The organism is Microbacterium sp. AG1240, from assembly GCF_003635115.1.
In the GTDB taxonomy this organism is placed as follows: Bacteria; Actinomycetota; Actinomycetes; order Actinomycetales; family Microbacteriaceae; genus Microbacterium.
Genome location: NZ_RBXJ01000004.1, coordinates 1 through 57,348 on the forward strand (window position 1 = coordinate 1; position 57,348 = coordinate 57,348).

General features: G+C 70.7%; 53 protein-coding genes, 1 tRNA gene and 1 pseudogene (1 of these 55 only partly in view). 41 read left to right on the plus strand and 14 right to left on the minus strand.

Going from position 1 to position 57,348, the window contains the following annotated elements; all coding sequences use genetic code 11:
- Positions 1-843 precede the first annotated feature (843 nt).
- From DEU34_RS14840 to DEU34_RS14925, 19 genes are all read left to right on the plus strand, one after another.
- A complete protein-coding gene (locus DEU34_RS14840; protein WP_259460189.1) occupies positions 844-1,632 on the plus strand; it encodes a hypothetical protein in 789 nt (262 codons plus the stop codon).
- A complete protein-coding gene (locus DEU34_RS14845; RefSeq protein ID WP_121151632.1) occupies positions 1,632-2,666 on the plus strand; it encodes an HAD-IIA family hydrolase in 1,035 nt (344 codons plus the stop codon). Before DEU34_RS14840 ends, DEU34_RS14845 begins: the two co-directional genes overlap by 1 nt.
- 18 nt (positions 2,667-2,684) lie before the next feature.
- A complete protein-coding gene (locus DEU34_RS16345) occupies positions 2,685-2,861 on the plus strand; it encodes a hypothetical protein (protein ID WP_183042512.1) in 177 nt (58 codons plus the stop codon).
- Entirely contained in the window at positions 2,858-3,658 is an 801-nt protein-coding gene (locus DEU34_RS14850; RefSeq protein ID WP_121151634.1) for a TlyA family RNA methyltransferase, read from the plus strand. Before DEU34_RS16345 ends, DEU34_RS14850 begins: the two co-directional genes overlap by 4 nt.
- On the plus strand, positions 3,655-4,575 hold the full coding sequence (locus DEU34_RS14855) for an NAD kinase (protein WP_121151636.1): 921 nt from the start codon (positions 3,655-3,657) through the stop codon (positions 4,573-4,575). Before DEU34_RS14850 ends, DEU34_RS14855 begins: the two co-directional genes overlap by 4 nt.
- A complete protein-coding gene (recN, locus tag DEU34_RS14860) occupies positions 4,572-6,269 on the plus strand; it encodes a DNA repair protein RecN (RefSeq protein ID WP_121151638.1) in 1,698 nt (565 codons plus the stop codon). Before DEU34_RS14855 ends, recN begins: the two co-directional genes overlap by 4 nt.
- Positions 6,266-9,139, plus strand: coding sequence for a DUF2207 domain-containing protein (locus tag DEU34_RS14865; RefSeq protein ID WP_147424082.1), 2,874 nt, complete (start codon positions 6,266-6,268; stop codon positions 9,137-9,139). Before recN ends, DEU34_RS14865 begins: the two co-directional genes overlap by 4 nt.
- 23 nt (positions 9,140-9,162) lie before the next feature.
- Entirely contained in the window at positions 9,163-10,860 is a 1,698-nt protein-coding gene (locus DEU34_RS14870) for a CTP synthase (RefSeq protein ID WP_121152043.1), read from the plus strand.
- The gene (locus tag DEU34_RS14875) at positions 10,857-11,465 is read left to right on the plus strand and encodes an NUDIX hydrolase (RefSeq protein WP_259460190.1); all 609 of its coding nucleotides are present in this window, start codon (positions 10,857-10,859) and stop codon (positions 11,463-11,465) included. Before DEU34_RS14870 ends, DEU34_RS14875 begins: the two co-directional genes overlap by 4 nt.
- A gap of 1 nt (position 11,466) precedes the next feature.
- Positions 11,467-12,390, plus strand: a complete 924-nt coding sequence (xerD, locus tag DEU34_RS14880) for a site-specific tyrosine recombinase XerD (RefSeq protein ID WP_121151642.1) — start codon at positions 11,467-11,469, stop codon at positions 12,388-12,390.
- 97 nt (positions 12,391-12,487) lie between these two features.
- Entirely contained in the window at positions 12,488-14,140 is a 1,653-nt protein-coding gene (locus DEU34_RS14885; protein WP_259460191.1) for a M20/M25/M40 family metallo-hydrolase, read from the plus strand.
- 81 nt (positions 14,141-14,221) lie between these two features.
- Positions 14,222-15,109 carry a ParA family protein gene (locus tag DEU34_RS14890; protein WP_183042513.1) on the plus strand — a complete coding sequence of 296 codons (888 nt, stop codon included), beginning with the start codon at positions 14,222-14,224 and terminating at the stop codon, positions 15,107-15,109.
- A complete protein-coding gene (locus DEU34_RS14895) occupies positions 15,093-15,944 on the plus strand; it encodes a ScpA family protein (protein ID WP_121151646.1) in 852 nt (283 codons plus the stop codon). Before DEU34_RS14890 ends, DEU34_RS14895 begins: the two co-directional genes overlap by 17 nt.
- Entirely contained in the window at positions 15,934-16,536 is a 603-nt protein-coding gene (scpB, locus tag DEU34_RS14900; RefSeq protein ID WP_121151648.1) for an SMC-Scp complex subunit ScpB, read from the plus strand. Before DEU34_RS14895 ends, scpB begins: the two co-directional genes overlap by 11 nt.
- Entirely contained in the window at positions 16,533-17,339 is an 807-nt protein-coding gene (locus DEU34_RS14905; protein WP_121151650.1) for a pseudouridine synthase, read from the plus strand. Before scpB ends, DEU34_RS14905 begins: the two co-directional genes overlap by 4 nt.
- A 52-nt stretch (positions 17,340-17,391) precedes the next feature.
- Positions 17,392-18,525 (plus strand): prephenate dehydrogenase, encoded by a 1,134-nt coding sequence (locus tag DEU34_RS14910; protein WP_183042514.1) that lies wholly within the window; start codon positions 17,392-17,394, stop codon positions 18,523-18,525.
- Entirely contained in the window at positions 18,518-19,219 is a 702-nt protein-coding gene (cmk, locus tag DEU34_RS14915) for a (d)CMP kinase (RefSeq protein ID WP_121151652.1), read from the plus strand. Before DEU34_RS14910 ends, cmk begins: the two co-directional genes overlap by 8 nt.
- A complete protein-coding gene (der, locus tag DEU34_RS14920; protein WP_121151654.1) occupies positions 19,209-20,732 on the plus strand; it encodes a ribosome biogenesis GTPase Der in 1,524 nt (507 codons plus the stop codon). Before cmk ends, der begins: the two co-directional genes overlap by 11 nt.
- Before the next feature lie 104 nt (positions 20,733-20,836).
- A complete protein-coding gene (locus DEU34_RS14925; RefSeq protein ID WP_121151656.1) occupies positions 20,837-21,736 on the plus strand; it encodes an NUDIX domain-containing protein in 900 nt (299 codons plus the stop codon).
- On the opposite strand, the gene DEU34_RS14930 is transcribed toward DEU34_RS14925, so the two are convergent.
- The 3 genes from DEU34_RS14930 to DEU34_RS14940 all read right to left on the minus strand — a co-directional run bounded on the left by DEU34_RS14930 (position 21,648) and on the right by DEU34_RS14940 (position 24,456).
- Entirely contained in the window at positions 21,648-23,285 is a 1,638-nt protein-coding gene (locus tag DEU34_RS14930; RefSeq protein ID WP_121151658.1) for an HNH endonuclease signature motif containing protein, read from the minus strand. The genes DEU34_RS14925 and DEU34_RS14930 overlap by 89 nt on opposite strands.
- 104 nt (positions 23,286-23,389) lie before the next feature.
- Positions 23,390-23,770: an RNA-binding S4 domain-containing protein gene (locus DEU34_RS14935; protein ID WP_121151660.1), complete on the minus strand. Its 381-nt coding sequence runs from the start codon at positions 23,768-23,770 to the stop codon at positions 23,390-23,392.
- Positions 23,767-24,456 carry a lysoplasmalogenase family protein gene (locus DEU34_RS14940; protein WP_183042515.1) on the minus strand — a complete coding sequence of 230 codons (690 nt, stop codon included), beginning with the start codon at positions 24,454-24,456 and terminating at the stop codon, positions 23,767-23,769. The genes DEU34_RS14935 and DEU34_RS14940 overlap by 4 nt, the downstream gene beginning before the upstream one ends.
- A gap of 328 nt (positions 24,457-24,784) precedes the next feature.
- Here DEU34_RS14940 and DEU34_RS14945 point away from each other — a divergent pair.
- A tRNA-Pro gene (locus DEU34_RS14945) sits at positions 24,785-24,858 on the plus strand.
- Positions 24,859-25,108: 250 nt separating this feature from the next.
- On the opposite strand, the gene DEU34_RS14950 is transcribed toward DEU34_RS14945, so the two are convergent.
- Positions 25,109-25,354 carry a hypothetical protein gene (locus DEU34_RS14950; protein WP_121151664.1) on the minus strand — a complete coding sequence of 82 codons (246 nt, stop codon included), beginning with the start codon at positions 25,352-25,354 and terminating at the stop codon, positions 25,109-25,111.
- A gap of 57 nt (positions 25,355-25,411) precedes the next feature.
- Positions 25,412-25,606, minus strand: a pseudogene (locus DEU34_RS14955) (multicopper oxidase domain-containing protein); the annotation flags it as partial.
- A 456-nt stretch (positions 25,607-26,062) separates the two neighbouring features.
- Between DEU34_RS14955 and DEU34_RS14960 the strand changes: the two are divergent.
- Genes DEU34_RS14960 through DEU34_RS14970 form a run of 4 tightly spaced genes read left to right on the plus strand, consistent with a single transcriptional unit; the run spans position 26,063 to position 29,205 of the window.
- Complete coding sequence (locus DEU34_RS14960) at positions 26,063-26,260, plus strand: hypothetical protein (protein WP_121151668.1); 198 nt, start codon at positions 26,063-26,065, stop codon at positions 26,258-26,260.
- Positions 26,257-28,188, plus strand: coding sequence for a heavy metal translocating P-type ATPase (locus DEU34_RS14965; RefSeq protein ID WP_259460192.1), 1,932 nt, complete (start codon positions 26,257-26,259; stop codon positions 28,186-28,188). Before DEU34_RS14960 ends, DEU34_RS14965 begins: the two co-directional genes overlap by 4 nt.
- A gap of 4 nt (positions 28,189-28,192) precedes the next feature.
- Positions 28,193-28,357 (plus strand): hypothetical protein, encoded by a 165-nt coding sequence (locus DEU34_RS16350; protein ID WP_183042516.1) that lies wholly within the window; start codon positions 28,193-28,195, stop codon positions 28,355-28,357.
- Positions 28,354-29,205, plus strand: coding sequence for a universal stress protein (locus DEU34_RS14970; protein ID WP_121151670.1), 852 nt, complete (start codon positions 28,354-28,356; stop codon positions 29,203-29,205). The genes DEU34_RS16350 and DEU34_RS14970 overlap by 4 nt, the downstream gene beginning before the upstream one ends.
- A 3-nt stretch (positions 29,206-29,208) precedes the next feature.
- Here DEU34_RS14970 and DEU34_RS14975 read toward each other — a convergent pair whose 3' ends face one another.
- Positions 29,209-29,751 carry a pyridoxamine 5'-phosphate oxidase family protein gene (locus DEU34_RS14975; RefSeq protein ID WP_121151672.1) on the minus strand — a complete coding sequence of 181 codons (543 nt, stop codon included), beginning with the start codon at positions 29,749-29,751 and terminating at the stop codon, positions 29,209-29,211.
- A 234-nt stretch (positions 29,752-29,985) separates the two neighbouring features.
- Here DEU34_RS14975 and DEU34_RS14980 point away from each other — a divergent pair, with 234 nt between their 5' ends.
- The 3 genes from DEU34_RS14980 (at position 29,986) to DEU34_RS14990 (ending at position 33,191) form a co-directional block, all read left to right on the plus strand.
- On the plus strand, positions 29,986-31,605 hold the full coding sequence (locus DEU34_RS14980) for a GAF domain-containing protein (protein ID WP_183042517.1): 1,620 nt from the start codon (positions 29,986-29,988) through the stop codon (positions 31,603-31,605).
- Positions 31,602-32,237: a response regulator transcription factor gene (locus tag DEU34_RS14985; RefSeq protein ID WP_121151676.1), complete on the plus strand. Its 636-nt coding sequence runs from the start codon at positions 31,602-31,604 to the stop codon at positions 32,235-32,237. The genes DEU34_RS14980 and DEU34_RS14985 overlap by 4 nt, the downstream gene beginning before the upstream one ends.
- Before the next feature lie 75 nt (positions 32,238-32,312).
- On the plus strand, positions 32,313-33,191 hold the full coding sequence (locus DEU34_RS14990) for a universal stress protein (RefSeq protein ID WP_121151678.1): 879 nt from the start codon (positions 32,313-32,315) through the stop codon (positions 33,189-33,191).
- On the opposite strand, the gene DEU34_RS14995 is transcribed toward DEU34_RS14990, so the two are convergent.
- The gene (locus tag DEU34_RS14995) at positions 33,169-34,011 is read right to left on the minus strand and encodes a universal stress protein (protein WP_121151680.1); all 843 of its coding nucleotides are present in this window, start codon (positions 34,009-34,011) and stop codon (positions 33,169-33,171) included. The two genes, DEU34_RS14990 and DEU34_RS14995, sit on opposite strands and share 23 nt — an antisense overlap.
- 188 nt (positions 34,012-34,199) lie before the next feature.
- On the opposite strand from DEU34_RS14995, the gene DEU34_RS15000 reads away from it, so the two are divergent.
- Positions 34,200-34,421, plus strand: a complete 222-nt coding sequence (locus tag DEU34_RS15000) for a PLDc N-terminal domain-containing protein (protein WP_121151682.1) — start codon at positions 34,200-34,202, stop codon at positions 34,419-34,421.
- A gap of 290 nt (positions 34,422-34,711) precedes the next feature.
- Positions 34,712-35,548, plus strand: a complete 837-nt coding sequence (locus DEU34_RS15005; RefSeq protein ID WP_121151684.1) for a cation-transporting ATPase — start codon at positions 34,712-34,714, stop codon at positions 35,546-35,548.
- Between the two features lie 17 nt (positions 35,549-35,565).
- Here DEU34_RS15005 and arfB read toward each other — a convergent pair whose 3' ends face one another.
- A complete protein-coding gene (gene arfB / locus DEU34_RS15010; RefSeq protein ID WP_121151686.1) occupies positions 35,566-36,003 on the minus strand; it encodes an alternative ribosome rescue aminoacyl-tRNA hydrolase ArfB in 438 nt (145 codons plus the stop codon).
- Positions 36,004-36,061: 58 nt separating this feature from the next.
- Here arfB and DEU34_RS15015 point away from each other — a divergent pair, with 58 nt between their 5' ends.
- Positions 36,062-36,814, plus strand: coding sequence for a gamma-glutamyl-gamma-aminobutyrate hydrolase family protein (locus tag DEU34_RS15015; RefSeq protein ID WP_121151688.1), 753 nt, complete (start codon positions 36,062-36,064; stop codon positions 36,812-36,814).
- 317 nt (positions 36,815-37,131) lie between these two features.
- A complete protein-coding gene (locus DEU34_RS15020) occupies positions 37,132-37,791 on the plus strand; it encodes a DUF1345 domain-containing protein (protein WP_259460193.1) in 660 nt (219 codons plus the stop codon).
- Positions 37,792-37,806: 15 nt separating this feature from the next.
- Here DEU34_RS15020 and DEU34_RS15025 read toward each other — a convergent pair whose 3' ends face one another.
- Positions 37,807-38,973: a hypothetical protein gene (locus DEU34_RS15025; protein WP_121151690.1), complete on the minus strand. Its 1,167-nt coding sequence runs from the start codon at positions 38,971-38,973 to the stop codon at positions 37,807-37,809.
- Positions 38,974-39,051: 78 nt separating this feature from the next.
- Positions 39,052-39,675 carry a peptidase M23 gene (locus tag DEU34_RS15030; RefSeq protein ID WP_259460194.1) on the minus strand — a complete coding sequence of 208 codons (624 nt, stop codon included), beginning with the start codon at positions 39,673-39,675 and terminating at the stop codon, positions 39,052-39,054.
- A gap of 275 nt (positions 39,676-39,950) precedes the next feature.
- Between DEU34_RS15030 and DEU34_RS15035 the strand changes: the two genes are divergently transcribed.
- Entirely contained in the window at positions 39,951-40,790 is an 840-nt protein-coding gene (locus tag DEU34_RS15035) for an aldo/keto reductase (protein WP_121151694.1), read from the plus strand.
- A gap of 4 nt (positions 40,791-40,794) precedes the next feature.
- Here DEU34_RS15035 and DEU34_RS15040 read toward each other — a convergent pair whose 3' ends face one another.
- From DEU34_RS15040 to DEU34_RS15050, 3 genes are all read right to left on the minus strand, one after another.
- On the minus strand, positions 40,795-43,344 hold the full coding sequence (locus DEU34_RS15040; protein WP_121151696.1) for an excinuclease ABC subunit UvrA: 2,550 nt from the start codon (positions 43,342-43,344) through the stop codon (positions 40,795-40,797).
- A 267-nt stretch (positions 43,345-43,611) separates the two neighbouring features.
- Positions 43,612-45,351 carry a DEAD/DEAH box helicase gene (locus tag DEU34_RS15045; RefSeq protein ID WP_121151698.1) on the minus strand — a complete coding sequence of 580 codons (1,740 nt, stop codon included), beginning with the start codon at positions 45,349-45,351 and terminating at the stop codon, positions 43,612-43,614.
- Between the two features lie 55 nt (positions 45,352-45,406).
- Entirely contained in the window at positions 45,407-46,816 is a 1,410-nt protein-coding gene (locus DEU34_RS15050) for a lipocalin-like domain-containing protein (protein WP_183042518.1), read from the minus strand.
- Between the two features lie 195 nt (positions 46,817-47,011).
- Here DEU34_RS15050 and DEU34_RS15055 point away from each other — a divergent pair, with 195 nt between their 5' ends.
- Both DEU34_RS15055 and DEU34_RS15060 read left to right on the plus strand, forming a co-directional pair.
- Positions 47,012-47,443: a DUF2809 domain-containing protein gene (locus tag DEU34_RS15055; RefSeq protein ID WP_121151702.1), complete on the plus strand. Its 432-nt coding sequence runs from the start codon at positions 47,012-47,014 to the stop codon at positions 47,441-47,443.
- Complete coding sequence (locus DEU34_RS15060; RefSeq protein ID WP_121151704.1) at positions 47,440-48,462, plus strand: NADPH:quinone reductase; 1,023 nt, start codon at positions 47,440-47,442, stop codon at positions 48,460-48,462. Before DEU34_RS15055 ends, DEU34_RS15060 begins: the two co-directional genes overlap by 4 nt.
- 15 nt (positions 48,463-48,477) lie before the next feature.
- On the opposite strand, the gene DEU34_RS15065 is transcribed toward DEU34_RS15060, so the two are convergent.
- On the minus strand, positions 48,478-49,143 hold the full coding sequence (locus DEU34_RS15065; protein ID WP_147424083.1) for a BMP family ABC transporter substrate-binding protein: 666 nt from the start codon (positions 49,141-49,143) through the stop codon (positions 48,478-48,480).
- Between the two features lie 228 nt (positions 49,144-49,371).
- On the opposite strand from DEU34_RS15065, the gene DEU34_RS15070 reads away from it, so the two are divergent.
- From DEU34_RS15070 to DEU34_RS15100, 7 genes are all read left to right on the plus strand, one after another.
- Positions 49,372-51,798 (plus strand): FN3 domain-containing metallophosphoesterase family protein, encoded by a 2,427-nt coding sequence (locus tag DEU34_RS15070; RefSeq protein ID WP_259460195.1) that lies wholly within the window; start codon positions 49,372-49,374, stop codon positions 51,796-51,798.
- A gap of 85 nt (positions 51,799-51,883) precedes the next feature.
- Positions 51,884-53,041 carry a WxL protein peptidoglycan domain-containing protein gene (locus tag DEU34_RS15075; protein ID WP_121151707.1) on the plus strand — a complete coding sequence of 386 codons (1,158 nt, stop codon included), beginning with the start codon at positions 51,884-51,886 and terminating at the stop codon, positions 53,039-53,041.
- A 49-nt stretch (positions 53,042-53,090) separates the two neighbouring features.
- Positions 53,091-54,023: a L,D-transpeptidase gene (locus DEU34_RS15080; protein WP_259460214.1), complete on the plus strand. Its 933-nt coding sequence runs from the start codon at positions 53,091-53,093 to the stop codon at positions 54,021-54,023.
- Positions 54,020-54,319 carry a DUF1905 domain-containing protein gene (locus DEU34_RS15085; protein WP_121151709.1) on the plus strand — a complete coding sequence of 100 codons (300 nt, stop codon included), beginning with the start codon at positions 54,020-54,022 and terminating at the stop codon, positions 54,317-54,319. Before DEU34_RS15080 ends, DEU34_RS15085 begins: the two co-directional genes overlap by 4 nt.
- On the plus strand, positions 54,316-54,810 hold the full coding sequence (locus DEU34_RS15090) for an A24 family peptidase (RefSeq protein WP_121151712.1): 495 nt from the start codon (positions 54,316-54,318) through the stop codon (positions 54,808-54,810). Before DEU34_RS15085 ends, DEU34_RS15090 begins: the two co-directional genes overlap by 4 nt.
- Positions 54,811-54,865: 55 nt before the next feature.
- A complete protein-coding gene (locus DEU34_RS15095; protein ID WP_121151714.1) occupies positions 54,866-55,906 on the plus strand; it encodes a YihY/virulence factor BrkB family protein in 1,041 nt (346 codons plus the stop codon).
- Positions 55,907-55,926: 20 nt separating this feature from the next.
- A protein-coding gene (locus DEU34_RS15100) for a cellulase family glycosylhydrolase (RefSeq protein ID WP_121151716.1) crosses the window boundary here: on the plus strand, positions 55,927-57,348 show its 5' portion. 234 nt of this gene lie beyond the right edge of the window; only the first 1,422 of its 1,656 coding nucleotides appear in the window; its start codon is at positions 55,927-55,929; its stop codon lies off the right edge, out of view.

The window sequence follows — 57,348 nt, forward strand, 5'->3', positions numbered from 1 at the left end:
GCGCCGATGGTACTGCAGGGGGGACCCTGTGGGAGAGTAGGACACCGCCGGACTTCTTTTCAGTGAAATGGCCACCCAACGTTGGGTGGCCATTTTGCGTTTACGGGCCCGTAAGCTGGCCCACCAGGAGGACCCGCCATGGCAACTGAAGACGCCGACGCCCCCCGTCGCGACGATCGCCCCGCACGCGGCGGCGATGCCCGCCGTGACGCCGATCGCGGTCCGCGTTCGGACAGGCCGCGGTCGGAGGGACGACCCTCGCGGGGTGGCACTCCTCGATCCGACAACCGTGCGGGCCGTGACGACCGCCCTGCGCGCAGCGACCGGCCGCACCGCGACGGTGCGCGCCCGCCCTACGGTGACAGGCCGCGTCGCGACGCGCCGCGGTCCGATTCCGGTGGGCGTCCGGCCGCGGGTCGGTCGTACGGTTCTTCGGACCGTCCGAACCGCGATGCGCGGCCCGTGCGCGATGGTCGTCCCTCGTCGACGGGACGTCCGGCCCGCGACGGCGCATATTCGCGCGACGGTCGACCGCCGCGCAGTGATGACCGCAGTGGCCGTGCGCCGCGTAGTGATGACCGCAGTGGTCGCCCGCCGCGTAGCGACGACCGTGGCGGTCGCCCTGGTGGCGGTCGACCCACGGGCGGCTCCGGGTACCGCGGAGCGGGTGGGGGAGGCCGGCCGTCGTCGACCGACCGTGCGTCACGTCCGCCGGAGCGTTTCCGCGAGAGCGGCCCCGAACTCCCCGAAGACATCACCGCGCGCGATCTGCCTGCTCAGGCGCGCAATGAGCTGAAGACTCTCAGCAAGGAGAACGCGGAGGAGGTCGCTCGGCACCTGGCGATGGCTGCTCGTCTCATCGAAGACGACCCCGCCCTGGCGCACGAGCACGCCCTCGCGGCCACCCGTCGCGCCGGCCGAATCGCGGTCGTCCGCGAGACTGCGGCGATCACCGCCTACGGCATCGGCGATTTCTCTCTGGCGCTGCGCGAACTCCGCACCTATCGCCGCATCTCCGGTCGCGATGATCAGATCGCGCTCCTCGTCGACAGCGAGCGCGGTGTGGGTCGTCCCGACCGCGCTCTCGAAGAAGGCCGGGGGGTCGACCGTTCGAAGCTCCCGACAGAGGTGCGTGTCGAGCTCGCGATCGCCATGTCTGGCGCGCGGCTCGACCTCGGTGAGACCGAGCGCGCGCTGCAGGAGCTCGACATCCCCGAGCTCGACCCCGACCGTGCCTTCGAGTGGAGCCCCGCGCTCTTCGCCGCGCGCGCGGCCGTACTCGAGGAGCTCGGCCGCGACGACGAGGCACAGCTGTGGCGTCGGCGCGCCGACGTCGCCGCCGACGCTCTCGATGACGCGTCGGGCGTCGCCGACCACGAGGTGCTGATCGTCGACGAGACCGAGGACCCCGACGCCGTCATCCCGGCGGATCCCGACGAGGACACCGCCGACGAGATGTCGAACGAGTCCGACGACGTGGTGCCGGACGACTCCGACGACGCGCGGTCAGGAGAGGCGATCGCCGAGGAGGCCGACGCGGGCGAGACGGCGGCGGAGCCCGCGGTCGGCGACGTGGACGAGAGCGGCGGGAGCGACGTCGCGAGCGACGAGACGGACGGCGAGGACCGCTGATGTGGGGACGCTCGTCGTCCACACCGACACCGCTGGACGGCGTCGATGTGGTGCTCGCCGACCTCGACGGCGTCGTATACGCCGGTCCCGGGCCGATCCCGCACGCCGTCGACAGCCTCAACCGCGCAGCATCCGACCGTCGTGTCGGGTTCATCACGAACAACGCCTCGCGAACGGATGCGTCGGTCGCCTCCCACCTCGTCGAGCTGGGTCTCACCGCGACCCGCGCCGATGACATCGTCACGAGCCCGCAGGCGGCGATGACGCTGCTCGCCGATCTCGTCGCGCCGGGCTCGACGGTGCTCGTCGTGGGCGGCGAAGGGCTCGTCGTCGAGGTCGAGAAGGCGGGCTTCGTCGTCACGCGTTCCGCAGACGATGCGCCGGCCGCCGTGGTGCAGGGGTTCGCCCCCGATGTGGCGTGGGTGCACCTGGCCGAGGCGGCGTTCGCGCTGAAGACGCCCGTCGAAGATGGCGGCATCCCGTGGGTCGCGACCAACACCGACTGGACGATTCCGCAGGCGCGCGGCATCGCGCCGGGAAACGGCACGCTGGTCTCGGCCGTCCACACCGCGGTCGGGCGCCTGGCGACGGTGGCGGGCAAGCCCGAGGTGCCGATCTTCCGCGAGGCGGAGAAGCGCTTCGACGCGTCGAGCCCTCTGTTCATCGGCGACCGGCTCGATACCGACATCAAGGGCGCCGTCGCCGCGGGGATGCGGTCGGTGCACGTGCTCACCGGGATCGATCGCCCGAAGCACCTGCTCGCGGCCCCTCCCGATTCGCGCCCCGACTTCATCGTGAGCGATCTGCGCGAGCTGTTCGAGCCGTACCCGGCGACCGTCGTGAAGGGCGCCCGCACCACCGTGGGCTCGGCGACGGTCGAGATCGACGGTGCGGATCTGCGGATCGTCTCCGAGGGCGACCGCCCGGTCGACCTCGTGCGTGCCGGGGCCGCGGCCGTCTGGAATTCCGGGCGGGCGATCTTCGGGTTCCGTGTTCCGGAGCGTCTGTACGCCGACCCGTTCTGGCGGCCGTGAGGTCGTTACGATAGCTGGATGACCGACGCCAACCGCACGGAGGACGCCGGGCCCGAGGGTTCGGAGCTGATCAGTCGGCTGCGCATCATCGAGGGGCAACCCCTGGCAGACCGCGCCGCAGCCTACGCGTCGCTGCATGACGAGCTGGCCCGTCGCCTCGAGTCGGGGCCCACCGATCACCGCGTGAGCGGATGACGGCGCGTCTCGACGCGGAGCTTGCCCGTCGGGGCCTGGCGCGGTCGCGCACTCAGGCCGCGCAGCTGATCGCCGACGGACTGGTGAGCGTCGACGGCGGCGTCGTCGTGAAGCCGTCGGCGCGCATCGACGACGACGCGCAGCTCGCGGTCGCCGCATCCGACCACTACGTCAGTCGTGCCGCGCACAAACTGCTCGCCGGTCTCGACGCGTTCGACATCGCCGTGGAAGACCGGGTCGCTCTGGACATGGGCGCATCGACCGGGGGATTCACCCAGGTGCTGCGCGAGCGCGGTGCGCGACCGGTGCTGGCCGTCGACGTCGGTCACGGACAGCTCGACCCCCTCCTCGCGCTCGATCCCGACGTGGTGGCGATCGAAGGGTTCAACGTCAGGTACATGGATGCGGCGACTCTCGCGTCCGCGACGGGGATCGCCGAGCGTCCCTCCGTCGTCACCGGCGACCTCTCCTTCATCTCGCTCACCCACGTGCTTCCCGCCGTCGTCGCCACCGCGACCGACGACGCCGACGTCGTGCTGCTGATCAAACCGCAGTTCGAGGTCGGACGCACCGCGGTCAAGGGCGGGCTCGTGACAGACCCCGACCTGCGCGCGGACGCCGTGTCGAGCGTGCTGTGGTCGGCGTGGGATGCCGGTCTGCGGACGGCGGGGCTCATCGCGTCGCCGATCGCCGGTCTGCACGGCAATAGGGAGTATGTGGTCCACCTCGCGACGTCGTGGGGGAGCGATCCGTCAGAATGGGTAAGCACCGTGAACGAACTGACCGGAAGCCGATGACACCCAGCGATCGCAACATCCTCGTGGTCGCCCACGCGCGCCGAGACGACACCGTCGACGCCGCGGGGCGAGTGGTCTCCGCCCTCACCCAGGCGGGTGCTCGCGCCGTGTTCTCGCGCGACGACCGCGACGACCTCGAGGGCGCGTTCCCGCTCGACGGGGTCGGCACCCTCGGGGAGGACGTCGCGGTCGACGAGATCGAACTCGCCATCGTGCTGGGCGGCGACGGCACCATCCTCCGCGCGGCCGAGCTCGTCCGCGGCGGGACGGCGCCCGTCCTCGGCATCAACATGGGGCACGTCGGGTTCCTCGCCGAGAGCGAGCGCGACGACATGGACGACGCCGTCCGCCGCGTCATCGACCGCGACTACCGGGTCGAGGAGCGGCTCGCGCTCTCGGTGCGGGTCAAGGACTCCACCGACGCCGTCATCTACGAGACGTGGGCACTGAACGAGGCCACCGTCGAGAAGGCCAGTCGCGAGAGGATGCTGGAGGTCGTGATCGAGGTCGACGGCCGCCCGCTGTCGTCGTTCGGCTGCGACGGCGTCGTGGTCGCGACGCCCACCGGGTCGACCGCCTACAACTTCTCGGCGGGCGGACCCGTGATCTGGCCGTCGGTCGAGGCGATCGCCGTCGTGCCGCTCTCGGCGCACGCCCTCTTCGCGCGCCCGCTCGTCGTCGGGCCCGAGGCGCCCATCGCGATCGAGGTGCTCGAACGCACGAGCGGTGTCGGCATCCTGTGGTGCGACGGTCGCCGTTCCCACGAGCTGCCCCCGGGTGCGCGCGTCGTCGTCCGCCGCTCCAGCGAGCCCGTGCGGTTGGCGCGCCTGCACCCGCCCGCATTCACCGACCGCCTCGTGCGGAAGTTCCGCCTCCCCGTCACCGGGTGGCGCGGACCTGCTCCGGAGATCTCATGATCGAGGAGATGCGCCTGCGCGACCTCGGGGTCATCGCCGAGGCGACGCTGCCGATCGGTCCGGGTTTCACCGCGATCACCGGCGAGACCGGTGCCGGCAAGACCATGGTCGTCACGGGGCTCGGGCTCCTCCTCGGTAACCGGGCCGACTCGGGCGCCGTGCGCTCCGGTGCGGCGCAGGCCGCCGTCGACGGGGTGTGGAGCGTTCCCGAAGACGGTGCCGTCGTCGACCGCGTCCGCGAGGCCGGCGGCGACGTCGAACCCCTCGGCGGCGGCCAGGCCGAGCTCTACCTCGGACGCACCGTGTCGAGCGAGGGCCGAGGGCGCGCCACCGTCGGCGGGCGCAGCGCCCCGGCCGGAGTGCTCGCCGAACTCGCCGACTCCCTCGTCGTCGTGCACGGGCAGTCCGATCAGCTGCGGTTGCGATCCGCCGTCGCGCAGCGCGACGCGCTGGACCGTTTCGGCGGCGCCCCGGTGGCCGCCGCCCTCGCCGACTACCGCGCCGGATACGAGCACTGGCGTGCGCTCGATGCGACGCTGACCGAGCTGCAGGAATACCGCGACGTGCGCGGCCGCGAGGCCGACGAGCTGCGCGCCGCGCTCGCCGAAATCGAGGCCGTCGCCCCGCTCCCCGGCGAGGACGCCGATCTGTCGCAGCGTGCCGAGCGGCTCGCGAACGCGGAGGAACTCCGGCTGGCCGCGGCCACCGCGCACGAAGCCCTCTCGAGCGAGATGGACGCCGCCGATGCGACCGCGCTCGTCGCCGACGCCCGCCGGTCGCTCGAGCGCGGCAGCATCCACGACGCGACCCTCGAGTCGCTCGCCGAACAGGCCGCCGACCTCGGGTACCGGATCGCCGACCTCGCCGCCGCCGTCTCGGCCTACCTCGCCGATCTCGACGAGTCGGGTCCGCACGAACTGGCGGCGACCGAGGAGCGGCGCGCGGCTCTGTCGGGACTCGCCCGTGCCCACGGCTCGGTCGACGCGGCGATCGCCCTGCTCGAGACCGGGTCGGCGCGCCTCGCCGAACTCGACGACGACGGCGACCGCATCGAGCGTCTGACGGTGGAGCGGGATGCCGCGGCCGCCGCGCTCGACGTCACCGCCGCCGCCCTGACGGCCGAGCGCGAGGCCGCAGCGCTCAGGCTCGGCGCTCTCGTGACCGATGAGCTCCACGCCCTGGCGCTTCCCGACGCGACGCTCGTCGTCGAGGTCGCTCCGGGAGCGGCGAGCACCCACGGTCGCGACGACGTCACGATCCTCCTCGCGCCGCATCCGGGCGCCGATCCGCGCCCCGTCGCGCGGGGGGCCTCCGGAGGGGAGCTCAGCCGGGTGATGCTCGCGATCGAGGTCGTCATCGCGGGAGTCGACCCCGTGCCGACGTTCGTCTTCGACGAGGTCGACGCCGGGATCGGTGGTGCCGCGGCGATCGAGGTCGGGCGGCGGCTCGCCCGGCTCGCCGAGTCGTCGCAGGTGATCGTCGTGACCCATCTCGCCCAGGTGGCGGCGTTCGCGGGCAACCATCTCTCGGTCGTCAAGAGCAACGACGGGTCGGTCACGGCCTCGAGCGTGAAACGCCTGGAGGGTGCCGAGCGCGAGGCCGAGATGGCGCGCCTGCTGTCGGGACTGGCCGACTCGGACGCCGCTCTCACCCACGCCCGCGAGCTCCTCGACACGGCGCGCACGCCGCGGTGAGCGTGGACGACGCCTCGGCCGACGCCGAGACGCCGCCCGCATCTGCGGTGCGTGTGCCGCAGCCTCGTCCCACCCCGCTGTACGCGTTCCTCTCGACGCGGCTGCTGCGTCTGGAGGCGTGGCTGCAGTCCCACGGCGGAACGCCGCTGCGCCGCAGCATCCAGGCGTTCTGGGCGTTCCTGCTCGCCGTCGGCGTGCTGCTGCTGGTGGGCCCGGTGATCAACGAGCCGCTCACGTTCGACGACATCACCTCCTCGGCCGGCGAGGCGACCGACACCTGGATCGCGCGCTCCTTCGACGCGGACTATCAGCTCTCCCGCGACGACGACGGTCGCCTCACCCTGGAGATCGAGGAGCGCATCACCGCCTTCTTCCCCGACGACGTCGACGAGTCGGCGGTGGAGCGGGTCATCGCCACGCAGTACGAGGGGCACGACCTGCGACCCGAGCTGCGGGGCGCGACCCTCGACGGCGTGCCCGTCGACCCGGTCACGCGCGCTTCGCCCACCCGCTCGACCTACACCGTCGAGGCGGGGGAGAGACTGCGCGGCGACCACGAGGTCGTGCTGCGATACGCGCTGCACGACGTGGCCTATCCCACCGAGGATCCGTCGTCGCGGCAGTGGTACCAGCTGCTGAGGTGGGACGTCTTCGGACCGGAGTGGTCGCACGGCGTCACCGACAGCGCCCTCACCGTCACCGTGCCGCGAGAGCTGGCCGACGCGTACGCGCGGCAGCCGAGCTCGGGGATCGCGTGGCTGATCGTCGGCGGCTCGACCACGCTGAGCCCCGACACCGAGACGGCGGACGCCGTGGTCTACCGGGTCACGAACGATCAGAGCCTCCCGCCCTACGCGTCGTTCTGGTTCGCCTTCCGATTCGAGGCGGGCGTCTTCGCGATGCCGGAGCCATCGGCCCTGTTCTGGGTGCAGGCGGCGGGCCCCTTCGTGCCGCTCGCGCTGCTCGCGGTGACGGTGCTGTTCGCCCTCGCCGCCCGGCGCGTGGCATGGGCCGACGCGCGCGGGCGTGCCTGGTTCGTGATGCAGGACACTCCGCGACGCGGTGCCACCCCGAGCGCCGATGCACGGCTGTGGCGGGCGCGGCGCACCAGTGCCCTGGTCGATGCGCTCGGGGCGTACCGGTCCGAGCCGTCGAACCCGGCCGCGCAACGTCACCTCGTGCGTGTCGCTCGGCGCACCGGCCGGCTCGGAGATCTGCCCTGGGCACTCACCGCCTACCGCGCATCGCGCACGTGGAGGGCGCAGTTCGCGGAGGGACTGCGACGGGTGCCGCGCGGGTTCGTCCGCGATGCGTTCATCGGCGCCGCGCTCGGGTTGACGGTCGTGCAGTGGGGTCTCGTGCGCCAGCTGTCGTACCAGGTGCCGCTGTCGGTGTACTGGTGGCCGGTCGCCGTCGTGGCGGTGTCGACCCTGCTCGCGACCGTCGTGCTCTCCATCGCCCTCACCGCCCGCCCGTTGACGCGCGACGGCGCGCTCGCCGAGAAGCACCTCCGCGGTCAGCGGCTTTTCCTCGAGCAGACGTCGGCGATCGAGCGCACGCCGTTGCGCGACCCGCTTCTGCCCTATGTCGTCATGTTCGCACGGCCCGCCCGCGCGCGCCGGCTCGTGACCGGCCTCCTCGATCAGGAGGGGGTCTCGCGTCAGGTGACGGGCGATCCGACCTTCGTCACCGCGGGCCGGCTCGCGATCCGCGTGTCTGCCGTCGTCGCGGTGATCGCCGCGCTGGTGCTCTCGATCACCACGACGGCCGGCACCCGTCACGCCCTCGATCAGTACGCCGTGCTCGACGACATCGAGGGGGAGTACGGAGTCTTCGTCTCCGACATCGACATCGAGGCCACGCTGACCCGGGGGGAGGGCGGCGAAGCGCGTGTCGAGGTGATCGAGACCCTCGACGCGGTCGTCGGCGAGAACCTGCGCGCGATCCCGCAGGTCACCCGCGCGTGGCGCGACCAGGTCGACGGTCACGACCAGGGGCTGGTGGTCGAAGCGATCCTCGTCGACGGCGTGGAGGCACCTCTCGAGCAGAGCCGGATGCGGGGGCACGCGCTCGTGCAGACGAGAGTCGCCGACGAGTGGCCCGGCGCCCACGAGATCGAGATCCGCTACACGCTCACCGACGCCGCATCCGCTCTTCGCACCGGGGACGGCTGGCAGGACCGCGTGCAGTGGACCGCGCTGCTGCCGTGGTGGGAGTCGTCGTGGCAGGGGATCGACGTGGAACCCGAGCGCCTGCGCGTGGCGATCGGCATGTCGACCGACCTCGCAGCCGCTCTCGACCCCGACAGCGGGTGGCTCGCTGAGCTGGCGCACCGTCGCGACCGTGCGCCCGAGCCCTTCGCGACGGCGTTCGAGGCGGGGGACGAGGCGGTGTTCTCCTTCGACGAGCGCGCCGACGACGAGTACGAGCCCGGCAGCCTCTGGCCGGGCGGCGCGCAGTTCGGCGGTGCGCAGCTGACGTTCCCCGCCGGAACGTTCACCGGGCCGTCCGAGGGCGAATGGGGCCGGTACTCGGCGTGGCAGGTGCTGCCGTGGCTGCTGTCTCCGCTGCTGGCGCTCGTCGTGCTCCTCCTGAGCGCGGTCGGAGTCCTCTCGGGACGGGATCGGCTCGCCCGTCGCGGTAAGACCCGCGACCTCGTGCAATGGATGCCTCCCGCCCTCACCGTCGCGCAGCTGCCGGTGCTGATCTGGGCGACCCTCGACGCATACTCCGAGGATCCGCTGCTGGTCGTCCTGTTCGCGTCGCTCGCCGTCAGCGCGGCGGCCACGTGGGTCGTCATCGCGAAGACACGGCGCACGCCTGCGCCGATCGTCACACCCCCGGCGCGTCGACGGCGGGCTCGCAGGTGAGCGGACTGATAGCATGGAAGCCCGTGACGGACTCTTCATCTACGGGCATCTCTTCCAGCAAGATCACCAAGCACATCTTCGTGACCGGGGGCGTGGTCTCCTCGCTCGGCAAGGGCCTCACGGCCGCCAGTCTCGGCAATCTTCTGACCGCGCGCGGCCTTCACGTCGTGATGCAGAAGCTCGATCCGTACCTCAACGTCGATCCGGGCACGATGAACCCGTTCCAGCACGGAGAGGTCTTCGTGACCGACGACGGAGCCGAGACCGACCTCGACATCGGGCACTACGAGCGGTTCCTCGACATCGAGCTCAGCCAGGCCGCGAACGTCACGACCGGCCAGGTCTACTCCGAGGTGATCGCGCGCGAGCGGCGCGGCGAGTACCTCGGCGACACGGTGCAGGTCATCCCGCACATCACCGACGAGATCAAGCGACGCATGCGTCTGCAGGCGAGCGAAGATCCGCAGCCCGACGTCATCATCACGGAGATCGGCGGAACGGTCGGCGACATCGAGTCGCAGCCGTTCATCGAGTCCGCCCGCCAGATCCGGCACGAGCTCGGCCGCGGCAACGTCTTCTTCGTCCACGTCTCCCTCGTGCCGTTCATGGGGGCGTCGGGCGAGCAGAAGACCAAGCCGACGCAGCACTCCGTCGCTGCTCTCCGCTCGATCGGCATCCAGCCCGACGCGCTGGTGCTGCGCAGCGACCGCCCGGTGACCGAGTCGAACAAGCGCAAGATCGCGCTCATGTGCGACGTCGACGAGGACGCCGTCGTCAACGCGGTCGACGTGCCGAGCATCTACGACATCCCGTCGTTGCTGCACGACCAGGGGCTCGACGAATACCTCGTGCGTTCCCTCGGGCTGAACGAGGCCGCCGACGTCGACTGGTCGCGCTGGCAGAAGGTGCTCCAGGCGGTGCACAACCCGAAGCACGAGGTCACGATCGGCCTCGTCGGCAAGTACATCGATCTGCCCGACGCCTACCTGTCGGTCACCGAGGCGCTGAAGGCGGGCGGGTTCGCGCAGGAGACCCATGTCACCATCACCTGGATCCCCTCCGACCTCTGCGAGACCCCCGAGGGTGCCGAGAAGGCCCTCGCGGGCGTCGACGGGATCATCGTTCCGGGAGGATTCGGCATCCGCGGCATCGAGGGCAAGCTCGGCGCGCTGCGATTCGCCCGCGAACAGGGTATTCCGACGCTCGGAATCTGCCTCGGTCTGCAGTGCATCGTGGTGGAGTACGCCCGGCACGTCGCGGGCCTCGAGGGGGCGTCGTCGAGCGAGTTCGACCCCGACAGCCCGCACCCGGTCGTGGCGACGATGGCCGAACAGGTCGACATCCTCGACCGCGGAGACCTGGGCGGAACGATGCGCCTCGGCCTCTACCCCGCCGACCTGGCTGCGGGCTCGATCGCCGAGGAGGTGTACGGCGCCGCCCAGGTGTCCGAGCGCCACCGCCACCGCTACGAGGTCAACAACGCCTACCGGCAGCAGCTGACGGACGCGGGTCTGGTCTTCTCCGGGATCAACCCCGACCTCGACCTGGTCGAGTACGTCGAACTCCCGCGCGACGTTCACCCGTACTACATCGCCACGCAGGCGCACCCCGAGCTCCGCTCGCGCCCGACCGCGCCGCATCCGCTCTTCCGCGGCCTCGTCGGCGCCGCGCTCGACCGTCACCGTGCGAGCGAGCTGTTCGACGTCGAGGAGTCGGCGTGACGGATGCTGCGGGTTCCGTGCCCGCCGCGGGATTCCGCGACGAGTCGGTCGAGCCCGAGGTGGTGGACTCCGAGAAGGTCTACACCGGTCGGGTGTGGGACGTGCGCTCCGACACCGTGCGATACGGCGACGGTGAGATCGTGCGTCAGTACGTCGATCACCCGGGCGCCGCGGCGGTCGTCGCGATCGACGACGAGGATCGCGTCGTGCTCATCCAGCAGTACCGCCACCCCGTGCGGTTGCGCGAATGGGAGATCCCGGCCGGGCTCCTCGACGTGGCGGGGGAGCCGCCCGCGGACTCGGTCAAGCGCGAGCTCGCCGAGGAGGTCGATCTCGTCGCCCGCCGCTGGCAGCCGCTGCTGACCATGCACACCTCGCCCGGCGGGAGCGACGAGGTGCTGCACATCTTCCTCGCCCGCGATCTCGAGGCCGCCCCCGCCGCGTTCGAGCGCGAGGACGAGGAGGCCGACATCCGGGTGGAGCGGGTTGCGATCGCCGAGGTCGTCGACGGGATCATCGAGGGCCGGTTCGGCAACGCGATCCTCATCGCCGGTGTGATGGCGGCGGCCGAGGTGCTCCGGCGGGAAGCCGCCGCGGAGCACTGACGTGCGCGTCGAGCGGGCGGTCGACGCGTATCTGCGGCACGTCTCGCTCGAACGGGGTCTCTCCGAGCACACGCAGGCGGCCTACCGGCGCGACCTCGCCGTGTACGCGGAGTGGCTGGCCGAGCGCGGGGTCGCCGACACGTCGGAGGTGACGACGGCGACGGTGGCCGAGTTCGCGGCCGAGCGCGCGTCGGCACAACCGCCCCCGGCATCGTCGTCGCTCGCGCGGCTGCAGTCGTCGGTGCGGGGCCTGCATCGGTACCTCGTGCGCGAAGGCACCGAGACCGAGGACCCCAGCGGTCGGCTGCGCCCGCCGAAGGCCGCGCGGCGGCTGCCGAAGGCGCTCACGGTGACCCAGATCGAAGAGCTGCTGGATGCCGCGGGCCCCGCGCCCGGCGACGACGTGCCCGCCGAGCCGGCCGCCGTGCGCGACCGGGCGCTGCTCGAGCTGCTCTACGCCACCGGTGCCCGCGTAACGGAGGCCGTGCAGCTCGATGTCGACGACCTCGCCCACGGCGATGTGATCCGGGTGCGCGGCAAGGGCGACAAGGAGCGGATCGTGCCCCTCGGTTCGTACGCGCGTGCCGCCGTCGATGCCTACCTGACGCGCGTGCGCCCGGCGCTCGCCGCCCGCGGCCACTCGTCGCCACGACTGTTCCTGGGTGTTCGCGGTGCCCCGTTGTCTCGGCAGAGCGCTTGGCTGGTCATCCAGCAGGCTGCTGAGCGCGCCGGTCTCGAGGCGCACGTCTCGCCGCACACGTTCCGGCACTCCTTCGCGACGCACCTGCTGCAGGGCGGAGCCGACGTGCGCGTCGTGCAGGAGCTTCTCGGGCACGCCTCCGTCGCGACGACGCAGATCTACACGCATGTCAGCGTCGATGCGCTCCGCGACGTGTACGCCACGTCGCATCCGCGTGCACGCTGAGCGGCGGGTGTTTCCACCCTGTGAATTTCCTGGACGAGGTCGAGGATCGCGGGTAGCGTGCCTTCAACCCCCAGGTAGGTCGAAGGAGAACCGCATCGTGCGAAAGCTGCAGCGTCGCTGGACACCCGTCGGAATCGGAATCGCAGCGAGCGCTCTGCTCGTCGCAGGGTCGGGCGCGGCCCCGGCGTTCGCGGTCGATCCGGACGATCTCGAGAGCCGGGTCACGGTCGAGGGCGTGCGCACGCACCTCGAGGCGTTCCAGGCGATCGCCGATGCGAACGACGGGAATCGCGCGGCCGGCACCTCGGGGTACGAGGCGAGCGGCGCCTACGTCGAGGAGGTGCTGCGCGAGGCCGGGTACGAGACCCAGCGGCAGAGGTTCGCGGCGACGGTGCAGACGATCGACGAGTACGCGCTCGCGATCGACGGGATCACGTTCACCGACGACGAAGACGAGGACGGCGCCCCCGGCCCGTTCGGACTCCCGATGGAGTACACGCCGTCGACCCCGGCCGACGGCGTGACCGATGTCGCGCTCGTCGCGCCGACCACGGCGACCGGCTGCAGCGCCGACGAGTGGGGCGGCGCGGATGCGACGGGCAAGATCGCGGTCGTCTCTCGCGGCGTGTGCTCGTTCACCGAGAAGTCCATCGCCGCCGGGGTCGCCGGCGCCGTCGCGATCCTCGTGTACAACAGCGAACCGGGCGTGCTCTCGGGAACGCTCGCGGAGCAGACTCCCGATCTCATCCCCTCGGTGGGCATCCTGCAGTCGCAGGGGCAGACGCTGGTCGCGGCGATGGCCGCGGGAACCGTGACGGCCGACCTCCAGCTGCAGCAGACGCTGTCGGTCATCGAGACGTTCAACGTCATCGCCGACACCCCCACCGGTGCGGCCGAGAACACCGTCATGCTCGGCGCCCACCTCGACTCCGTACCCGAGGGCGCCGGCATCAACGACAACGGTTCGGGATCGGCGGCCATCCTCGAGACGGCCGTGCAGCTCGCCGCATCCGGAGACCTCGCCCACCGCGTGCGTTTCGCGTGGTGGGGTGCGGAGGAGATCGGCCTGCTCGGTTCGGCGGACTACGTCGCGAAGCTCTCCGACGCTCAGGCCGACGAGATCGTCACCTACCTCAACTTCGACATGGTCGCCTCGCCGAACTACGTGATCTCGGTCTACGACGCCGACCAGTCGACGTACGAGGCACCCGTCGACGTCCCCGAGGGATCCATCCAGACCGAGGCGGCGTTCACCGACTACTTCGACGCGATCGGACAGCCCTGGATCGATACCGCGTTCGATGCCCGCAGCGACTACGACGCGTTCATCTCCGCGGGGATCCCCGCCTCGGGGCTGTTCACCGGCGCCGACGAGGTCAAGACCGAGGAGCAGGCCGCGCTGTTCGGCGGCACGGTCGGCGAGATCCACGACCCGAACTACCACACGCCCGCCGACGACATCACGAACGTCAACGACGAGGCGCTCGGGATCATGATCGGGGCGATCGCCCACGTGACCGCGCAGCTCGCCGACGACGTCACGTCGATCACCGGCGTCGTGCCCCCGGTCGAACCGTCGCCCGAGCCGACGGCGAGCCCCGCACCGACCGTCACCGGCGCCCCGGCCACCCTGGCCGAGAGCGGCGGAGAGCCGGCGACGGCGTGGATGGCGGGCGCCGCCCTCCTGACGGGAGTCGGCGCGATGGCCCTCGTCGTCGTGCGGCGTCGCGGATCGGTGCGCACGGAGTGACGGGCGACCGGTGTGCCCGCGCGGGTGCCGGCCCCCTCACTCGGTAGCATGGGAGGCAAGATATCTAGGGCAGGTGGGTCGGTGGCGCGAAGCGCAACGAAGAAGTCGGTGACGGCCGGCGACGGCGAAGTGACCCTTGGCCCGACCGGGCGGCCGTACCACGGCTTCGCGACCCCGCCGAAGCTCTCGGGGCACGGCCCGGCTCGGATCATCGCGCTGTGCAACCAGAAGGGCGGCGTCGGCAAGACGACGACGACCATCAACCTGGCCGCAGCGCTCGCCGGGTACGGCCGCAAGGTGCTGGCGGTCGACTTCGACCCGCAGGGTGCGCTCTCGGCGGGCCTCGGCATCCAGACGCACGAGTCGCCGACCATCTACGATCTGCTGCTCGACACGAAGCGCGATCCGCGGGAGGTCATCGTGCCGACCCGGGTCGAGGGCCTCGACATCGTGCCGGCCAACATCGACCTGTCGGCGGCCGAGGTGCACCTCATCAACGAGGTCGCCCGCGAGACGATCCTCGCCCGGGTGCTCCGCAAGGTCTCGGCCGACTACGACGTCATCCTCATCGACTGCCAGCCGTCGCTCGGGCTGCTCACGGTGAACGCCCTCACGGCGAGCCACGGCGTACTCATCCCGCTCGAGTGCGAGTTCTTCGCGCTCCGCGGCGTCGCGCTCCTCATCGAGACCATCGACAAGGTGCGCGACCGGCTGAACCCGTCGATCACGCTCGACGGCGTGCTCGCCACCATGTACGACCCGCGTACGCTCCACTCCCGGGAGGTGCTGGAGCGGGTCGTCGAGGCGTTCGGCGACGACGTGCTCGAAACCGTGATCGGCCGGACGGTGAAGTTCCCCGACGCGTCGGTCTCAGGGATGCCCATCACCGAGTTCGCGCCGGAGCACGCGGCCGCCCAGGCCTACCTGCGTCTTGCGCGGGAGCTGGTCGCCCGTGGCGCCGTCGCCTGACGCCGCCGACACTCCGCCGGTCGGCGACGACTCCGCGCCGATCGACGAGACCGGCGACGGCTTCCGTGTCTCCCTCGGGGTGTTCGACGGACCGTTCGACCTGTTGCTGACACTCATCTCCCAGCATGAGCTCGACATCACCGACGTCTCGTTGAGCCGCGTCACCGACGAGTTCATCGCCTACCTGAAGGCGCTGGGGCCCGACGAGGACCTCGACGAAGCATCCGAGTTCCTCGTGGTCGCCGCGACCCTGCTCGACATGAAGGTCGCCGGTCTCCTGCCCCAGGGCGAACTCGTCGATGCGGAGTCGGTGGCGCTGCTCGAGGCGCGCGATCTGCTCTTCGCGCGGCTGCTGCAGTACCGCGCGTTCAAAGACGTCTCGGCGTGGTTCGCGTCGGGGCTGCAGGCCGAGGACCGACGGCACGTGCGCGCCGTGCGGCTCGACGAGAAGTACCGCAACGCCGTTCCCGATCTCGTCTGGACGCACAGCGTCGACGACTTCGCCGCCCTGGCGCTGCTCGCCTTCGCGCCGAAGGAGATCCCGCAGGTCGGGCTCGACCACCTGCACGCGCCCCTCGTCAGCATCCGCGAGCAGGCAGCGGTCGTCGTCACGCTCCTGCGCAGCGCGGGCACCCTCACCTTCCGCGAACTGGTCGCCGGGGTCGCCCAACCGGGCGTCGTCGTCGCCCGGTTCATCTCCGTGCTGGAGCTGTACCGCCACGCCGCCCTGACGTTCGAGCAGCTCGAACCGCTGGGCGAACTCACGCTGAGGTGGAGCGCGGCGCGCTGGTCGGAAGAGAACCTCGCCACCCTGGGAGCAGATTATGACCGATGAGACACCGGCCGCCCCGTCGAACGGGGGAGCGGGCACCGCCTCGATCGCCCGACGGCTGGAGGCGATCCTGCTCGTGATCGAGGAGCCGCAGAGCCTCGTGAGCCTCGCGGCCGCCGTCAGCGCGCCGGTGGCCGCGGTGCGCCAGGCGGTCGAGATGCTCGTCGACGACTACGACGGTCGGGGCACCGGACCTCGTCGCGGCTTCGAGCTGCGCGAGGTCGGCGGCGGGTGGCGGCTCTACGTCCGCGCCGAGCACGACGACCTCGTCTCGGAGTTCGTCAACACCCAGGCCCCGTCACGACTGTCGCAGGCCGCGCTCGAGACGCTCGCCGTGATCGCGTACAAGCAGCCCGTGACCCGGGGTCAGGTCGCCGCGATCCGCGCCGTGAACGTCGACTCGGTCGTACGGACGCTTCTGGCCCGCGGGCTCATCACGGAGGCGTATGCCGACCCCGAGACGGGCGCCATCCATTACGGCACGACCGATGCGTTGCTGGTCAACCTCGGTATCAACTCCCTCGACGAGCTGCCGCGCATCGCGCCGCTGCTCGACGACGGTTCGGCAGGATTCGATGCGGAGGTCGTGAGATGACGGAGATGGACACCGAGGGCGTTCGCCTGCAGAAGGTGCTGGCCAACGCGGGCGTGGCCTCGCGGCGGGTGAGCGAAGACATGATCGTGGCGGGACGGGTGCGCGTGAACGGCGTCGTCGTCACCGAGCTCGGCAGCCGTATCGACCCCGAGACCGACCTCGTCGACGTCGACGGTGTGGCCGTGCAGCTCGACACGTCGAAGCGGTACGTAATTCTCAACAAGCCCACGGGCGTGGTGAGCTCGATGCGCGACGAGCGCGGTCGCCCCGATCTGCGCGAGTACGCCGACGAGTGGCCCGAGCGGCTCTACAACGTCGGCCGCCTGGACGCCGACACCAGCGGTCTGCTGATCCTGACGAACGACGGCGACCTCGCGCACGTGCTCGCCCACCCCTCATTCGGGGTCACGAAGATGTACATCGCGAAGGTCGAGGGGCGCGTCTCACCGCAGACGATCGCGACCCTCACCAAGGGCATCGAGCTCGAGGACGGCCCGATCGCGGCCGACAAGGCACGTCTGCTGGATGCGTCGGAGGACTACAGCATCGTCGAGCTGACGCTGCACTCCGGGCGCAACCGGATCGTGCGCCGCATGATGGCCGAGGTGGGTCACCCCGTCGTCGACCTGGTCCGGCGGCGTTTCGGTCCGCTCTCCCTGGGTCCGCTCCCGGTCGGGCGCGCGCGCGAATTGACTACGATAGAGCGCGGCGCACTGCTTACTCTGTCGCGTCGTGACGGCGGCACCGAACCCGCCGCCGACGACGCCCCTCCCCGCACGGACGATCCGTCGGCCGAAGAGTGAGCATTCCACCCGTGCCGTGCCCCGCCTCGAAGGCGGGTGACCAGGAGAGACCGTGAGCGATTCGACCGCGTCGTCCGTACGCCCGCCGGTGCCGTTGGCACCGCGTGTGCGCGGCACCGTTCGCGTCGTCGGCGCCGGCCTCCTCGGCGCGAGCGTCGGTCATGCCCTCACCGCCCTCGGTGTCGACGTCGTCCTCGACGACACGTCTCCGGCTCAGCTGCGTCTCGCCGTCGACTACGGCGCGGGACGGCTTCCTCGCCCGGATGACGCGCCGGCGCTCGTCGTCGTCGCCGTGCCCCCCGACGTGACGGCCGACGTGATCGAGCGCGAGCTCGCCGCCCACCCGGGTGCCGTGGTCACCGACGTCGCGAGCGTGAAGCTCGAGCCGCTCCGCGCGCTGCAGGCGCGCGGTATCGACCTCTCCCGGTACATCGGTTCGCACCCGCTCGCCGGGCGCGAGCGCGGCGGCGCCATCTCGGCGCGCGCCGACATCTTCATCGGGCGGCCGTGGGTGGTCTGCCGCGATGGCGAGACGACCCCCGACGACCTCGCCCTGGTCGAGGCGCTCGCGCTCGATCTCGGCGCGACCCCGATCGAGATGACGCCCGAGGAGCACGACCGTTCGGTCGCCGTCGTCTCGCACGTGCCGCAGCTGGTGGCCAGCCTTCTCGCCGGACGCTTCGTCGACGCGCCCGACGGGTCGCTCCGTCTCGCCGGGCAGGGCGTGCGCGACACCACGCGGATCGCCGCCTCGGCGCCCGAGTTGTGGGTGCAGATCCTCGGGGCGAATGCCGCCCTGGTCGTCGACGTGCTCGACGAGCTCGCCGGGGATCTCTCCCGTGTCGCCGAGGCGCTGCGTCACCCCGACGCGCCGGGTGCGCGACGTGCCGTCGCCGACACCATCCGCCGCGGCAACGACGGCGTCGAGCGTCTCCCCGGCAAGCACGGCCAGAACCGCCGCTTCGAGACCATCGTCGTGATGGTCGACGACACCCCCGGCCAGCTCGGCCGCCTCTTCGGAGAGCTCGGTGAGCTCTCGGTGAACGTCGAAGACCTCCGGCTCGAGCACTCTCCGGGCGCGCCCTTCGGCCTCGCCGAGATCAGCGTCGTCCCCGATGCCGTCCATCGCGCCTCGGAGGGACTCCAGGCGCGCGGGTGGCGGATTGCGAACAACACCCATGACTGATCCCCGCCCGTTCGACGAGACCGTCGTCGTCGCCATCGACGGTCCGGCCGGCAGCGGCAAGTCGAGCGTCTCAAAGGGCGTCGCCGCACGTCTCGGCTACGGCTACCTCGACACCGGCGCCGTCTATCGCGCGCTGGCATGGTCGGTGCTCGAGGCCGGGGGAGACACCGACGACGCCGCGTCGGCGCTCGCCGCGTTCGAGTCTCTCGACGTGCACATCTCGCTCGCGCCCCACGACTTCGCGATCACCGTGGGCGGCGCCGACGTCGCTGCGGCCATTCGCGAGCCTCGCGTGACCGCGGCCGTCAGCGGCGTGGCGCGTGTCGCCGGCGTGCGCGAGGGTCTGAACGGCCTGTTCCGCTCGCTCGTGGCGCAGTCGGCCCGCCCCGGTGTCGTCGTCGAGGGGCGCGACATCACCACCGTGGTCGCACCCGATGCGCCCGTGCGCATCCTGCTCACCGCCGATCCTGAGGTGCGCGCCGCGCGTCGCAGCGCCGAACTGGACGGTCAGGATGCGGCGGCCGTGGCCGACGCGATCCGGCGGCGCGACGCATCCGACTCCACGGTCGTCGATTTCCAGACGGCCGCCGACGGCGTGACCGTCGTCGATTCCACGCACTTGGACTTCGAGCAGACGGTCTCGGCCGTGCTCGAGGTCGTCGATCAGAAGATGGGAGCCCACCATGGGCGATGAAGAAGAGTACGAGGGCGGTCCCGACCAGCTCGAAGAGAAGCTCGCCGACCTCGACGAGGAACTGGCCGAGCAGCGCGCGGCGGCCCTGCGCGCGACGCTGGAAGACTTCGATCTCGACGCGGAGGATGCCGAGCTGCTCGCGGGCATCACGGCCAGCGGCGATGCGATCGAGTATCTGCCGGCGCTCCCGGTCGTCGCGATCGTCGGTCGACCGAACGTCGGCAAGTCGGCGCTCGTGAACCGCATCATCGGGCGTCGCGAGGCCGTCGTCGAAGACACCCCCGGTGTGACGCGCGACCGCGTCACCTACAAGGCCGAGTGGGCAGACCGCCGCTACTCGCTGGTCGACACCGGCGGGTGGGAGCCCGACGCCCGCGGCATCGACAAGTCGGTCGCTCTGCAGGCCGAGGTCGCGATCGAGCTGTGCGACGTCGTGCTGTTCGTCGTCGATGCGATGGTGGGCGCCACCTCCACCGACGAGCAGGTCGTGCGCCTGCTGCGCCGCAGCGGCAAGCCCGTCTTCCTCGTCGCCAACAAGGTCGACGACGCGCGTCACGAGTCCGAGGCCGCAGCTCTCTGGAGCCTGGGTCTCGGCGAGCCGCACCCGGTCTCGGCAATCCACGGTCGCGGCGTCGCCGACCTCCTCGACGCCATGATGAAGGTGCTGCCCGAGGTCTCGGCCGTCGCCGGCCACGAGATCGGCGGACCCCGTCGTGTCGCGATCCTCGGTCGCCCGAACGTGGGCAAGTCGTCGCTGCTGAACAAGGCCGCCGGCGAGGAGCGCGTCGTCGTCAACGAGCTCGCGGGCACCACCCGCGACCCGGTCGACGAGATCGTCGAACTCGGCGGCAAGGTCTGGCGTCTCGTCGACACCGCCGGCATCCGTCGTCGCGTGCACCTGCAGCAGGGGGCCGACTTCTATGCGTCCCTTCGCACCTCGGCCGCGCTGGAGAAGGCGGAGGTGGCCGTCGTGGTGCTCGACGTCTCGCAGACGTTGAGCGAGCAGGACGTGCGCATCATCGACCTCGTTCTCGAGTCGGGACGTGCCCTGGTTCTCGCGTTCAACAAGTGGGACCTCATGAACACCCCCGAGATGGAGAACCAGGATCGTCGCCGATACCTGGAGCGTGAGATCGAGCAGGACCTCGCGCACGTCGCGTGGGCGCCCCGCGTGAACATCTCGGCGCGCACCGGTCGTCATCTCGACAAGCTCGTGCCCGCGCTCGAGACGGCGTTGGAGTCGTGGGATCTGCGCATCCCGACCGGCAAGTTCAACGCATTCCTCGCGGAGCTCGTCGCCGAGCACCCGCATCCGCTGCGCGGCGGCAAGCAGCCCCGCATCCTGTTCGGCACCCAGGCGTCGACGCGTCCGCCGACCTTCGTGCTGTTCACGACGGGCTTCCTTGACCCGGGCTACCGTCGCTTCATCCAGCGTCGCCTGCGTGAGATCTACGGCTTCGAGGGAAGCCCGATCGTGCTCAACATGCGCGTGCGCGAGCGTCGCCAGCGCTGAGTCGCCTCTCGAGACGGCATCGTCTCGTCGAGCTCCCCGAATTCGGGGCGTTTTCGTCGAGACGGTGCCGTTTCGGCGTGCGGGTGTTGTGACAGGCTGGTGCGATGACGATCGTGCCGCCCGCTCCCGGTGAGCCGCGTCGCCCGCACGGGCCACGCGATCCCGGAGATGCGTGGGTCGAGACGCCCGAGGGCGAGCGCTACTGGGGGCGGTTCGGTGCCGCGGGGCTCCTCGCCCTCGACCCGGAGCGCGGGGTGCTGCTGCAGCATCGCGTGTCGTGGAGCCATCACGGCGACACCTGGGCGCTTCCCGGCGGTGCGCGTCATCAGGGCGAGTCGGCCCACGATGCCGCCCTGCGCGAATCGGCGGAGGAAGCCGGCGTTCCGGCCGGGTCGGTCGCGCCGCGGTTCGTGAACGTCTTCGACCTCGGCGTCTGGAGTTACACGACCCTCGTCGGCGATGTGGTGGTGCCGTTCGAGCCGGTGATCAGCGATCCCGAGAGTCGGGCGCTCGCGTGGATCCCGGTCGAAGAGGTCGATCGGCGTCCGCTGCATCCCTCGTTCGCCGACGCGTGGAGACTCCTGCGCCCCCTGCTGGAGGTGCGTCCGACGATCGTCGTGGATGTCGCGAACGTCATGGGTTCGGTACCCGATGGGTGGTGGCGCGATCGGGCCGGTGCCGCCGACAGGCTCATCCAGCGGCTGGGCGCTCTGGCGGCGTCGGGCGTGCCCGCGTCGGCTCTGGGCCTGGGGGCGACGGGCTGGTTCGCGCCGATCGTCGCGGTCGTCGAGAGGCAGGCGAAGACGGTGGATGCTGCGCCCGAGGGCGTCGTGATCGCTCGTGCCGAAGCATCCGGAGACGACGAGATCGTGGCGCAGACCGCGGCGCTCGCCGAACCGTCGGCCGCGATCGTGGTCACGAGCGATCGTGCGCTCGCCGATCGCGTGCGCTCTCTCGGTGCAACGGTTCACGGCGCGGGATGGCTGCTCGACCTGCTGGCCTAGTTCGTCGGGCTGCCGCCCCCGGTGATGTGCGGAACCGGGGGAGTGGTGGGGGGATGTCGGCCCATGCATAAGTGAGGGCGAGCCGTGGGGTGAGGACGATGGGCGCGCCCTTTCCGGGTGGCGGGTGCAGCACGAAGTCGCCGTGGCCCTCGCGGGTGATGCGCCACCGGTGGTGGTGGAGGTGCATGTGGTGGAACCGGCAGAGCAGGATGCCGCGATCGGTGTCGGTTCGGCCGCCCTCGGAGTAGGGATCGATGTGGTGGGCCTCGCACATCGAGGCGGGCCGGTCGCACCCCCGCCAGCGGCAGCCGCCATCGCGAAGGGCCAGCGTGAGGCGTTGCCCGGCGCTGAAGAGTCGCTGTTCGCGGCCGAGGCGGAGGGGCTCGCCGGCGCCGTCGACCCAGACGGTGCGGGTGCCGCCGTCGCAGGCGCGTTGTGCGGCGACCCACGCGGGGAGTGCCGCCAACCCGTCTTCGAGGTGTGCGACCGCGGGGGTTCCGTCGTGACTCGTCTGCCACGCGTGGTCGGTGACGACGATGCGCACCCCGGCTTGGCGGGTGCCGTGCACGGCTTTCGCATCGGCGAGGACGCCCGCGCGCAGGATGTCGAGGAGCAGGTCGAACTCGAGCTGCGTGTTGGTGCGCGGGTCGTCGCGCAGCTCGGCGGCGGCGGCCTTCTCGTCGTCGGCGACGAAGCGGGGCCCGCCGCGGCGGGGCCGGAGCGCGGAGTCGAACACGCTCCGCAGGAAGGCGGCGGACTCATCGTCGAAGATGAGGTGCCCGTGCGAGACACCGCGGGTGTCTTTCCACATCCGGAACGAGCGACCGTCGAACCGCGCGGCGAACCGCTGCTCCGCTCCGACGGGGTCGAGTCGATCACGGATGGTGCGCGCCGCCGCCGCGAGCTCTTCGACGGTGCGGTGGGCGGCCTCTTCCGTCAGTTGTGATGCGGCCAACGACCACGCCTCGGCGAATTCTGCGTCGACGGCGTCGTCGCCAGGGGCAGGGGGATCGCCGAGACCGTGGAGGATGGCGTGGTGCTGCGCCGCACTCAGCGTTCCGGCCAACTGTGCGCGCCCGAGCGACGCGTGCCACGGTTCGCGCACTCGACTCGCCGTGCCCGTGCCCGCGTCGTCGCCGGCGTCCACCGCGTCCGCCGCATCCGCTTCATCGTCGGCCGACGGTGCTCGTGCCCCGCCGAGCAGGTTCGCGCCGTCGAGCAGCGACTCGCCCAATCGCACCTGTTTGGCGGCCTCGGTGCGGGTCGTGCCGGCGATCTCCTGCACCAGACTCACTGCGCTGCGGTGGCCTTCGCCGGCTGCCGCGCCATCGTGGCCCTGCTCGCGCCGCGACCGCGCGGCGAGCACGCCTGAGGCAGCGATGCGCAGCGAGGCGAGCGCCTCTATGACCCTCGTCGATTCACGGATCACCCGCATCACGTCGGCGTCGCGCGCCTCGGCGACCGTTGTCGGCAGTGCGCCGGCATCGACCTCGCCGACGACATCGCGCAGCACACCGAGGTGCCGGTGGATTTCTTCGAAGAAGCTCATGCATACATTATCGAACATAGGTACGACATTGGATGAGGGAAGTGACGAACCGGTGAATAACTCCCGTGGTCGCCGCCCGGGAGGAGGAGCGAACGAGGCGGGTTTCAGTGCTCGAGGTCGCGCCCGCGGAGCTTCTCGATGTCGCGCCGATCGCGTTTGGTGGGGCGACCCGCTCCCCGGTCGCGCACCGGCACGAAGGGCGTGCTCTCGCGCGGCGGGGGCGGGGGAGTGCGGTCTTCCGCGGCGGCCGCGGCCTGCACGGCGCCGACCCGCTTCACGATCGTCTCGCGCACGACCAGGATGCGGTCGAACCCGGCGACCCGCACGCGCAGCTCGTCTCCGGGACGCACCTGCTGCGCGGCCTTCGCCTTCTCGCCGTTGACGCGCACGTGGCCGGCGCGGCACGCGGCCGTGGCCAGCGACCGTGTCTTGTAGACGCGCACCGCCCACAACCAGGCGTCGACGCGCGCGGATGACGCCGTCATCGGGCGGCCGTCCGCTCTCGCAGCCGGACGGCGGTCACGACGCCCCCTGCGATCAGGCCCTGGCCGACGGTGTATGTGAGCATCACCAGCGGGCTCGTCATCGTCGGCATCGCCTCGGGGGTGAAGAGGCGGAACGCGAGCAGCGTGTCGGAGGCGAGGAAGAACGCCGCCCCGATCGTGATGATCCGGTTGGTGCGGGCAGCGGTGGCGGCCGTTCCCGCGAGCACCACTCCATAGATCGCGACGGCCACGGTCAGTGCTCCGAGGTGCGGCCAGAGCACCGCGAGCAAGACGCCCCACCACAGGGCGTAGACGATCGTCCACGCGGGGAGCGGACGGGTCGGGAGCACGCGCGCGAAGAGCCAGATGTAGGCCAGGTGGGCGAGTCCGAAGCATCCGAGCATCACCGGCAACTCTGGTGCGAAGGGGAAGAACGTGGCCGCGCCGTCTCCGAGCCACGACAGCGCGATCGCGACGAAGAGCAGCGAGAACGGCGTGCCCCATGCCGTGCCTCGGCCGGCCCACAGGACCGCGATCGCCAGCGCCGGCATGAGGAGGAGCTTGGTCGGACCGGCCAGGGCGTCGGCTCCGAGTCCGAGCGCGACGACGTGGATGACTGACAGCACCGCGTAGGGCGCGAAGCCCCACGTCCACGTCGGCAGCGTCGCCGTTCGTTGCTCGCGCATGGTGTCCTCCGGGTTCGCTCCATCGTAGGCGGGCGATACGTCCCCGCGCCGATCGCGCATGCGCTCGCCGCGGGCGAGCGCCTGGCGGGTCTGCCGTGCCGCGCCGCGGTGCCGCTGCGCCGTCAGATGCCGAGATGGGTATCGGTGGTGGCGGTCGCTGCCGTCCGCGTTGCCGCGGCTGCAGGCCCTCTTCCGCGGGCGAGTTCGTCGTCGCAGCTGTGGTGTCGACGGCGGTTGTCGTGGCGCTCGAGGGCGACGGGGTGCGCCGCGTTCGCGGCAGGGTTGTGGACCGGGTAGGATAGTGGAGTTGTCCGCGTGCGGGCAGTTCCGGGATGTGGCGCAGCTTGGTAGCGCACTTGACTGGGGGTCAAGGGGTCGCAGGTTCAAATCCTGTCATCCCGACGGAACGTGAAAAGGGTCGGCCGAGAGGCCGGCCCTTTTCGTTTGGCCGCGGAGCGCTGCGGGTCCACTCGCCGCATGCTCCGTGCGGAGGCAGTGCAGGGCGCGCGAGCGATTCGGGACTGCGTGAACGGGACGCGGGCGGATAGTTCGCCGAGGCGGGAGAACACGGAAGGCCCCCGCGGATCGCAGAGGCCTTCCCTGTGTCGGGCGGGCCTGAGGCCGGGCCGGCGGCGAGACCTCGACCGGAGACCTACTGGTAGATGAGCCTCCACCGCACGGGGGTGCCGTTCTGATACGAGTCCGGCGTGCAGCCCTGGACGATCGTGTAGCCCTGCTGCGCGAGGCGGTCCATCCTGAGCGAGCAGGTGTTCCAGCTGCTGTAATACGAAACCTGCTGCGCGGCCTGCGCCGGCGCGGGGGCGGCGAACGCGAGAATTCCGATCGCAAGGGCAGTCGCCGGGATGCCGGCAAGGACTCGACGTCGAATTTTCATCATTAAGGCACCCTAGGCGCGTTCGCGTGCGAATGCACGGGGTCGGAAGAGTCGGCACGCTCAGTCGTGCTGTCCGGCCCCGCCGTGAGCAGGCCCGCTCGCATGTTCGCGATCGGTGAGAACGTACCGGGCCATCGTTCCCTGATCTTCGTGCCAGAGCAGGTGGCAGTGGTACACGTACGAGGTGGCGGGATCGACGAAGGATGCGAACGGGATGATCAGCTCGACGGAGTCTCCCCGCGGGCTCAAGACAGTGTCCTTCGGCCCCCGCGGGGGCCGGTCGGACCGACACCGGTCGTGCTGTGCACGGCGGACTGCGAGCCCTGGATGTGGAAGTCACTCGCGCGAGTCGAACAGTTCTCCATCGTCCGCATATACGTACTGCCGGCGGCGACCACGGTATCGATGCGAGTCATGTACCGCGGGACTTTGGTCCCGTGGGTCGCGCTCGCAGCGCAGAAGTATGACGGCGAGGCAAGTTGTGGGACTCGTCTCTTCCACCACACCTGCGTGGTGACGAGGGGCGATCGTGATCATTCGATCGGGGGGCCGATCGCGATCGCCCCTCGAGTTCGGCCGCGCGGCCTCGCGCCGGTTTTTCACGGCTCGTCAGCACGACGGCGGGACCTAGGACCCTATGCAGGCGGAGCGCGGCGCGCGAGGGTGGGGTGACGAGGAAGAGCAACCGGGTGCTCGGCGAGCGGGGGAACGATGACGGCTCGCGACGTCGATGAACCGGGTGCCACTCGCCCGCTCTATCCGATCGACCACGTCCTCGTCGAGCGAGCGATCGTCTTGCGCACCTCGCCGGGCACGAAGCCGCGGGAGCTGACGATCCGCCGCTCGGTGGCCTTCGAGGTGGACGGCCTCGACCGCGATGAGGTGCTCTCACTGGCGCACGCGCCGTGACCCGGCCCGCACGCATCCTCCTCCCGACGCTGGCCGGCACCGCCGTCGTGCTCGGCGGTGTGCTCGTCCTAACGGTGATCGGGAGGGACGACATCGCGCGCTGGAGCGCCACGGCGTGGGTGGGCGCTTTCATCGCATGGACGCTCGTGGGCATGGTGCGAGATGTCCTCGCCGGGCACGTGGGGTTGGACCTGCTCGCCGTCGTCGCGATGGTGTCGACCCTGGCCGTGGGGGAGTACGTCGCGTCGTTGATCGTGGTGCTCATGCTCTCGGGTGGGCAGGCTCTCGAGCAGTACGCCACCCGGCGGGCGAAGCGCGATCTGACCTCTCTGCTCGACCGCTCTCCGCGTCGTGCTCACGTGTTGGTACGACCGGATGATGCGGGCTCTGCCGAAACGCGGGAGGTGGCGGTCGCCGACGTGCGGGTCGGCGACATCCTGCTCATCCGGCCGTCCGAGATCGTTCCGGTGGACGGTGTCCTGCTCAGCTCCGACGGCACTTTCGACGAATCATCCTTGACCGGCGAAAGCCTTCCCGTCGCGCGGGTCAGAGGGGACCACGTGCTGTCGGGCGTCGTCAACGGAAGCGGGGCCGTGCGTGTGCACGCCGAGCGGACGAGCGAGCGGAGCCAGTACCAGCAGATCGTCGCTCTCGTGGAGAGCGCGCAGTCCTCGCGGGCGCCGGTGGTGCGCCTCGCAGACCGATTCGCCATTCCATTCACGGCGGTGGCCCTCGTCCTGGCGGGCGGAGCGTGGATCGTCTCCGGACTTCCGGAGCGGTTCGCCGAGGTGCTGGTTCTGGCGACGCCGTGCCCGCTGCTGATCGCCGCCCCGGTGGCCTTCCTCGGCGGGTTGTCGCGATCCGCGAAGACGGGGGTCATCGTGAAAGGCGGCGGAGTCATCGAGCAGCTGGCCCGGGTGCGATCTGCCGCTTTCGACAAGACGGGCACGCTGACGCAGGGTCGCCCCCGGTTGACGGAGGTGCGGCCCGCGTGGCCGTTCGACGCCGATGAGCTGCTCCGTCTCGCCGCCTCGGCGGAGCAGTACTCCACGCACGTCTTCGCCGACACGATCCGCCGCGAGGCCGTCGACCGGGGGCTGACACTGCGTGCTGCCGATCGTGCCGAAGAAGTGGCCACCCTGGGTGTGACGGCGATGATCGGCGGACGGGAGGTCGTCGTCGGCAAGCCCGGCTTCGTGGCGGGCGTCGCGCCCGAGACAGTGCCCATCACCCTTCACGGCGGGGAGGCGGCTGCGTACGTCGCGGTCGACGGATGCTTCGCCGGAGTGCTCGTGCTCGCCGATCCTGCGCGCCCCGAATCGGCGGAGGTGGTTCGGTGGCTGCGCGAGCACGGGGTGGAGAACATCGTCATGCTCACCGGTGACGGACCATCCACGGCTGCAGCGATCGCGCGTCGGGTGGGGATCGACGTCGTGCACTCCGACCTGCTCCCCGGCCAGAAGGTGGTGTACGCCGCGGGGATGGTTCCACGCCCGCTGATGATGGTGGGCGACGGAATAAACGATGCGCCGGTGCTGGCCGCCGCCGACATCGGAGTCGCCATGGGGGCGCGCGGCGCGACAGCCGCCGGTGACGCCGCCGACGTCGTGGTGCTGGTGGACTCGCTGACGAAGGTCGCGGAGGCGGTCGCGATCGGTCGCCACACCCTGCGGGTCGCCGTCACGGCGATCTGGATCGGGATCGGGCTGAGCACGGCTCTCATGATCATCGCGACCTCCGGCGCCATCCCCGCGGTGGCGGGGGCGCTCATCCAGGAACTCGTCGACGTGGCCACCATCCTCTACGCCCTCCGCGCTCTGGGCGGGCCGAGCTCGCGGACCGCGGGACTTTCGGCCCGGGAACGAGTCGTCGTCGGCGCGACGATCGGTGCGGGGGATCCTTCCCGCACGACGAGACGACAGGAGTAACGACGTGGATCGACTCAGCTTCACGAGTCCGGCACCCATCGGTCCGGCGGATCTCGCCCTCCCTCCGACGGAACCCATCGATATCGCCGCCGACACCGCCGCGACCCACCCCGACGTCCTTTCGGGTTCGTCCGAGATGACGCCGTCGTTCGGACGGGTGGCCCCGTGAACGGCAAGATCGTGGTCGGTGTGTCCGACCGCGTCGATGACGGCGACGCGGTGCGGCGAGCAGTCTCGTGGGCGATCGAGCGGGCCACGAGGAGCGGCAGCGTGCTTCATCTCGTGACGGTGGTGGGCGGCCCTCTCGGTGTCATCGGTGAGGGCGAAGTGCTCGAGAGGGCCATGGCGGAGGCGGGCGCGCGGTTGGAGCGCTACACGCACGAAGCCCGCGCGCGCGGTATCACGGTGACGGCGCTCGTGTACCAGGGGAGGCCCGTCGAGCGTCTCCTGGAAGCATCCGTCTCAGCCCGTCTCCTCGTGATCGGGAGCGACTACCGGGGGCCGGGGAGCGGTGTGCGGCGCGGGCCCCACGGGGTGCGCATCGCGGCCGGCGCCCACTGCCCGGTCATCGTCGTTCCTGATATCGACCTCGCGCAACGAGAGGGCATCGTCGTCGGGGCGGATGGCTCCGCGCTGTCGGAAGCGGCCATCGCGTTCGGCGCAGCCGAGGCGGACCGCGACGGACAGACGCTCACCGTGGTCACGACATGGGCGCCGGTTCCGCTGAGCGTGGAGTTCGACGGGTACCCCGCCGGATACTTCGACAACCTCCAGGCGCTGGCCGAGGAGGCGCAAGCCATCTCTCTCGCCGGAATCCCCGAGGACTACCCCGACCTCCGCGTCGTGCGCGTCGTCGAACGCGGTGACCCCGCCGACGTCTTGAACCGTTTCGCTGTGCACACGCGGCTCGTGGCGGTCGGAACGCACGGGCGCGGGGCGTTCGCGCGCTTCCTTCTCGGGTCCACCAGCCAGGAGATGCTCGCGGCACCCGCCACCGTCACTGCGGTGATCAGGTGACGCTCATCGCGAGAACGGCGGCAGGTGCGGGATGGGGTGAGGCCGTGTCGGCTCCGGCGGGCGGGGGCGAGCACCCCGCGGGCCGGGCGCGTCGAGCGCCGTGCGATCCGATTCGCGAAACCTCCGTCCGCTCACAGCGGTCGGTTCGACACGGATGACGTAGCGCTTGTGCGTCGGAGTCGCCGTCCGCAACGACGCGGCGCCGCTCTCGCGCAGCTCCTCCTCCGTCGTCACCTGCTGGGCTGTTCCGCGCAGGAGCACGCTCCAGCGGAGTGCGCCGTCTGCCCCGTCGATTTCCAGGGCCACGGCGGGATGGGAACGGATGTGGCGCAGCTTGCTGTCGTTAGCGGTGCGGATGTAGACGATGCGTTTGCGGCTCAAATAGTTCACCGGGAACACTTCGGGGTCGCCCGCGGGGTCGACCAGAGCGATCCGGCCCATCTCACCCTGCTCGATCAGTTCCCAGCATTCGGCCGCCGACAGCGCTGCGATCAGCGGTGCGGTGCTCTCAGGGCTCGAGGATGGCGGGGAAGGGGTGGTAGGCATCGGAACTCCTCTGTGTGCTCTCCATCGCACCGGAGCCCGGGGGGATACGTCAGGGCCGAAGGTCCCCTCGCTCGGGCGAGGTCGTCCCCCTAGCGGTCGCGGGCGAGGGACCTTAGATTGAGCGCAGATGAGGGGGGTGAGATGCACAGCGTTCTACCGCTTTCGTTTCCCGATGAACCCCGTGGGGAGTTGGACCGAGCGATCGCCGTGCTGATGACGACGGCGGAGCGGGTCATGACGACGCAGAGTCGCCTTCGCGCGCTGCTGCACGCCGTGCAGACGGTCGTCGGCGACATCGATCTCCCCACGGTGCTCACCAGGGTCGTCGAGGCTGCCGTGCAACTGGTCGACGCCGAGTACGGAGCGATCGGCGTCGTCTCGCCGGACGGCAGGTCGCTGGATGAGTTCATCCACGTCGGGGTGGACGAGGATGCTGCGTCGCTCATCGGGCATCTGCCGAGGGGACGCGGCGTGCTCGGTGCTCTCCTCGCCGATCCGCGACCCATCAGGATGCCGCACATCGGCGACGACGCCCGTGCGGTCGGCTTTCCCCCTCACCACCCGCCGATGGATTCCTTCCTGGGCGTCCCCGTGCGGGTCCGAGAGGAGGTCTTCGGAAACCTCTACCTCACGAACCGTCGCGGCGGTGTGTTCTCCGCGGAGGACGAGGAGCTGTTGGACGCCCTGGCGACGACCGCGGGGTTCGCCATCCAGAATGCCCGGCTCTTCGAGGAAGCTCGACTGCGGGAGCGGTGGATGGCTGCCGCATCCCAGCTCTCGTCCGCCCTGTTGAGCACGCCCCCGCACGGTGCATTCGACCTCATCGCGGGGCGAGTCCGCGATGTCTCGCGCGCTGCGGTGGTCGCCATCGTGACGGCGACGGAGTCGGAAGGGGAGGCACGAGTGGCCGCCTGGCGCGGCCCCGACGAGATCACGATCCACCCCCGCGTGCAGACGGCGCGGACGTTCGCTGCGCCCGCTCTCGTTGACGACGAGCGGGTGGTGGTGCGCGCGTCCGAGGGGAAGGGCGACGATCCTCTGCGGGTGAACGAGACGGACGCCGTGGGATCGTCGATGGCGGTGCCGCTGCGCTCTCGCCTCCGCTCGTGGGGCGCGATCATCGTCTCCCGGTCTCCCGGTGAGAAGGCGTTCTCCGAGGTGGACGCGGAGGTGCTCGCCAATCTCGCCTCGCAGGCGAGTATCGCCCTGGAGCTCGCAGACGCCCGCGCCGAACAGCAGCGCACCATCCTCGCGGAAGACCGCGCGCGCATCGCTCGCGATCTTCACGACCACGTCATCCAGCAGCTGTTCGGTGCGGAGATGACCCTGCTGTCGGTCGCCGCCGCGCTGCCTGAGGGTCCTCGCCGCCATCAGATACAGGAGGCGACGGACCACGTCGACCTCGCGATCTCGCAGATCCGCACGATCGTCTTCGCGCTGTCGTCGAAAGACGCCACGTCGGTTCGCCACCGCATCATCGACAGCGTCGCCGCAGCCTCCGGCACGCTGCTGCGCACCCCGTCGATACGGTTCGGCGGGCCGGTCGACCACATCGTCGGAGGTCAGCTCGCCGATGACCTCGTCGCCGCGGTCACGGAACTGCTCTCCAACAGCATCCGGCACGGCGATGCCGACAACATCTCGCTGGAGGTGACCGTCGGCGACGACGCCCTCTCCCTCGTCGTGGTCGATGACGGCAACGGGATGGGGGCCACCGGCCGTCGCAGCGGGCTGAAGAACCTCCAGGATCGCGCTGCCGCTCACGGGGGGACGCTGCAGATGCTGAGCGGACCTACCGGAACGCGCGCGCACTGGTCGGCGCTCATCGGCTCCGAAGGCGAGCCGGCTCCGTGATCCGCGTGTTCGTCGTCGACGATCACGAGATCGTGCGACGCGGTGTGGTGGACCTGGTGGAGAGCGCGCGAGACATGGAGGTGGTGGGAGAGGCGGGAACGGTTCGGCAAGCGGCCGCTCGGATCCCGGCAGCCGCCCCCGATGTCGCCGTGCTCGATGTGAGGCTGCCCGATGGCAGCGGGGTCGATCTGTGCCGGGACCTGCGATCGACGATGCCCGGGCTCGCGTGCCTGATGCTCACCGCCCACGATGACGACGACGCCACTTTCGACGCGGTGCTCGCAGGCGCCGCGGGGTACCTCCTGAAGAGCGTCGGCGCGAAGACGCTCCTCGACGACATCCGCGCCGTGGCAGGCGGCAAGATCCTGTTGAGCGCGGTCGCTTCGCAGCGCGCTTCCGCTCAGATGCGCGACCAGCCTCACGACGATCCCCGCATGGGGTCGCTCGGGTTGCGCGAGCGACAGGTGCTCGCGCTCATCGCGGACGGCTTGACGAATCGGCAGATCGGCGAACGACTCGGCCTGGCGGAGAAGACGGTGAAGAACTACGTGTCGTCTCTCCTCAGCAAGCTGGGCGTGGGATCGCGCACGCAGGCGGCCCTCCTGCGCGTCGAATACGACGACACCCGGTAGGTCGACGGGGGACCTTCGGCCCGCTCCTCATTTCGCCCACGGCCTACCGTCGCAGTGACAAGCGGGGGGTTCGAGATGGGGCACATCGTTCTCGGGTTCGACGGCAGCGCCGCCGCCGATTCGGCGCTCGACTGGGTGGCCGAACGGGTATCGGCGCGTCCGGCGGGCGTCGTGCTGGTCGTCGTGGCGAACATGTTCCACGCGGAGAGACCGGTGCTCGAACGTTTCGCGCAGGAGGCGTCGGAGCGATTGCGGGCGCGGGTACCGGATGCCGCGGTCGACATCGACATCGTCGACGGACGGATGCCGGGCACGCTGTCGCGCTCGGCGGAGGGTGCGGAGCTGCTCGTGGTGGGCATGCACACGAACGCGCGCGCACGGTCGATGTTCGCCGGCGCGATTCCGCTGCGCCTGACCGCCCTCTCCGCGGTTCCCGTCGTGCTCGTGCCGGCGGGATGGGCGCCGCGCGACGCGCCGGTGACGGTGGGGTTGGCGGCGGACGGTTCCTCCGCTGCCGCGCTTCGCTTCGCGGCCGTCGAAGCGCTCGCGCAGGCACAACCGCTGCGGATCGTGCATTCCTGGTTGATGACCTCCCCGCTGCCGTCCGCGCCGGCCGGAGGAGGATCCGCCGCGCGGGAAGCGCACGACGTGCATCGGGCGATCGTCGACGGAGCCGTCGCCGCACTGACGCACGAGCACCCGGGTCTCGTGGCCGAAGCCGCGCTCGTGCGGGACAACCCCGCAGCAGCCCTCACCTCGCAGGCGTCGCGCAGCTCGCTCGTCGTGATCGGCACCCATCGACGGGGACTGCTCACGGGGTGGCTTCTCGGGTCGGTCGCGTGGGACCTGGTGGGCGAACTGGACGACCCGATCTGCGTCGTCCCGCCGCCGCTCTCCTCGGCGGGGAGCACGACGCGGATCCGGCCGGGAGTCAGGCGTCGAGTCGATCGGTGATCGGCGTCGCTTCGGGAACGATGAGCACGGGGCAGCGGGCGCGCCACAGGAGGTCCTGAGCGACGGCCCCGGTCAGACCTCCGGCGAGAACGCCCTGATGGTGGGTGCCGATGACGATGAGAGCTGCCCGCTCCGCGTGGCCGAGCAGGGCGTTCACGGGGGAGGAGCGCACGACGTCGCTCTCGATGTCGACGTCGGTGAACCGTCGCTGCAGGGACCTCACCGCAGCATCCAGAAGCGCTCGGTGTTCCTCGACGATGCGGTCGGGTCTCTCCTCGATCACGGAGGACTCCACCACCACCCCCGGGAGTGCCCAGGCGTGCACGACGTGCAGTTTCTTCGTCGTCGCCGACGCCTCGCGCGCGGCGAGGTCGAGGGCGGCGGCGGAGGAGGTGTCGTCTGCGAGACCGACCACGACGTCTCCGTCGGTCTGCGTCCACCCGGCCGGGACGACGCAGACCGGAACGCTCGCGCGCGCGACGACGCGCACCGGAACCCACCCTCCGATGGCTGCCCGCACGGGATGATCGGGGTCGACGCCGATCACGAGGAGGTCGGCGCCGGCGCTCAATCTCGCGAGCGCGCGGCTGACGGCACCGTCGGCTCGGAGCAGCTCGACGGCCTGACCGGGGACCCTGTCGCGAAGCACGCGCTCGGCCCTCTCGAGCAGCTCCAGCGACGCGTGACGGTCGGCTGTCAGGGTTCCGATGACGTTCACGATCCGCACCCGAGACGGCTCGCGCACGCACCTCTCGGCGACCCACTGCGTCGCTGATGCGGATGCGCGGGTTCCGTCCACTCCCAGAACGAGGTCCTTCATCGGAATCACCCTCCAGGCTCCGCGTTCGTGCCTCGACGCTACGGGCGGGCGGCTCCCGACCGGGGGACGAAAGTCCCCCGGTCGTCGGTGCGCCCCGAGCCTTCGGCGGGCCACCTCCCGGACCCCCGCCGTGACGGTCGCGCGGTGTCGCGTTTGCCAGGCGTGCCGAGCGGTGACAGTCTCGAAGGATGTTCAGCGGACTCACCGGATGGCATCTGATCATCCTCTCGGTCGTCTTCTTCATCCCCTTCCTCCTCGCGGCGATCAGCATCGCGCGCCATCGCACGGCGTCGGGGCTGGAGAAGGCGGTATGGGTTCTGGTGATCCTCGCGTTCCCGTTGCTCGGTCCCCTCCTCTGGTTCGTGATCGGTCGCCGAGGAGGCCGCGAGAGTCCTCGCCCAACCCCGTGACGGGACCGGTGTGCCGGCGCGGGGCGGTGATCGTCCCGGCGAGCCGCGACCCCGACCTCGCGTGAGCGACGAACTGTCAGCGCAGACATAGCCGCAGCGGGTTAACGTGGGTCTCGCAAGGGGAGTACTCCCATCACGTCGGATTCGTCAGTACGGATGTGCCGCAGCATCCCGGATCCATCGGCCCCGCCCGCGGGGTGGAGGAGACCTTGAATGCCCGACCGGCCGTGGCCGGGGCGTTCGAGGTGGCTCGGCGCTCCGACGCACCGGTCCGACCCTCAGGAGGACCCGTGAGCAAGCTCTCACGTCTCATCGGCATCGCGTCGAAGGCGCTGGACAAGAACGGATCGTCGCAGACCGCGAGCCCCGGCGCTGGATCCGACTGGCGTTCGATCGTTCGATCGGCCGCGGACTCGCTCACCGGTGACGGGCGTCAGGCCCAGCCCGGCGCACGTGATGACGCCTCGCCGTCGTCGAACCGGTACGCACCGCCCCCGCCCGCCGGCTACGCGCCTCCTGCCGCGAAGGGAGCGGGCTCGGTGAGCGCCGCCGACCGGCAGGCGATCGCCCGCTACGACTACCTGCTCCAGACCGCCGATCCGCACCAGATCGAGCAGATCCACCGCGATGCGTTCGCGCGGCTCAGCCCCGAGCAGCGTGCTCACGTCGAGACCCGGATGCGGGCGGAGCTGCCGCCGCACGAGGCCCCGCGTTCGTCCGATCCGTCGGATCTCGCGCGAACCGCGGCGCGCGCCGAGGCATCGCGACCCGGGATGCTGCGCGGCCTCCTCGCCCGAGCCGGTGGCGGATCCCGCGGCGGCGGTCACGGTGGGGCGCTCGCCGGCGCCGGTCTCGGAATGGCGGGAGGAATACTCGCCGGTGTCGCCGGCGGCGCGATCCTCAGCGGCATCGCCGGTCCGCTGCTCGCGCAGGCCGCAGGGTTCGGCGTCGACTTCGACGCCCTCGCCGGTTCGCTCGATGTGGAGGGCCTGGCCGGCGGTGTGGAGGGGATCGCCGGCGGGGTCGAGGGGATCGCGGGAGATGCGACATCGGCTCTCGGCGAGCAGGTGAGCGGGTTCGGCGATCAGCTGGGCGGGTTCGATCTGGGGGGCCTCTTCGACCGCTGATGCGGGTGGGGCGCGGGTCAGTCGATCGGTCGTCGACGCATCTGCTTCACGTCGGTCCGCCGCTGCTTGGCCTTGAGCCGCCTCTCCTTCGCGCCGCGGCTCGGTTTTGTCGCACGTCGGGCCGGCGCCGGAGGGCGGAGGGCGTCGGCGACGATCTCGGCGAGGCGTTCGCGCGCAGCATCCCGATTGCGAATCTGGGCGCGATGTTCGGACGCGGCGATCGTGAGCACTCCGTCGACCAGACGACCGCCCAGCCGTTCGAGCAGCCGATCGCGCTGAACGGTCGACAAAGCGCTCGAGCCGGCGGCGTCCCACGAGAGCTCGACCCGGGAGTCGGCCGTGTTGACGCCCTGTCCGCCGGGCCCCGACGACCGCGAGAACCGCCACGACAGCTCGGCTTCGGGAATCGTGACACCCTCCGTGACCCGGAGGCCCGGACGATGGGGGACAGGCATACGTCCATCCTCGTACAGCGAGGCGGCTCGCCGGCATCCGGTCTGTGACAATGTCGACGTGCCCGATGCGAACGCCCGAACGAGTCCGCCCCGCCCTGTCCTCCTCGTCGTCGACGTCGGTGACGGGGGGCGCGTCGACCCGGCTTTCGAAGACCGGCTGCAGAAGCTCACCGCGGGCGTGATCGCCGCGGCCGACGCGGTCGGCTTCGACGTCGACCGCGTGCCGGCCGCGCAGACGCCGGTCGATGAGATGGTCCGGCGGCTGGACGCGGCGGACGCGGTGGTCATAACGGGTGGGGAGGATGTCGATCCGTCGTTCTACGGGGGTCGTGCGGATGAGCCGCATCTGGGTCAGACGTTTCCCGCCGCCGACCGGGCGCAGATCGCCGTCGTGCGACGAGCAGTCGAGACTCGGGTGCCGCTCGTCGGCATCTGCCGAGGCATGCAGCTGGTGAACGTCGCGCTGGGGGGAGACCTCGTGCAGCACCTGCACGGCGGCGGGCACTCGAACGCTGCCGACCCGGCCGACAGCATGGTCGACCACCGTGTCGAGCTCGACGCCGACAGTGTCTTGGCGCGCCTGCTGGGCGCGACCGAGCTCGAGGTCCGCAGCTCGCACCATCAGTCCGTGAACCGGCCGGGAGAGGGTCTGCGGGTCGTCGCCCATGCCGACGACGGCACGATCGAGGCGATCGAGCACGAAGATGCTCCCCTCTGGTGCGTGCAGTGGCATCCGGAGGAGGCTGGCTCGCGCGGTACCGTGCTCGCCGACCTGCTCGCGGCCGCGATGGGGGCCCGGCGTCGGGGCTGACCCGGTCGCCCGGATGCTGCTCCCGGATGCTGCGCCCCGGGCCCGGTCGCCCCGGACGCGGCGCCCCGGGTGCTGCGGCCCGGACGCGGCGCCCCGGGTGCTGCGCGCACCCTTCTCGACCGAACTCAGGATGAATCTGCGTGACCGGCCGGCGGGCCGCGAAAACACGCGGGCCGTCGAGCCCCGCTCCACGTTCGTCCTGAGTACGGGCTCGCGGGTGCGGATGACACGGGGGCAAGAGACGGGTCGGGGTGCGGTCCGCGCTAGGGTGCGGATGACGCCGACGCCCGTTGCGCCGCGGAGAAGGGAGGTGCCGCGTGAGCGATCAGACCCGTGACTTCGACGACGCCTGGCACCGGTCGGGGGTGCGCGTCGGGGTGATGTTCCTCGTTCTCGTCCTGGTCACCGTCGGCGTGAGCGCGGCCGGATCGTGGGCGTACGCGCCCGCGGTCGGGTGGACCGCCGCATCCGCCACCTTCATCTCGTGGGAGTGGGCGACGGTTCTGCGCCTCGGACCCGCCGACACCGCCAGCCACGCGACGCGCGAAGACCCCACGAGGGCGACGGCGCAGGGGCTGCTGCTGCTGTCGAGTCTCGCCAGCTTCGGGGCCATCGCGCTCGTGCTGTACGAGTCGGGCTCGGTGACCGGGCCCGAGAAGTTCGCGCTCGTGGCCATCGCGCTGCTCACCGTCGCCGCTTCGTGGTGTCTCGTGCACGTGCTCTTCACACTGCGATACGCCGCGATCTACTACCGCGACGCAGGCGCGGGTGTCGACTTCAACCAGACCGAGCCGCCGCAGTACCGCGACTTCGCCTACCTCGCCTTCACCCTGGGCATGACCTACCAGGTGTCGGACACGAACCTGACGAGCAGCGCCATCCGCCGTGAGGCGTTGCGGCACGCGCTGCTCTCGTTCGTACTCGGGGTCGTGGTGCTCGCCGCGACCATCAACCTCGTGGCCACACTCATCGCCTGACGGGCCGGCGCCCGATCAGCCGCTGCGTTCGACGCCCGTCGCGTCGGGCAGCATGTCGAAGAACACCGAGGTGTACTCGTCCCGGGCCGAGAACACGACGCGCAGGGGGCCGGTCTGCTGGCCGAACAACTCGCTGTCGATGTCGGAGTCGACGCCGCGGCTCACTGACAGGGTCATATCGTCGGTGTTCGCGTAGCCGGCGTCGGTGGCCGCACCCTCGGCCACGGGCCATAGCGCTTCCCACGACACCTCGTCGGCGCCGAACTCCTGCGCGACCGAGCGGGGCTGGCTGGGCGCTGCGCCGGCGTGATCCACCCGGCCGGCGCGGTACATCCACGAGTCCGACGCGAGCTCGCCAGGTCGGACGGGAGCGGTGACGCTGATGAAATCGGCGGAGACCGTGACCGAGATCAGGCGCCTGTGACCGACCTCGGCGGCGATCGCGTCCACCGCCGCGGTGAGATGTTCGGGGGAGCGGAGGTCGGCGTGCAGGCGTCCCTCCTGGAGGGCGCTGATGCTCTGCCCGACGGCGACGTGGTACGGGGCGACCACCGCGGCGGCGGTGATCAGGGCGGTCGCGGCGAACAGCACGAAGCGCACCGGCCGCCCCCGTCGCCCGACCCCGAGGAACGGGCGCCGTCGTCGTCCGCCCATCGGCACGGTGCCCGGTTCGGGGCGCAGGATCGGTCCCGCCTGCGCAGCAGGCGGAATCCGCGACGCGTCCGCCGCGGGCGTTTCCTCGGGCGCGTCGACGAGCGCGATCTCCGGACCGTCCGGTACGAGCAGGACGGCCGAGTGGATGCTTCCCGGTTGGAAGCGGGGCACGTCGACGATCTTCACGATCCGACGAACCGTGGTGCGGAACGCCGCACCGGTCTGCGGAAGCACCGTGACGTCGAGCTCGCACAGAGGCTGGTCGTTGATCAGCGTGCCCGTCTGCCGGATCGCATCCACCCGCGCGACGGCCGAGCGACCTGCGGCCCGGGCTGCGGCGATGTCGGCGTCGGAGGCCGGCGAGATCCCTCGCGCCGTTCGCAGGACGGCCATGAGGATGCTGGTGCCGACGATGAGCGTCAACGACACCGCGATCGTCCAGTCGCCCGCGCCGGGCGGACCCACGAGCTGAACCACCACCCCTCCCGCACCGATACCGACACCGATGAAGAAGAGCAGGCGAAGCATGATCTCAGGCTATCGAGCCGCCCGACGGGCCTCGGCCCGCCGTCCAGAGCGGGGCTGCGGGTCGCTCCTGACTCGGCTTCAGGCGGTCGGGCAGCTCGGGATGCCGTCGGCGCGATCGTCGCCGATCGGTGCGCCCGACACGGCGGCGACGGCACGCACGGCCGCGTCCCAGTAGCGCGCGTAGTGAGACGGATCGGCGTTGACCTGCGTGGTGTGCGCAACGATCGTGGGCTCGAGTGCGGCGCGGTCGGGCACACGCGCAGCCATGGCCCGGTAGAACAGGGTCGCCGCGGTGTACGGATCGAGGCGCGCCTCGCGCGTGCCCCAGGTGTCCTGCTGCTGGAACAGCCCGATCGACGTCGTCCGCGATCCGTCGGGGTTCGTGACGCCGCTGGTCTCCCAGTCGCCGTAGTCGATGTTGCGCAGAGACGACTCGCCCATCGCTGTCATCACGGCGATCGTCTGGTCGCGGCTGTCGAAGCCGAGGTCGCGCCCCGCGATCAGGATCGTGCAGGCGTTGCCGAGTTGCGCCACCCCGTACCCGGCGATGCCGGGCGCGGCGGGCTCGACGGGTGCGGGTGGTGCTTCGCGGTCCGTGCCGAAGGCGGGCGAGCTCAGCGCATCGTCCCAGGCTGCCGACAGAGAGGTCAGAGCGTAGCCGCCGCCCCAGATGACAGCGGCGCCGAGCAGCAGCGGCAGCACGATGCCGGAGGCGATCAGCCACGTGCGTCGGGTGCGCCGTCGCTTCGCGCGCCGTGCGCGCGCTCGCCGGGCGGCGGATGCGGGGGGCCTCCTGGCGCCGCGCCGCGCCGGTGCTGACCGGGATGTCGACCGGCGAACGGGAGGGCGAGAGTGCACGTGTTCCCCTCCGGTCTCTCTGTGGGCGGCGCGAAGCCATCGTAGAGGCCCCGGCCGCTGCTGCGGCACCCGGGGGATCGGCGAACGAATCACCGTCGCCCGGGCGTACCGTGGAACACATGACCCAGCTCGCGCCCCTCATCGCCCTGAACGACGGCCATCAGATCCCCGCTCTCGGGTTCGGCACGTACCCGTTGCGCGGAGAAGACGGTGCCGACGCCGTCGCCTCGGCGATCCGCACCGGCTACCGGTCGCTCGACACCGCGTTCAACTACGACAACGAGGGAGCGGTCGGAGAGGGCATCCGCCGTTCGGGGCTCGCGCGCGACGAGCTGTTCGTCACCTCGAAGCTCCCGGGGCGTCACCAGGGCGAGCCGACGGTGGCCGCCGTTCGCGAGTCGCTGTGGCGTCTGGGGGTGGAGTACCTCGACCTGTACCTGATCCATTGGCCCAACCCCAGCGTGGGGGAGTACGTGCGCTCGTGGGAGAACCTGGTGCGCGCGCGCGAGCTGGGTCTGGTGAGGTCGATCGGTGTGAGCAACTTCACCGAGCAGCACCTCACCGACGTCATCGACGCGACCGGGGTGACGCCGGCCGTGAATCAGATCGAGATGCACCCGTACTTCCCGCAGGTGGAGCAGCGGGCGGCCAACGCGCGTTGGGGAATTGTCACGGAGGCGTGGAGTCCTCTCGGGAAGGGCAACGCCCCCTACGAGGAAGAACCGGTGGTGACGGCGGCCTCGGCGCACCGGGTGACCCCCGCGCAGGTCATCCTGCGCTGGCACGTGCAGCTCGGCAGCGTCCCCATCCCGAAGAGTGCGACGCCGTCCCGTCAGGCCGAGAACCTCGACGTGTTCGGTTTCGAGCTCGACGACGCCGAGATGGCGGCCATCACCGCGCTGGGCCGGCCCGACGGACGCCTCTTCGGCGGCGACCCCGACACCCACGAGGAGCAGTGACCTCCTAGGAGCCGGCGAGCCGCCGCGCGAGGTACGGGGCTGTTCGGCTGGCGGTGTCGCTCGCGACGGTCGACGGCGTGCCCTCGGCGACGATGCGTCCCCCCGCGTCTCCTCCCGCCGGACCCAGGTCGATGACCCAGTCGGCCGCGGCCACGACGTCCATGTCGTGCTCGACGACGACGACGGTGTTGCCCGCCTCGACGAGCGCGTGCAGCTGCGTCAGCAGCAGTCGGACGTCGGCGGGGTGCAGCCCCGTCGTCGGCTCATCGAGCAGGTAGAGCGTGTGACCCCGGCGTGTGCGCTGCAGCTCGGTCGCGAGTTTGATGCGCTGCGCCTCTCCGCCCGACAGCTCGGTGGCCGGCTGCCCGAGACGGAGGTAGCCCAGACCCACCTCGCGCAGGGTGCGCAGACTCCGGGATGCTGCGGGCACGGCCTCGAGGAACTCCGCCGCCTGCTCGACGGTGAGCGCGAGGACATCGGCGATGTTCTTGCCGTCGTACGTCACCTCGAGCGTCTCGGCGTTGTAGCGCGAGCCGCCGCAGGTCGGGCACCGCCCGTAGCTTCCGGGGAGGAACAGCAGCTCCACCGACACGTAGCCCTCGCCGAGGCACGTCTCGCAGCGTCCGCCGGCGACGTTGAACGAGAACCGCCCGGCGGTGTATCCGCGCTCCCGGGCCAGGGCGGTCGCGGCGAACACGGATCGCACCGCGTCGAACAGGCCCGTATAGGTCGCCAGGTTCGAGCGCGGCGTGCGTCCGATCGGCTTCTGGTCCACGCGCACGAGACGGTCGATGTTCTCGAGGCCCGTCACACGGCGAACGGCGAGGGCGTCGACCGACGGGGTGGGCACGGGCACCTCGGTGGGGTCGCCCGTGCCGGTCGTCTCGGTTGCCTCTTCGTCTTCGTCGCCCTCGCCGCTGCCTCGAAGATGTCCGTTCACGACGTCCCGCAGCACCCGGCCGACGAGTGTCGACTTCCCCGATCCCGAGACGCCGGTGACCGCGACCAGCGTTCCCAGCGGGACGGCCGTGTCGACATCTGCGAGGTTGTGGAGCGATGCGCCCTCCAGCGTCAACCAGCTCGTGGGGGTGCGCACCTCGTGCGCCTCAGCGGGGCGCTCGGCGAGATCGGGGAAGAGGAACGGACGCGTCGCCGACTCCGTCACGTCGACGAGACCGTCGACGGGCCCGCTGTAGAGCACGTCGCCGCCCCCTTCGCCGGCTCCCGGTCCGACGTCGACGATCCAGTTCGCGCCGCGCACGACGTCCATGTTGTGCTCGACGACGAAGACCGAGTTGCCGGAGGACACGAGCTGCTCGAGCACGTCCAGCAGGGGTTCGGCGTCGGCCGGGTGAAGGCCGGCCGACGGTTCGTCGAGCACATAGACGACCCCGAACAGGCCCGAGCGCAGCTGGGTCGCGAGGCGCAGGCGCTGCATCTCGCCCGGCGAGAGCGTGGTGGTCACGCGGCCGAGTCCGAGGTAGCCGAGACCGAGATCGGTGAGCACCTGGATGCGGGAGAGCAGGTCGGTGGTCAGCGCCACGGCGACGTCGGTGCGCTCGCCGGAGGATGACGTGGGCAGGGCCTGCCCCGCATCCTCGAGCATCGTCGTCGGGCGGAGCACCTCGGCGAGTTCGCTCATCGGCAGCGCGTTCAGTTCGGCGATCGTGCGGCCCGCGAACGTGACGGCGAGCGCCTCGCGGCGCAGTCCCGAGCCCCCGCACAACGGGCAGACGCCCGTGCGGACGAAACGGAGAACGCGGTCGCGCATCGTGGCGCTCTTCGAATCGGCGAGGGTGTGGAAGACGTACTTCCTCGCGCTCCAGAACATGCCCTTGTAGGGCTTGGCGACGCGGTCGCGCTGCGGGGTGATCTCCACGACGGGCTGTTCATCGGTGAAGAGGAGCCACTCGCGGTCGGCGGGGTCGAGGTCGCGCCACGGGCGGTCGACGTCGTAGCCCAGGGCGATCGTGATGTCGCGCAGGTTCTTCGCCTGCCAGGCACCGGGCCACGCGGCGATGGCGCCGTCGCGGATGCTCAGCGATGTGTCGGGTACGAGCGTTTCTTCGGTGACGGTGTGCGCGACGCCGACGCCGTGGCACTCGGGGCATGCTCCCGCGGCGGTGTTGGGCGAGAACGCATCCGAGTCGAGCCGGGTGTCGAAGCCCTCGGGGAACGTCCCGGCGCGAGAGAACAGCATCCTCAGCGAATTCGAGAGCGTGGTGACCGTTCCGACGCTCGACCGCGAGCTGGGCGCGCCGCGTCGCTGCTGCAGCGCCACGGCCGGCGGGAGACCCGTGATGGATTCGACGTGCGGGTTGTGGCCCTGCTGGATGAGGCGGCGCGCGTAGGGCGCGACGGATTCGAGGTAGCGGCGCTGGGCCTCGGTGAAGATGGTGCCGAATGCGAGCGACGACTTCCCCGACCCCGATACGCCGGTGAAGGCGACGATGGTGTCGCGGGGTACGTCGACGTCGACGTCGCGGAGATTGTTCTCACTGGCTCCGCGTACGCGAACGAAGGCGTCGGGTGTCGCGTGCTCATATTCGGACATCGGGCCACCCTATGCGGTGCGGGCGGCGGCGACAGGACGGTGGGCGACGACGAGCTGTCGATCCTCGACCGGCACCCAGCGGTGGCTCGACCGAACGCCCCGACGGACGAGGCCCAGACCGTACTCAGGATGATTGCGCGCGGGTCGCGCGCGGACCCTGGAAATCCGCGAGAGATCGCACCCGCGCCGGGAATGATCCTGAGTACGGTCGACCCGGTGCGGCGTGCACCCGCCGCCGTCGCCTCCGGCGTGCCGGCGGCTCAGGTGTCAGTAGCGGGGCTTGCGATCGGGGCGTCCGCCCGGGCCGCCGCGGTCGACGCGCATCTCGATGAGCTTGCCGCCGATGCGGGTGCCGCTCAGGCGGTTCAGCGCGTCGTCGGGCAGGTCCGCCGGCAGCTCGACGAGCGAGAAGTCGGGGCGGATGTCGATCTTGCCGAAGTCCTCGCGCCGAAGGCCCCCCTCGTTCGCGAGGGCGCCGACGATCTGGCGCGGCTCGACCTTGTGTCGCTTGCCCACGGCGAGCCGGTACATGACGAGGTTCGCCTGCGACGGGCGTCCGCGACGCTCGGGGCGACCATCGTCGTCGCGATCGTTGCGGGGCGTGCGCGGGCGGTCGTCGCGGTCGAACCGCTCGGTGCGCTCCTGGGCGGGGTCGAGGAGGAGGGGCGTCTCGCCCTGCGAGACCACGGCCAGCGCGGCGGCGACGTCGGCCTCGGGCACGTCGTGGTGCTCGACGTAGTGCGCGATGATGTCGCGGAACCGGTCGATGCGGGCCGTCTGCTCGAGCGCGGCGGTGATGGCTTCGTCGAAGCGGGTCAGTCGGGTCGCGTTCACGTCCTCGACGCTCGGCAGCTGCATCTGGGTGAGGGGCTGCCGGGTGGCGCGCTCGATGTTCGCCAGCATGCGTCGCTCGCGCGGCGTGACGAAGCTGATCGCGTCGCCGGTGCGTCCGGCACGGCCGGTGCGGCCGATGCGGTGCACGTACGACTCGGTGTCGATCGGCAGGTCGAAGTTCACGACGTGGCTGATCCGGTCGACGTCGAGGCCGCGCGCGGCGACGTCGGTCGCGACGAGGATGTCGAGCTTTCCCGACTTCAGCTGGTTGACGGTCTTCTCGCGCTGCGCCTGGGCGACATCACCGCTGATCGCGGAGGCCGTGTAGCCGCGTGCGCGGAGTTTCTCGGCGAGCGTCTCGGTCTCGTTCTTCGTGCGGACGAACACGATCATGCCCTCGAAGTTCTCGACCTCGAGGATGCGGGTGAGCGCGTCGACCTTCTGGGGGTACGAGACGTTCAGGTAGCGCTGGGTGATGTTCGACGAGGTCGCGGTCTTGTTCTTGACCGTGATCTCCTGCGGATCGCGCAGGTACTGCTGCGAGATCCGGCGGATCTGGGCGGGCATGGTGGCGGAGAACAGCGCCACCTGCTTGTCGGCGGGGGTATCGGCGAGGATCGTCTCGACGTCTTCGGCGAAGCCCATCTTGAGCATCTCGTCGGCTTCGTCGAGCACGAGGAACTTCAGCTCCGACAGGTCGAGGGTGCCCTTGACGAGGTGGTCCATGATGCGCCCGGGCGTACCGACGACGACGTGCACGCCGCGGCGCAGCGCCGACAGCTGAGTGCCGTACCCCTGTCCGCCGTAGATCGGCAGCACGTTCACGCCGCGAAGGTGCGACGCGTAGCGCTCGAACGCCTCGCAGACCTGCAGCGCGAGCTCGCGGGTGGGGGCGAGCACGAGCGCCTGCGGCTTCTGCTGCGACGCGTCGAGCTGCGAGAGGATCGGCAGCGCGAACGCGGCCGTCTTTCCCGTGCCCGTCTGCGCCATGCCGATCACGTCGCGGCCGGCCAGCAGAGGCGGGATGGTCGCCGCCTGGATGGCCGACGGGGTCTCGTAGCCGACGTCTTTCAACGCCTTGAGCACCGAAGCGTCGAGTCCCAGGTCGGAGAAGGACTGCTGCTCGACGACCACGTCGGGTGTTGCGGACGTGTCGGACTCGGATGCTGTCATTACTCCACGGTAGCGCGTGCGAGCCCTCGGACCACGGTCGAGCGGGTGCCTCGGGTCAGTACGCCTGCTCGATCCACGCGTCGCCCGACACGTCGTCGCCCAGGAATGTGCCCGACGGCTCGGCCGTGCCTTCGTAGATCGGGGCCCCGCCGACCGAGAACTCCTGGTCTTCCAGGCGCGTCGTGACGGTGATGTCGGCCTGGAAGGAGGGGATCTCGACCCGGAACTGCCGGGCGTAGGCGTTGCCGGTGCGCGGGCTCGTCCAGAGCTCGCCCACGGCGGTCACGGTGCTCGAGACGTAGAAGAGCTCGCCGTCCGCGTCCTGCAGGGTGGCGAACGCGTCGACCGGCACCCCGATCTCGGGCTTGTAGCCCTCGCCGATCATCCCGGCGTTGGAGATCGTGTATCCGTTCGAGAGCTGCATGTCCTGAAGGAGCCATCGCACGCGCGTGTCCGACGTGCCGCCGCCGAAGAACCCGTACTCGTGGTCCATCCAGGTCGTCCCGGTGACCGTGTACTCGTGCCCGGCGACGGTGATGGTGCCGGATGCGGCGAGGCGCGTGTAGGAGAAGTAGTAGTTGTCCTTCTCGAGACTCTGCTCGGTGGCAGTCGGTTCGATGCCGGTGCCCCACACGAAGAACGGACGCCCCTGCTGCGAGAACTCCAGATCGAAGACGACCTCGTCGAGGGTCTCCTGGTCGACCAGCACGGAGTGCACGGCGATGTTTCTCGTCGGGTCGCTCTGGGGTGCCGTCATCGTCACGGAGTTGCGGACGGCGACGGCCGTCGCCCCGCTCCCTCCGCCACCGGTGAGTGTCACGGCGGGGGTCCGGGTGTAGCCCGCTCCCGGCTTCAGCAGCACGATCTGGGTGACGCCGCCGCGGTCGTCGAGCACGGCGATCCCGCTCGCCCCCGACCCGTCCCCGTCGATCGACACCGTGGGCGCCGAGGTGTAGCCCGACCCTGCCGATGCCACACTGAAGCCTCCGACCAGCCAGCCCGGGTCGCCCAGTCGCGCGTACCAGGGTTTCGCGGGATCCCCTTCGGCCCAGTGGCGCACGTCGAACACGCCGAAGGGAGCGGGCCCGTACACCTGCGTGCGCTCGTAGTGCCGCGCGGCGGAGACGTCGCTCAGCGACACCTGGGTCATGGCGAAGTGCTGCCCGGTGAACGATGCGGCGTTGATCTCGAACCCGAAGACCCTGTCGCCGGCGCGCAGCGTGCCGGTGTGCCACCACCATTCCGTCGGGGCGCCGTCGTGGCGGTACATGTCGTCGGGGAGGCGGAGAACGACGTCTTCCCGGGGCACCGGTGCGGGCTTCGTCGAGCCCGACCACCGCGGATTGGGCGGGACCGGAACGGTCGGTGCGGGCACACCGCCCGGCGAAGGGTGCACCAGGTCCCGCAGGGCCGAAGCGATCGCACCGATGACCGGCATCCGAGAAGCCCACCCACGTCGTGACATGTTCCGGAGCCTAGGGGGTCGAAGCCGTCCGAGACGAGACCCCGGCGATCTCCGCAGCATCCGATCGACATCTTCGCGTGTGAACCCGCATCCCCGCGCGGCTGCGGGTGTGGATCGCGGCGATGGTGTGTGGAATGGATGCTGCGCTGGTCGGCGCAGGACCGGTACCGCGCGCCGGTGGTTACGGTGAGGCGTATGAGTCCGCCCCCGCGCACCGCCCGTCGTCGACGGCTGGCCGCCGCGATCGCGCTCGTCGTCATCGTGGCCGCGGGTCTCCTCGTGCACCGGGCGGCGCCGAGCTCTCCGGCGACCGACGTCGCCGGAGACGCGCTCTACTCCGTCGCGGTCTACACGGGCCTCGTCACGCTCTTCGCGTCGGGACGGCGGTCGGCGCTGGGTGCTCTCGCCGTGGTCTGGTGCGTGGCGGTCGAGCTCTTCCAGCTCACCGGAGTTCCCGTCGCGCTCGCTGCGGCCTTCCCACCGATCGCGCTGGTGCTCGGTACCGGGTTCGACGCGCGCGATCTCGTGGTGTACCCGCTCGCCGTCGTCGTCGCCGCGGCCGTCGACGCGATGGTCGGGCGCCGCGGCGGAATGACCTCGGGCGACCGGGGGTTGGAGTCGACATGACCTCGATCGTGTACTCCCACCGTGGCCCCTCGTCCGTCCTCTCGGTCGCGGAGCGACCGGTTCCGAAGCCGGGTCGCGGCGAGGTGAGGGTGAAGATCGCCGTCTCGGGCGTGAACCCGACCGACTGGAAGGCGCGCGCGGCCGACCGTCCGATGGAGTTCGCGGAGATCGTGCCGAACCAGGACGGCGCGGGAACGGTCGACGCCGTCGGCGAGGGCGTCGACGACCTCTCCGTGGGCGACCGCGTCTGGATCTACCTCGCGCAGCACGGCCAACCGGGCGGGACGGCCCAGGAATACGCGGTGGTTCCGTCGGTGCGCGCCGTACGTCTCCCCGACGACATCGGCTTCGACGTCGCCGCGAGCCTCGGCGTACCGGCCATGACGGCGCATCGCGCGCTCACCGTGCACGAGTCCGGCCCCGCGCGCCTGGGCCCGGGGGCTCTGGAGGGGCGCACCGTGCTCGTCGCCGGCGGCGCGGGCGCTGTCGGTCACGCCGCGATCCAGCTCGCGGTATGGGCCGGGGCGACGGTGCTCACGACGATCAGCTCGCCCGAGAAGGCGGCGCTCGCGCGCGCGGCCGGCGCGCACCACGTCATCGACTACCGCACCCAGGACGTCGCGGCCGAGGTCGGAAAGATCGTTCCCGACGGTGTCGATCACATCGTCGAGGTGTCGCTCGCGACGAACCTCGGCCTCGACCTCGAGGTCGTCGCCAACCACGGGTCGATCGCCTACTACGCCGACAACGGCGGCGACCGGTTCGGCGGGCCCATCCGCTCCTCGTTCGCGAAGAACGTTCGCCTGCAGGGGCTGCTTCTGTACACGGTCGGCGATCACGCGCTCTTCGCGGCGGCCGATGACATCACCCGTGCGCTCGATGACGGAGCGCTGCCGGTCGGGGAGGGAGCGGGGCTCCCGCTCCTGTGGTTCCCCCTCGCCGAGACGGCCGCCGCTCACGACGCCGTCGAGGCGGGCGCGACCGGCAAGGTGCTCATCCGGGTCTCGGACGACGCCTGACGCGATAACTGCGTCCTAGGGGAGCGAGACCACGACGCCGGTGACGCCGAGCCGGATGCTGGCGAACCCGGCCGAGATCGCCTCGCTCGCCATCGGCGTGGTCACCGCCGAAGGATCGGCATCCGCCTCGGGGGTGATGCCCGTTCCTCGGAACCCGGCGCCCGGCCACACCACGGACGTCACATTCTCGGTCGGCTCGGCCAGCTTGGCGCCCACGACGAGAAACTGCTGATCGAGGAGCTGCGATGTCGTGAGGGCGAAGACGTCGACGACGCCGGCGCCGAGTCCGACGATGAGATCGGGTCGCTCATTCGCCGCCGTGACGAGTTGCTCGTCGATGCCCTCCGCGTCGGCACCGATGCGCAGGTCGAAGACCGCGCCGTTCGCTCTCGCCCACTGCTCGACGGCTCCCGCGATCACGTCGCCGGCCGGATCGGAGGCCACCCCGACGGCGATCACGCGATACCCGGCGGGCACGGCGACGGCGTGATACGCCTCCGGGGCGGGAGCGATCGTCGCCTCGGAGACCGGGACGGGCGCGCCGCCGAGGAACGCCGCGCGTTGCGCGTCGGCATCGTCGACGGGCGCGCTGCACGAGGCGAGAAGCCCCGCGGCGAGCACCAGGGCGACGAGCGCCGTCTTCTTCGATCTCACGAGCACCTCCGGCCGTGAGGCTGTCACGGTGGCACCCGAGGTCCGTTTCTCCCTGCCGCCGGACGGATGAACAGAAGACGAACATTTCGATCACCGCGCCGCCGGGAGGAGCCGAGCCCGACGCCGACGCGAACGGTTCGCCGCCGGGATAGGGATACGGAGCCAGCTATTCACCTGCCGGCCACCCGCGCCGATGAGCCTCATGGGGTGCCCGCTCGGGCGATTGCCATCAGTGCGACCATCGGAAAGAAGCAGATGCTGGAAAACACCCCCCGGACCCGCTCGGGCCGGCGGACGACCCGCGCGGCCATCGCCGCCCTGGGCGTCGCGTCGGTGATCGCGGGATCCTTCGCGGCGACCACCGTCGCTGCGACCGCCGCCGACCTTCCGGCCACGGTTCTGGACACCACCGCGACCTGGAAGTACTCCGAGAACAACACCGACCCCGCCGCCGGCAACCCCGACCGACTGGTCTGGACGAAGGCCGGTTTCGACGACAGCGCCTGGAAGAGCGGCACGACCGCATTCGGCGCGAAGAACGGTGCGGCCACGCCGAACCTGGGGGCGAACTTCCCCGTCAGCACCGTGCTGAACCAGTACATCGACCCGACCGCGACGTCGAAGGTCGACGTTCCGACCTTCCACTTCCGCTCCAGCTTCTCGGTCAGCGCCGATACGCTCTCGCAGATCTCCGGTCTCGCGGGCAGCGTCCGATACGACGACGGCGCGCAGATCTTCGTCAACGGCGTCAAGGTGGCCGGCCTGTCGGACGAGCGCGTCGAAGCGGCGCCCGAAGCGCAGCGCAACCTCATGTACGCCGGATCGGGGGCGTCCGACCCGATCACGTCGACCTACACGGTGCCCGCGTCTGTGCTCACCGCGGGGGTCAACACCATCGCCGTGGCGCTCTACCAGGACCGCGCCACATCGAGCGACATCTTCCTCGACATGCAGAAGCTGGCTCCGGTCGCCAAGACCTCCGGCGCCGCATCCATCAGCGACATCATCATGAACGTCGGCGCCGACGAGTCCGCGCGCAATCTCGCGTGGTACTCCTCCACCGACACCGCGCAGGTCGCTCAGGTCGCGCCGTCGTCGCGGCTGGTCGACGGGGCGTTCCCGTCGGACGCGACCACCGTGGCCGCAACCGGCGGTGTGACCACCAGTGGCGAGTTCAGCCGCAAGGCGACCCTGTCGGGCCTCGCCGAGAACACGGCCTACTCGTACCGCGTCGGGACCGAGGGGGCCTGGTCGGCGACGCAGTCGTTCGTGACCCGGTCCTTCGACGGCGACTTCGAATTCTTCTTCGTCGGAGACCCGCAGATCGGCGCCTCCGGCAACGTCGCGAACGATCGTGCCGGCTGGGTCGACACCATGAATGTCGCGTCCCAGGCCTACCCCGACGCCGAGATGATCTTCTCGGCGGGCGACCAGGTCGACCACGCCGCCAACGAGACCGAGTTCGAGGCGTTCCATGCGCCCGACCAGATGCGCTCGCTGCCCGTGGCCGTCACGAACGGCAACCACGACGTCGGGTCGAAGGCGTACCTGCAGCACAACAACATCACGAACCTCGACGAGACGTCGGGCGCGGCGGCCTCGGGCTCGAGCTCGGGCGGCGACTACTGGTTCTTCTACAAGGACGTCCTGTTCGTCAACATCAACTCGAACAGCCGCGACTACGCCTCGCACAACGCGTTCATGGAGAAGGTCGTCGCCGAGCAGGGCGCGAAGGCGAAGTGGAAGGTGCTGGGTTTCCACCACTCGATCTACTCCGTCGCCGCCCACCAGAACGACAACGACATCAAGGACCGGCGCGCGAACATGCCCGCGAAGATCTCCGAGCTCGGCTTCGACCTCGTTCTGCAGGGTCACGATCACAACTACACGCGCAGCTACCTCGTGAAGAACGGCGAGCTCGCCGACAAGACCGAGGTCAAGGGCGCGTCCGAAGTCACGGCGGCCGAGGGCGAGGTGCTCTACGTCACGGCGAATTCGGCCAGCGGCTCGAAGTACTACCAGTTCGACGACCGGAACGCCTGGTACGCGTCGGTGACCAACCAGGAGAACGTGCGCAACTACTCGGTGGTCGACGTCACCGACGGCTCGCTGAAGATCACCACGCTCCGCAGTCAGGCCAACGGCACCTCGGCACCGGTCAACAGCATCGTCGACGAGGTCACCCTGAAGAGCGAGGCGAAGGCCGGCGAGCAGCAGCTGCAGGTCACGGTGCCCGAGGGCGCACCGGGCGAGTTCTCCTGGAATATCGACGGCACCAACGGACTCGTCGACCTGGGCACCGCCGTCGACAGCGGCGACTCGTTCACCGCCAGCGGCGCGATCAACCCGATCCGCGTCACCGACACGCGACGGGGCGGCCCGCAGTGGTCGGTCTCGGCGCAGGTCGGCGACTTCACCTCGGGTGACGAGTCGTTCTCGGGCAAGTACCTGGGCTGGACCCCGCGCGTCATCGAGGAAGGTGCCGGCACCATCGCCGGTGCCCCCGTCACCTCCGGCTTCGACAGCGGCAACGGCCTCACCGACTCGTCCACGCTCGGTTACGGTCCGGCCGCGCACCTGCGCGGTTCGGCCAAGCTCGGCGCGGATCTCTTCCTGAAGATCCCGGTCGACGTCACCGACGGCACATACAAGGCGACGCTCACGCTCACCGCGCTGAGCTGATCCGCATCTCCGCACCGGGTCGGGGTGAGCGTCTGCGGACGCTCACCCCGATCCTCGGTTCCGTCCGCCACACGAAAGCCGTCCCATGATCGCTCGACCCCGTTCGCTCCGTCCGGCCCTCGCCCGCTTCGGGCTGGCAGTTCTCGTCGTCTCCGCGACCGTCTTCTCTGCCGGGGCAGCCATCGCGGCCACGGCACCCGCGCCGCCCTCCGGCGAAGATGTCACCTGGGGCGTGCGGACGGCGACGAACGCGCAGGGGAGCGCGCGAGACAACTTCGCCTACGTCGTCGGTCCGGGCGGCACGGTCGACGATGCGATCGTGGTGACGAACCACGACGATCAGCCGCTCGATCTCGACCTGTACGCCGCCGACGGGTTCACCACGCAGAGCGGGCAGCTCGACGTGCTCACCCGGGGCGAGGAGTCGTCCGAGGTGGGCGTGTGGACCGGTGTCGGCCAGGAGCACGTGCAGATACCCGCGGGGGAGTCCGCCGAGATCCCGTTCACCATCACCGTTCCCGAGAACGCGACCCCGGGGGACTACGCCGGAGGCATCATCACCTCGCTCGCCCGGCCGACGCAGGAGGACGGCATCACCGTCGACCGTCGTCTCGGCATCCGGGTGCAACTTCGCGTGGACGGCACCCTGCAGCCCGGCCTCGTCATCGAGGGTCTCACGGTGGGGTTCACGGGCTCGCTGAACCCGTTCGCGGGTGGCACGGCCACCGTCGACTACACCGTGCGCAACACCGGGAACGTGCGGCTCTCGGGCCAGCAGTCGGTCGCGCTCTACGGACCGTTCGGACTCTTCCGCGCGGACATCGAGGGCGTCGACGACGTGCCCGAGATCCTCCCCGGCGAATCCTGGACGGTCTCGGCCACCGCTCAGGGCGTCTTCCCCCTGGCCTGGCTGGGAACGGACGTCACCATCGACCCTGCCTTCCCCGCGGGGCTGGAGAGCGGACCCGATCTGGCGATGTTCGTCACGAGCTCGGGCACGGTGGCGATCCCGTGGAGTCTTGTCGTCCTCGTTCTGCTCGTCGGCGCGGCCGTGGTGGGCATCGTCGTCCTGCGGCGCCGGGCCCGCCGCCGGAGGACGCAGAACGAGGACGCCCGTGTGAAGGCGGCCGTCGCCGCCGCCCTGAAGGAGCAGCAGGCCCCGGTCGATGCGTCGTCGCACGACGAGGTCGCGGTGGGCGCGGGTGCAGGCGCGGGCGAGCGCTCGGCGTCGTCCTCGCGCTGACGAGCACGATCGACTTGCCAAGGAGCACCTCGCCGTCGAGCATGAGGAGATGACTGCCACGCCCGCGGCTGCACTGCGCTCCCACCGGTGGTGGTGGTGGGTTGTCGCCATCGTCGTCGTCGCAGGGGCGGTCGTGGGTGCGGTCGCGTGGTCGGTGCTCGCGCCGCGGCCCGCAGCGGCTCCCGTCGCCGCCAGTCCGGCCGTCACGTCGACGTACACCCCCACGCCCAGCCCGACGCCGACCCCGACACCGACGCCGACGGGGTTCGCCGCGAACACCGCGGTGTATCCGCTCGACGCCCTTCCTCAGGTCGACGTCTATGCGGTGATCCCCGCGCTCCCGGTCGACGACGACCCCCGGGGCGCCATGACGGGCGACACCGTTCGCGCCGTGACCGATCGCATCCCGGTCTTCGCCGACCCGACCGCCGAACCGGTCGCCTTCCTTCCCCGCGACTACCAGTTCGACGGCACGACGGTCCCGGTCGTCGAACGCCAGGACCATTGGGTGCGCGTGCTGCTCACCGGCCGCGAAGCGGTGCCCTCGGCGGGCAATCCGGCGCAGCTGAGCGGCTGGCTCCGCATCCAGGACGTGGAGTTCTCCCGCGCCGACGCGACGGTCGAGGTGGGGCTGACGAGCCGCACGGTCGACATCGTGCACGCCGATGGCACCAGGGAGCGTGTCGCCGACGACTTCGCATCGGGAACCGCGTCGACCCCGACGCCTGTCGGCCGCACGTTCGTGATGATGGTGCGCGTCGAGCCGTCGTTCGGGTACACCCGCGGCCACCCGCTGGTCTACCTCGGCGTGCAGTCGCCGACGCTCGACGGCTTCGGCGGGGCAGCCGTCGCCGTGACCGCCTTCCATTACCACGACGCCCGGTCGGGGGCGATCTCCAACGGGTGCCTGCGTCTCGGGCCCGAGGCGATCGACAGACTGGCGCAGCTGCCGCTGGGTACTGCCGTATACGTGAACCCATGATCGTCGAGTTCACCGACGAGATGTACCGCTGGCAGGCCCGCTCCGACGCGGACTGGTACTTCGTCGCGATGCCGGAAGACCCGAGCTCCGACGTGGCGGAGCTGCAGGGCCCCTCCCGCCGGGGCTTCGGTGCGGTGCGGGTGCATGCGACGGTCGGTTCGTCGAGCTGGCGCACGTCGATCTTCCCCGGCGGGGACGGGCGCTACGTCCTGCCGCTCAAGCGTGCCGTCCGCGAGGCCGAGAACCTCCGCGAGGGTGCGCCGGTGACGGTGACCCTCGAGATCGCCGGCCTATGAGCGCGGTGTTCGCGCTCGCGGTCGAGGTCACCGCCTACGGGGCGTTCGCTGTGCTAAGCGCGGTGCTGACGGTCATCGACCTGCGCACCCATCGACTGCCCGACCGCCTGGTGCTCCCGGCCTATCCCGTGGCAGCCGTCCTGCTGACGGGCGCGGCGTTCCTGCGCGGCGATCCGGCCCGGCTCCTCTCGGTCGCCGGCGGGGCGATCGTGCTCTTCGCCTTCTACCTGCTGTTGCGGATGCTGCGCCCCGGGGCGATGGGCGGAGGAGACGTCAAGCTGGCCGGCGTCATCGGTGCGTTCCTCGGTTACCTGGGGTGGGATGCCGTGCTCGGAGGCGCGATCGCGGGGTTCGTGTTCGGCGGCCTGGTCGCCGCCGTGATCGTGCTCGCCCGACGGGCGAGGGGCGCGAACCGGCTCGCTTTCGGGCCGTGGATGCTTCTGGGTGCCTGGACGGCGATCCTCGCGACGGCTGCGACGGCCGTTTCCTGACGGCGCACGGCGTCAAGCCCCGGGACGAGGGGCACGGCGCCGATAGCCTGGCGTGATGACCGACACCGTGATCTCTCGCGCCACCGCGTGGGCGCTGGCTCGCCGGCCCGTGCGTGCCTACCTGCGCTACGCCGGAGCCCGCGGTCCGGTCCTCGCCGACAGCGTGACCTATCGCACCCTGTTCAGCCTCTTCGCCGGTGTGCTCCTCGGATTCTCGTTCGCGGGCATCTGGCTGGCGGGGAACCCCGACGCCCTGTCGGCGCTCACCCGCTCACTGAATTCCGCGATCCCCGGGCTGGTGGGCGAGAACGGCCTCATCGACGTCTCGAAGATCGAGGCGCCCGGGGCGTTCACGATCGCCGGTATCGTCTCGCTCCTCGGTCTTGTCGGAGCGGCGATCGGCGCCATCGGGACCCTCCGCACCGCCCTGCGCCAGATCGCGGCCCAGACGACCGACGACACCTTCATCGCGTGGGTGCTGCTGCGTAACCTCGCCCTCGCCATCGGCATCGGCGGTTCCCTCGCCGCCGCGGCCGCCGCCACGTTCCTCGCCACCGCCGGTCTCGATGTCCTGCGGGGCTGGCTGGGTGTCGCCGCCGACGCCGGGTGGGCAGGGTTCCTCGCCTGGTTCGTCTCCGTCGTCGTCGTCCTCGCCCTGGACACCGTGGTCGTCGCGGCACTGTTCGCCTTCCTGTCGGGTCTCCGCGTCCGCCGTCGCACCCTGTGGAAGGGCGCGCTCCTCGGCGGCGTCGGGCTCACCGTGCTGCAGCAGTTGTCGGGCCTGTTCGTCGGCGGCGCGAGCTCCAATCCGCTCCTGGGCACGTTCGCGTCGCTGATCGCGCTGCTGCTGTGGCTCAACCTCTCCAGCCAGGTCATCCTCATCGCGTCGGCCTACATCGTCACCGGCCACGAGGAGGACGAAGACCGGGTGCACGCCCGCTTCGGTGCGGCGACCATGGTGCAGTTCCGCGTCCGGCAGGCAGAGCGCGCCGTGCAGGCGGCGGCGTCCGAACTCACCGCGGCGCGCGACGCCGAAGCGACCGAGCGCGAGAAGAGCGCAGCATCCGGAGACGCCGCCGACGCATCCCACCAGTAGCATTCGCTCAAGGAGGGATCATGATCGGTGTGCGTACAGGATCACGGGGACGTCGCTGGCTCGGACTTCTGTTGTCGGTCGCGTTCGTCGTCTCGGCCGGGGTCATGACTCCGGTCGTCGCCGCGCGCGCCGCGACCACCGTCGGATGGCTGCACACCGACGGCTCCCGCATCGTCACGGAGTCGGGGCAGACGCACACCGTCCGCGCGGTGTCGTGGTTCGGGATGGAGACGAGCAATTGCGCTCCCCACGGCCTCTGGACCATCTCCCTCGACGAGGGGATGCGGCGCATCGCCGAGATGGGTTTCAACACCATCCGGCTGCCCTTCTCGAACGAGTGCCTGACGGCGGCGTCCACCACCTCCATCGACGCGAACGCCAACCCGACGCTGGTGGGTCTGACGCCGCTGCAGCTGATGGACACGGTCATCGCCCGTGCGAAGGCCGTCGGTCTGAGCGTGATCCTCGATCGGCACCGCCCGGGGTCGGACGCCCAGTCGGAGCTCTGGTACACCTCCGCCTACTCGGAACAGCGCTGGATTGACGAGTGGAAGATGCTCGCGCAGCGGTACAAGAACGAGCCGGCCGTCGTCGGTGTCGATCTCCACAACGAGCCCCACGGCGCCGCGTGCTGGGGATGCGGCGATGCCGCCACCGACTGGCGGGCGGCAGCGACGCGTGCGGGCAACGCCGTGCTGTCGGTGAATCCCAGACTCCTGATCGTCGTCGAGGGCGTCGAACGCCAGCCCGACGGCAGCTCCACGTGGTGGGGCGGGGGTCTCGCGGGCGTCGCGACGAAGCCCGTCACCCTGAACGTCGCCAACCGGGTGGTGTACTCGCCCCACGACTATCCCGCGAGCGTCTACAACCAGACGTGGTTCGGCGCGGCTGACTACCCCGCGAACCTCCCGGCGGTCTGGGAGAAGAACTGGGGGTTCATCGCCACCCGCGGGATCGCCCCGGTGCTCCTCGGCGAGTTCGGCACGAAGCTCGAGACCGCGAGCGACAAAGCCTGGCTGAAGAGCCTCGTCGACTACCTCGGGAAGACCGGCATCAGCTTCGCCTACTGGTCGTTCAATCCGAACAGCGGCGATACCGGGGGGCTCGTTCTCGATGACTGGCGCACCCCGCAGACGGCGAAGCTCGCCGCTCTCGCGCCTCTGCTGAAGCCGACGACCGAGCCGACCGCGGCGCCCACGGCATCGGCGACGCCGAAGCCGACCGCGACGCCGAAGCCGACCGCGACGCCGAAGCCGACCAGCACGGCGACGCCGAAGCCGACCGCGACGCCCAGACCCAGCGCCACGCCGAAGCCGACCAGTACCGCGACGCCGAAGCCGACCGCGTCGGCCACCCCGTCGCCGAGCGCTCCGTCAGCCGGTGGGATCACGGCCGCGTGGAGCCTGCAGAGCGCCTGGGGCGAGGGATACGTCGCCGATGTC

Coding starts and splice junctions, on each gene's coding strand:
- DEU34_RS14950 (WP_121151664.1), bottom strand. CDS start 25,354: ATGATGAAAATTCGACGTCGAGTCCTTGCCGGCATCCCGGCGACTGCC.
- DEU34_RS14980 (WP_183042517.1), top strand. CDS start 29,986: ATGACGACGCAGAGTCGCCTTCGCGCGCTGCTGCACGCCGTGCAGACG.
- DEU34_RS15025 (WP_121151690.1), bottom strand. CDS start 38,973: ATGCTTCGCCTGCTCTTCTTCATCGGTGTCGGTATCGGTGCGGGAGGG.
- cmk (WP_121151652.1), top strand. CDS start 18,518: ATGACTGATCCCCGCCCGTTCGACGAGACCGTCGTCGTCGCCATCGAC.
- DEU34_RS15090 (WP_121151712.1), top strand. CDS start 54,316: ATGAGCGCGGTGTTCGCGCTCGCGGTCGAGGTCACCGCCTACGGGGCG.
- DEU34_RS15075 (WP_121151707.1), top strand. CDS start 51,884: ATGATCGCTCGACCCCGTTCGCTCCGTCCGGCCCTCGCCCGCTTCGGG.
- DEU34_RS15080 (WP_259460214.1), top strand. CDS start 53,091: ATGACTGCCACGCCCGCGGCTGCACTGCGCTCCCACCGGTGGTGGTGG.
- DEU34_RS16345 (WP_183042512.1), top strand. CDS start 2,685: ATGACCGACGCCAACCGCACGGAGGACGCCGGGCCCGAGGGTTCGGAG.
- DEU34_RS14975 (WP_121151672.1), bottom strand. CDS start 29,751: ATGCCTACCACCCCTTCCCCGCCATCCTCGAGCCCTGAGAGCACCGCA.
- DEU34_RS14960 (WP_121151668.1), top strand. CDS start 26,063: ATGACGGCTCGCGACGTCGATGAACCGGGTGCCACTCGCCCGCTCTAT.
- DEU34_RS14995 (WP_121151680.1), bottom strand. CDS start 34,011: ATGAAGGACCTCGTTCTGGGAGTGGACGGAACCCGCGCATCCGCATCA.
- DEU34_RS15060 (WP_121151704.1), top strand. CDS start 47,440: ATGACCTCGATCGTGTACTCCCACCGTGGCCCCTCGTCCGTCCTCTCG.
- DEU34_RS14935 (WP_121151660.1), bottom strand. CDS start 23,770: ATGACGGCGTCATCCGCGCGCGTCGACGCCTGGTTGTGGGCGGTGCGC.
- DEU34_RS14850 (WP_121151634.1), top strand. CDS start 2,858: ATGACGGCGCGTCTCGACGCGGAGCTTGCCCGTCGGGGCCTGGCGCGG.
- DEU34_RS15085 (WP_121151709.1), top strand. CDS start 54,020: ATGATCGTCGAGTTCACCGACGAGATGTACCGCTGGCAGGCCCGCTCC.
- DEU34_RS14845 (WP_121151632.1), top strand. CDS start 1,632: ATGTGGGGACGCTCGTCGTCCACACCGACACCGCTGGACGGCGTCGAT.
- DEU34_RS15055 (WP_121151702.1), top strand. CDS start 47,012: ATGAGTCCGCCCCCGCGCACCGCCCGTCGTCGACGGCTGGCCGCCGCG.
- recN (WP_121151638.1), top strand. CDS start 4,572: ATGATCGAGGAGATGCGCCTGCGCGACCTCGGGGTCATCGCCGAGGCG.
- DEU34_RS14840 (WP_259460189.1), top strand. CDS start 844: ATGGCTGCTCGTCTCATCGAAGACGACCCCGCCCTGGCGCACGAGCAC.
- DEU34_RS15035 (WP_121151694.1), top strand. CDS start 39,951: ATGACCCAGCTCGCGCCCCTCATCGCCCTGAACGACGGCCATCAGATC.
- DEU34_RS14940 (WP_183042515.1), bottom strand. CDS start 24,456: ATGCGCGAGCAACGAACGGCGACGCTGCCGACGTGGACGTGGGGCTTC.
- DEU34_RS14855 (WP_121151636.1), top strand. CDS start 3,655: ATGACACCCAGCGATCGCAACATCCTCGTGGTCGCCCACGCGCGCCGA.
- DEU34_RS14930 (WP_121151658.1), bottom strand. CDS start 23,285: ATGAGCTTCTTCGAAGAAATCCACCGGCACCTCGGTGTGCTGCGCGAT.
- der (WP_121151654.1), top strand. CDS start 19,209: ATGGGCGATGAAGAAGAGTACGAGGGCGGTCCCGACCAGCTCGAAGAG.
- DEU34_RS14925 (WP_121151656.1), top strand. CDS start 20,837: ATGACGATCGTGCCGCCCGCTCCCGGTGAGCCGCGTCGCCCGCACGGG.
- scpB (WP_121151648.1), top strand. CDS start 15,934: ATGACCGATGAGACACCGGCCGCCCCGTCGAACGGGGGAGCGGGCACC.
- DEU34_RS15070 (WP_259460195.1), top strand. CDS start 49,372: ATGCTGGAAAACACCCCCCGGACCCGCTCGGGCCGGCGGACGACCCGC.
- DEU34_RS15095 (WP_121151714.1), top strand. CDS start 54,866: ATGACCGACACCGTGATCTCTCGCGCCACCGCGTGGGCGCTGGCTCGC.
- DEU34_RS15040 (WP_121151696.1), bottom strand. CDS start 43,344: ATGTCCGAATATGAGCACGCGACACCCGACGCCTTCGTTCGCGTACGC.
- DEU34_RS15045 (WP_121151698.1), bottom strand. CDS start 45,351: ATGACAGCATCCGAGTCCGACACGTCCGCAACACCCGACGTGGTCGTC.
- DEU34_RS15050 (WP_183042518.1), bottom strand. CDS start 46,816: ATGTCACGACGTGGGTGGGCTTCTCGGATGCCGGTCATCGGTGCGATC.
- DEU34_RS14990 (WP_121151678.1), top strand. CDS start 32,313: ATGGGGCACATCGTTCTCGGGTTCGACGGCAGCGCCGCCGCCGATTCG.
- arfB (WP_121151686.1), bottom strand. CDS start 36,003: ATGCCTGTCCCCCATCGTCCGGGCCTCCGGGTCACGGAGGGTGTCACG.
- DEU34_RS14905 (WP_121151650.1), top strand. CDS start 16,533: ATGACGGAGATGGACACCGAGGGCGTTCGCCTGCAGAAGGTGCTGGCC.
- DEU34_RS15000 (WP_121151682.1), top strand. CDS start 34,200: ATGTTCAGCGGACTCACCGGATGGCATCTGATCATCCTCTCGGTCGTC.